The sequence below is a fragment of the Kineosporia sp. NBRC 101677 genome, assembly GCF_030269265.1.
GTDB lineage: Bacteria > Actinomycetota > Actinomycetes > Actinomycetales > Kineosporiaceae > Kineosporia > Kineosporia rhizophila.
In genome coordinates, this window is record NZ_BSTA01000023.1 from 1 (window position 1) to 57,671 (window position 57,671).

The 57,671-nt window shown below is 67.1% G+C and carries 49 protein-coding genes, 2 pseudogenes and 1 riboswitch (1 of these 52 running past the window's edge); of the genes and pseudogenes, 22 read left to right on the forward strand and 29 right to left on the reverse strand.

What is annotated here, in order from left to right; all coding sequences use genetic code 11:
* Positions 1-97, forward strand: a pseudogene (locus QSK18_RS36180) (integrase); the annotation flags it as partial.
* A gap of 218 nt (positions 98-315) precedes the next feature.
* Positions 316-1,365 carry a CDP-glycerol glycerophosphotransferase family protein gene (locus QSK18_RS34810; protein WP_285628553.1) on the forward strand — a complete coding sequence of 350 codons (1,050 nt, stop codon included), beginning with the start codon at positions 316-318 and terminating at the stop codon, positions 1,363-1,365.
* Positions 1,366-1,688: 323 nt separating this feature from the next.
* Here the strand turns inward: QSK18_RS34810 and QSK18_RS34815 are convergent, their stop codons facing one another.
* The gene (locus tag QSK18_RS34815) at positions 1,689-4,592 is read right to left on the reverse strand and encodes a hypothetical protein (protein ID WP_232813249.1); all 2,904 of its coding nucleotides are present in this window, start codon (positions 4,590-4,592) and stop codon (positions 1,689-1,691) included.
* 195 nt (positions 4,593-4,787) lie between these two features.
* On the opposite strand from QSK18_RS34815, the gene QSK18_RS34820 reads away from it, so the two are divergent.
* From QSK18_RS34820 to QSK18_RS34830, 3 genes are all read left to right on the forward strand, one after another.
* Positions 4,788-5,654: a trypsin-like serine protease gene (locus tag QSK18_RS34820; protein WP_285628556.1), complete on the forward strand. Its 867-nt coding sequence runs from the start codon at positions 4,788-4,790 to the stop codon at positions 5,652-5,654.
* Positions 5,655-5,767: 113 nt separating this feature from the next.
* On the forward strand, positions 5,768-6,532 hold the full coding sequence (locus tag QSK18_RS34825) for a helical backbone metal receptor (protein WP_232813251.1): 765 nt from the start codon (positions 5,768-5,770) through the stop codon (positions 6,530-6,532).
* Between the two features lie 631 nt (positions 6,533-7,163).
* Complete coding sequence (locus QSK18_RS34830; RefSeq protein WP_352396722.1) at positions 7,164-9,353, forward strand: putative bifunctional diguanylate cyclase/phosphodiesterase; 2,190 nt, start codon at positions 7,164-7,166, stop codon at positions 9,351-9,353.
* A gap of 342 nt (positions 9,354-9,695) precedes the next feature.
* Here QSK18_RS34830 and QSK18_RS34835 read toward each other — a convergent pair whose 3' ends face one another.
* The 3 genes from QSK18_RS34835 to QSK18_RS36185 all read right to left on the reverse strand — a co-directional run bounded on the left by QSK18_RS34835 (position 9,696) and on the right by QSK18_RS36185 (position 14,553).
* The gene (locus tag QSK18_RS34835) at positions 9,696-12,557 is read right to left on the reverse strand and encodes an ABC transporter substrate-binding protein (RefSeq protein WP_232815396.1); all 2,862 of its coding nucleotides are present in this window, start codon (positions 12,555-12,557) and stop codon (positions 9,696-9,698) included.
* A 529-nt stretch (positions 12,558-13,086) separates the two neighbouring features.
* Positions 13,087-14,070, reverse strand: a complete 984-nt coding sequence (locus tag QSK18_RS34840; protein WP_232815395.1) for an aldo/keto reductase — start codon at positions 14,068-14,070, stop codon at positions 13,087-13,089.
* An 84-nt stretch (positions 14,071-14,154) separates the two neighbouring features.
* Positions 14,155-14,553 (reverse strand): MmyB family transcriptional regulator, encoded by a 399-nt coding sequence (locus tag QSK18_RS36185; protein ID WP_352396727.1) that lies wholly within the window; start codon positions 14,551-14,553, stop codon positions 14,155-14,157.
* Positions 14,554-15,247: 694 nt separating this feature from the next.
* Between QSK18_RS36185 and QSK18_RS34845 the strand changes: the two genes are divergently transcribed.
* Positions 15,248-15,622: a VOC family protein gene (locus QSK18_RS34845; RefSeq protein ID WP_232815394.1), complete on the forward strand. Its 375-nt coding sequence runs from the start codon at positions 15,248-15,250 to the stop codon at positions 15,620-15,622.
* A 237-nt stretch (positions 15,623-15,859) separates the two neighbouring features.
* Here the strand turns inward: QSK18_RS34845 and QSK18_RS34850 are convergent, their stop codons facing one another.
* The 6 genes from QSK18_RS34850 to QSK18_RS34875 form a co-directional block, all read right to left on the reverse strand.
* Positions 15,860-17,824, reverse strand: coding sequence for a sensor histidine kinase (locus QSK18_RS34850; RefSeq protein WP_285628565.1), 1,965 nt, complete (start codon positions 17,822-17,824; stop codon positions 15,860-15,862).
* Between the two features lie 398 nt (positions 17,825-18,222).
* Positions 18,223-19,065 carry a carbohydrate ABC transporter permease gene (locus QSK18_RS34855; RefSeq protein WP_285628568.1) on the reverse strand — a complete coding sequence of 281 codons (843 nt, stop codon included), beginning with the start codon at positions 19,063-19,065 and terminating at the stop codon, positions 18,223-18,225.
* Positions 19,055-19,993, reverse strand: coding sequence for a carbohydrate ABC transporter permease (locus tag QSK18_RS34860; protein ID WP_352396723.1), 939 nt, complete (start codon positions 19,991-19,993; stop codon positions 19,055-19,057). Before QSK18_RS34860 ends, QSK18_RS34855 begins: the two co-directional genes overlap by 11 nt.
* Positions 19,994-19,995: 2 nt before the next feature.
* Entirely contained in the window at positions 19,996-21,252 is a 1,257-nt protein-coding gene (locus tag QSK18_RS34865; protein WP_285628574.1) for an ABC transporter substrate-binding protein, read from the reverse strand.
* A gap of 34 nt (positions 21,253-21,286) precedes the next feature.
* Entirely contained in the window at positions 21,287-22,882 is a 1,596-nt protein-coding gene (locus QSK18_RS34870) for an FAD-dependent oxidoreductase (RefSeq protein WP_352396728.1), read from the reverse strand.
* 1 nt (position 22,883) lies between these two features.
* Positions 22,884-23,942: a LacI family DNA-binding transcriptional regulator gene (locus tag QSK18_RS34875; RefSeq protein ID WP_285628580.1), complete on the reverse strand. Its 1,059-nt coding sequence runs from the start codon at positions 23,940-23,942 to the stop codon at positions 22,884-22,886.
* A 212-nt stretch (positions 23,943-24,154) separates the two neighbouring features.
* Between QSK18_RS34875 and QSK18_RS34880 the strand changes: the two genes are divergently transcribed.
* The 3 genes from QSK18_RS34880 to QSK18_RS34885 all read left to right on the forward strand — a co-directional run bounded on the left by QSK18_RS34880 (position 24,155) and on the right by QSK18_RS34885 (position 27,458).
* Positions 24,155-25,192 (forward strand): glycoside hydrolase family protein, encoded by a 1,038-nt coding sequence (locus QSK18_RS34880; protein WP_285628583.1) that lies wholly within the window; start codon positions 24,155-24,157, stop codon positions 25,190-25,192.
* Positions 25,193-25,228: 36 nt separating this feature from the next.
* The gene (locus QSK18_RS36190) at positions 25,229-25,816 is read left to right on the forward strand and encodes a NucA/NucB deoxyribonuclease domain-containing protein (RefSeq protein ID WP_352396724.1); all 588 of its coding nucleotides are present in this window, start codon (positions 25,229-25,231) and stop codon (positions 25,814-25,816) included.
* A 930-nt stretch (positions 25,817-26,746) separates the two neighbouring features.
* Positions 26,747-26,839: riboswitch (cyclic di-GMP riboswitch) on the forward strand.
* Between the two features lie 10 nt (positions 26,840-26,849).
* Complete coding sequence (locus QSK18_RS34885; RefSeq protein ID WP_285628586.1) at positions 26,850-27,458, forward strand: hypothetical protein; 609 nt, start codon at positions 26,850-26,852, stop codon at positions 27,456-27,458.
* Between the two features lie 223 nt (positions 27,459-27,681).
* Here the strand turns inward: QSK18_RS34885 and QSK18_RS34890 are convergent, their stop codons facing one another.
* The 5 genes from QSK18_RS34890 to QSK18_RS34905 form a co-directional block, all read right to left on the reverse strand.
* A complete protein-coding gene (locus QSK18_RS34890; RefSeq protein WP_285628597.1) occupies positions 27,682-28,293 on the reverse strand; it encodes a hypothetical protein in 612 nt (203 codons plus the stop codon).
* Positions 28,294-28,334: 41 nt separating this feature from the next.
* Positions 28,335-28,535, reverse strand: coding sequence for a DUF4267 domain-containing protein (locus QSK18_RS36195; protein ID WP_352396725.1), 201 nt, complete (start codon positions 28,533-28,535; stop codon positions 28,335-28,337).
* Positions 28,536-28,554: 19 nt separating this feature from the next.
* Complete coding sequence (locus QSK18_RS34895) at positions 28,555-28,884, reverse strand: hypothetical protein (protein WP_285628600.1); 330 nt, start codon at positions 28,882-28,884, stop codon at positions 28,555-28,557.
* A gap of 77 nt (positions 28,885-28,961) precedes the next feature.
* Positions 28,962-29,243, reverse strand: coding sequence for a hypothetical protein (locus QSK18_RS34900; protein WP_285628604.1), 282 nt, complete (start codon positions 29,241-29,243; stop codon positions 28,962-28,964).
* Positions 29,240-29,545, reverse strand: a complete 306-nt coding sequence (locus QSK18_RS34905; RefSeq protein ID WP_285628607.1) for a hypothetical protein — start codon at positions 29,543-29,545, stop codon at positions 29,240-29,242. The genes QSK18_RS34900 and QSK18_RS34905 overlap by 4 nt, the downstream gene beginning before the upstream one ends.
* Before the next feature lie 149 nt (positions 29,546-29,694).
* On the opposite strand from QSK18_RS34905, the gene QSK18_RS34910 reads away from it, so the two are divergent.
* The 3 genes from QSK18_RS34910 to QSK18_RS34920 all read left to right on the forward strand — a co-directional run bounded on the left by QSK18_RS34910 (position 29,695) and on the right by QSK18_RS34920 (position 31,364).
* Positions 29,695-30,504 carry a helix-turn-helix domain-containing protein gene (locus QSK18_RS34910; RefSeq protein WP_285628610.1) on the forward strand — a complete coding sequence of 270 codons (810 nt, stop codon included), beginning with the start codon at positions 29,695-29,697 and terminating at the stop codon, positions 30,502-30,504.
* On the forward strand, positions 30,504-30,704 hold the full coding sequence (locus tag QSK18_RS34915) for a DUF397 domain-containing protein (protein WP_285628613.1): 201 nt from the start codon (positions 30,504-30,506) through the stop codon (positions 30,702-30,704). Before QSK18_RS34910 ends, QSK18_RS34915 begins: the two co-directional genes overlap by 1 nt.
* A 180-nt stretch (positions 30,705-30,884) precedes the next feature.
* Complete coding sequence (locus QSK18_RS34920; protein WP_285628616.1) at positions 30,885-31,364, forward strand: hypothetical protein; 480 nt, start codon at positions 30,885-30,887, stop codon at positions 31,362-31,364.
* Positions 31,365-31,411: 47 nt separating this feature from the next.
* On the opposite strand, the gene QSK18_RS34925 is transcribed toward QSK18_RS34920, so the two are convergent.
* Together QSK18_RS34925 and QSK18_RS34930 are read right to left on the reverse strand one after the other, a co-directional pair.
* Positions 31,412-32,167, reverse strand: coding sequence for a hypothetical protein (locus tag QSK18_RS34925; protein ID WP_285628619.1), 756 nt, complete (start codon positions 32,165-32,167; stop codon positions 31,412-31,414).
* Between the two features lie 140 nt (positions 32,168-32,307).
* Entirely contained in the window at positions 32,308-33,825 is a 1,518-nt protein-coding gene (locus QSK18_RS34930) for a hypothetical protein (protein ID WP_285628622.1), read from the reverse strand.
* Positions 33,826-33,950: 125 nt separating this feature from the next.
* On the opposite strand from QSK18_RS34930, the gene QSK18_RS34935 reads away from it, so the two are divergent.
* Positions 33,951-34,352 carry a DUF4279 domain-containing protein gene (locus tag QSK18_RS34935; protein ID WP_285628625.1) on the forward strand — a complete coding sequence of 134 codons (402 nt, stop codon included), beginning with the start codon at positions 33,951-33,953 and terminating at the stop codon, positions 34,350-34,352.
* Between the two features lie 301 nt (positions 34,353-34,653).
* Here the strand turns inward: QSK18_RS34935 and QSK18_RS34940 are convergent, their stop codons facing one another.
* From QSK18_RS34940 to QSK18_RS34970, 7 genes are all read right to left on the reverse strand, one after another.
* On the reverse strand, positions 34,654-35,220 hold the full coding sequence (locus tag QSK18_RS34940) for a hypothetical protein (RefSeq protein ID WP_285628628.1): 567 nt from the start codon (positions 35,218-35,220) through the stop codon (positions 34,654-34,656).
* 88 nt (positions 35,221-35,308) lie between these two features.
* On the reverse strand, positions 35,309-36,226 hold the full coding sequence (locus QSK18_RS34945) for a matrixin family metalloprotease (RefSeq protein ID WP_285628631.1): 918 nt from the start codon (positions 36,224-36,226) through the stop codon (positions 35,309-35,311).
* A gap of 265 nt (positions 36,227-36,491) precedes the next feature.
* Positions 36,492-36,881, reverse strand: a complete 390-nt coding sequence (locus QSK18_RS34950) for a DUF6281 family protein (RefSeq protein ID WP_232815287.1) — start codon at positions 36,879-36,881, stop codon at positions 36,492-36,494.
* A 294-nt stretch (positions 36,882-37,175) separates the two neighbouring features.
* A complete protein-coding gene (locus QSK18_RS34955; RefSeq protein ID WP_285628638.1) occupies positions 37,176-38,384 on the reverse strand; it encodes a Fic family protein in 1,209 nt (402 codons plus the stop codon).
* Between the two features lie 171 nt (positions 38,385-38,555).
* Positions 38,556-38,927, reverse strand: coding sequence for a type II toxin-antitoxin system VapC family toxin (locus QSK18_RS34960; RefSeq protein WP_285628641.1), 372 nt, complete (start codon positions 38,925-38,927; stop codon positions 38,556-38,558).
* On the reverse strand, positions 38,924-39,166 hold the full coding sequence (locus tag QSK18_RS34965) for a type II toxin-antitoxin system Phd/YefM family antitoxin (RefSeq protein WP_232815293.1): 243 nt from the start codon (positions 39,164-39,166) through the stop codon (positions 38,924-38,926). Before QSK18_RS34965 ends, QSK18_RS34960 begins: the two co-directional genes overlap by 4 nt.
* A gap of 755 nt (positions 39,167-39,921) precedes the next feature.
* Positions 39,922-41,145, reverse strand: a complete 1,224-nt coding sequence (locus QSK18_RS34970; protein ID WP_285628644.1) for a DUF6880 family protein — start codon at positions 41,143-41,145, stop codon at positions 39,922-39,924.
* A 169-nt stretch (positions 41,146-41,314) separates the two neighbouring features.
* Between QSK18_RS34970 and QSK18_RS34975 the strand changes: the two genes are divergently transcribed.
* Complete coding sequence (locus QSK18_RS34975; RefSeq protein ID WP_285628647.1) at positions 41,315-44,617, forward strand: DEAD/DEAH box helicase; 3,303 nt, start codon at positions 41,315-41,317, stop codon at positions 44,615-44,617.
* A 74-nt stretch (positions 44,618-44,691) separates the two neighbouring features.
* Entirely contained in the window at positions 44,692-45,450 is a 759-nt protein-coding gene (locus QSK18_RS34980) for a SprT-like domain-containing protein (RefSeq protein ID WP_285628650.1), read from the forward strand.
* Between the two features lie 341 nt (positions 45,451-45,791).
* Here the strand turns inward: QSK18_RS34980 and QSK18_RS34985 are convergent, their stop codons facing one another.
* Together QSK18_RS34985 and QSK18_RS34990 are read right to left on the reverse strand one after the other, a co-directional pair.
* Entirely contained in the window at positions 45,792-46,175 is a 384-nt protein-coding gene (locus QSK18_RS34985) for a type II toxin-antitoxin system VapC family toxin (RefSeq protein ID WP_232815049.1), read from the reverse strand.
* Positions 46,175-46,408, reverse strand: a complete 234-nt coding sequence (locus tag QSK18_RS34990) for a type II toxin-antitoxin system Phd/YefM family antitoxin (RefSeq protein WP_232815048.1) — start codon at positions 46,406-46,408, stop codon at positions 46,175-46,177. Before QSK18_RS34990 ends, QSK18_RS34985 begins: the two co-directional genes overlap by 1 nt.
* 164 nt (positions 46,409-46,572) lie before the next feature.
* On the opposite strand from QSK18_RS34990, the gene QSK18_RS34995 reads away from it, so the two are divergent.
* From QSK18_RS34995 to QSK18_RS35025, 7 genes and pseudogenes are all read left to right on the forward strand, one after another.
* Positions 46,573-47,379 (forward strand): hypothetical protein, encoded by an 807-nt coding sequence (locus QSK18_RS34995; RefSeq protein WP_285628654.1) that lies wholly within the window; start codon positions 46,573-46,575, stop codon positions 47,377-47,379.
* Between the two features lie 144 nt (positions 47,380-47,523).
* Entirely contained in the window at positions 47,524-48,309 is a 786-nt protein-coding gene (locus QSK18_RS35000; protein ID WP_285628656.1) for a hypothetical protein, read from the forward strand.
* On the forward strand, positions 48,306-49,457 hold the full coding sequence (locus QSK18_RS35005) for a helix-turn-helix domain-containing protein (protein WP_285628659.1): 1,152 nt from the start codon (positions 48,306-48,308) through the stop codon (positions 49,455-49,457). Before QSK18_RS35000 ends, QSK18_RS35005 begins: the two co-directional genes overlap by 4 nt.
* Positions 49,458-49,469: 12 nt before the next feature.
* A pseudogene (locus QSK18_RS35010) lies at positions 49,470-50,926 on the forward strand (DUF3375 domain-containing protein).
* A complete protein-coding gene (locus tag QSK18_RS35015) occupies positions 50,923-51,546 on the forward strand; it encodes a DUF4194 domain-containing protein (protein ID WP_285628662.1) in 624 nt (207 codons plus the stop codon). Before QSK18_RS35010 ends, QSK18_RS35015 begins: the two are co-directional and overlap by 4 nt.
* Complete coding sequence (locus QSK18_RS35020; protein ID WP_285628664.1) at positions 51,539-54,898, forward strand: ATP-binding protein; 3,360 nt, start codon at positions 51,539-51,541, stop codon at positions 54,896-54,898. The genes QSK18_RS35015 and QSK18_RS35020 overlap by 8 nt, the downstream gene beginning before the upstream one ends.
* A 50-nt stretch (positions 54,899-54,948) precedes the next feature.
* Positions 54,949-56,073 carry a Wadjet anti-phage system protein JetD domain-containing protein gene (locus QSK18_RS35025; RefSeq protein ID WP_285628666.1) on the forward strand — a complete coding sequence of 375 codons (1,125 nt, stop codon included), beginning with the start codon at positions 54,949-54,951 and terminating at the stop codon, positions 56,071-56,073.
* A gap of 95 nt (positions 56,074-56,168) precedes the next feature.
* On the opposite strand, the gene QSK18_RS35030 is transcribed toward QSK18_RS35025, so the two are convergent.
* From QSK18_RS35030 to QSK18_RS35040, 3 genes are all read right to left on the reverse strand, one after another.
* Positions 56,169-56,453 carry a hypothetical protein gene (locus tag QSK18_RS35030; RefSeq protein WP_285628669.1) on the reverse strand — a complete coding sequence of 95 codons (285 nt, stop codon included), beginning with the start codon at positions 56,451-56,453 and terminating at the stop codon, positions 56,169-56,171.
* 5 nt (positions 56,454-56,458) lie between these two features.
* Positions 56,459-56,683: a hypothetical protein gene (locus QSK18_RS35035; protein ID WP_352396729.1), complete on the reverse strand. Its 225-nt coding sequence runs from the start codon at positions 56,681-56,683 to the stop codon at positions 56,459-56,461.
* Positions 56,684-57,027: 344 nt separating this feature from the next.
* On the reverse strand, positions 57,028-57,671 hold the 3' end of the coding sequence (locus tag QSK18_RS35040) for a DUF3320 domain-containing protein (protein ID WP_285628675.1). The gene runs 3,463 nt beyond the window's last position; only the last 644 of its 4,107 coding nucleotides appear in the window; its start codon lies beyond the right edge, outside the window — the gene reads right to left on this strand; the stop codon is at positions 57,028-57,030.

Here is a 57,671-nt window from a genome sequence, read left to right on the forward strand (position 1 = left end):
CATCCTGGCCGCTCAACGCCGCGAACGAGCACGCATCCGTGCCGAGAAAGGCCTGCGCTGGGGCCGACCACGAGGTCAAGCCGCTACCGCGGCCTGACCCGGCCAACGTTCGTGGTCATCGCACTAGCGCTGGCTCTGAGCGTCCCGTCCGTTCCTGTGCTGCCTTTTCGCCAGCAACACGAAGGGTCGTGACTGTCCTGGGCACTCCGCGCCCCTCCGACCCGGCCCTGCCTACGCCGAGGCCCGTCGAACGGCTAGCGTTGACCGACAGCGCAATCTTCCGCGCGGGACGAGCGAGGTGGGGGCAGGAGATCGGTGAGGATCGTCTGGAACGCCGACAACGGCCGCTACGCCGACAACCCGCGGGCACTGTATGAGGCCTGGACCGCCCACGGCCAGGACGGCGTCGAACACCTCTGGCTCGCCTCCTCCCGCCAGGCCGCGACGTTCCCGCCCGGCGTGGCGACCGTGCCGATCGGGACGCCGCAGGCCGTCGCTGCGCTCGAGGCGGCGGACGTGCTGGTCTCGAACACGCACATCCAGCTCGACCGATGGCGCAAGCGCCCCGGGGCGACGTACCTGCAGACCTGGCACGGGACACCGCTGAAGCGCATCCACCGCGACGCGGCCTACCAACCTCCGGACGACGTCATGGCCGAACTGGACGACGACATCGGCCGCTGGGACCTGCTCGTCACCCCCAGCACCGAAGGCACGCGGCTGCTGCGGGCCGCTTTCGCCTACCCGGGTCGGGTGCTGGAGACCGGCTACCCGCGCAACGACGTGCTGTTCGCGGCCGATCGCGAGGCTCGGCGCGCGCGGGTGCGCGCCGAGCTCGGCCTCCCGCACGGCACCATGGCCGTCCTGTACGCGCCCACCTACCGAGACGACGAGGCCGCGGGGCGCGTCGGGGGCCTCGGCGACAACGCCGCCGTCCTGCTGCGCCTGCACCACTACATGTACCGCCAGAGCCGGCCTGCGAACGGCAGGCAGGTGCAGGACGTGAGCGCCTACCCGAACATCTCCGACCTGTACCTGGCCGCCGACGTCCTGGTCACCGACTACTCGTCAGCCATGTTCGACTTCGCGATCACAGGCAAGCCAATCCTCGTCTTCGCCTACGACCTTGAGCACTACCGCGACCGGCTGCGCGGCTTCACCCTCGACCTGGAGACGGAGGCGCCTGGCCCGGTCCTGCTCGATCAGGAGGCGCTGACCGCAGCACTGCTTGACCTGCCGGTAGTGGCCGCTGCTCAGGCGGAGCGTTACGCCCGGTTCGTGGAGCGATTCTGCGCTCTGGAGGACGGCCGCGCCAGCGAGCGCGTCCTGCAGGCACTGTGGTCCGGGAGCCTGCCGCCTGGCTGACGTCGCCGCAAAGGCGCGTCCCGAGCTCAAGCCGTCGGACCGTGCGGGTTCTCCGACGTCATTCATCGCGCGAGCTCAGGTAGCCCGGCTTGCGCCCCTCCCCCGTACATGTCGGTGAATCTGGGGCCACTGTCGCCGTCCGGTCCTGCCGCGGCCGTCTCTTGCCGACCGGGCCAGGCGAGGTGCCCCGACATTCCGCCCCCTCGGGCCGCACCGGTGGTCGGTGCACGCAGGGTGGGGGCGAGCAGACGTCCTGGGTGCCCGCCCCCACGCTGCCTTGTGTCGTCGACGGTACGGAAACCCCGTCCCCGGCGACGCTCAGCTCACAGGCGTTGAGGAACCCGAGGGGCCGGCAGGGCCCTGTGGAGATCGTGAGCACTGTCGGCATCGAGTCCCGCCGGCGTCGGGTCCGCACCGAACTTCTTGAGTGCGTCGACGAACTGGATGATGTTCAGCTCGTCGCCCGCAGACGTCTGCGGGTAGCTGAGTGGGGTGCTGCCGTCGATGGGCACGAATTCGCAGAACCAGCCCAGGATCTGGGGACCGGGCATGTTGATGGTGACGGTGTTTCCTTCGGTCTTGGTGCGCAGCGACGAGGAGTCGCTGTGGGAGGCGGAGGAACTGGAGGCGCTGAAGCACAGAAAGCCGCCACCGACGGCGCTGCGGCTGTCCAGAATCTGCTGCACGGCGTCGGTCTGGGAGGAGTTCATCTCGAACTGCAGTGTGACGTCCTTGGCCACGACGAACGAGACCGGGATGCACGGGAACAGGGCGTCGTTGGCGGTTCCGGGTGCGGCCGGGTCGACCGTCCCGGCGGAAACCGGGACCTGGGAGAGGCGGTGCATGTCGGTGCTCAGCTTGAAGACTCCCGGGTCGAGCCAGGCCCGGGAGACGTCGACCTTCGTGACCTTCATGCCGATCTGGACGGTGGAGTCGGTGCTGAAGTAGCTCTGACTGTTCGTCGAGGACGACGAGGAGCTGGAGCCTCCGGCAGATCCGAAGAAGAAGTCGACGCTCCAGCTGGTCTGGCTGGACAGGCTGGACTGCGAGTGGTCCGAGGACATGGAGCTGGAACTGAACGAGTACTGCAGGTCCATCCAGCGGTCCGCGGCCGCCGAGGGGCTCACTGCTGAGGTGGGCGCCCCGTTGCGGCCTTCCAGCTGATAGCCCCCGGCCAGGTCGGTCACCGCGCTCAGCGCCGCGCTCAGGCCCTTGGCCTTGGCGTCCGAGGTCCCGAGGGCGGCGGACAGCTGGGCGTCCAGGCCTGTGGTGCTGAACGTGAGCTTCTTCAGGGCTGCGCTGACGGCGTCCGGGTCGCTGGCCGTGGGTGCCGTCGTCGGAAAGGGCTCGGTCACGGTGGCCGCCACGGCCTGTGCGGCGGCGTCGCGGGCCTTGGTGGTGTCCTGCCCCAGCGTGGTGTTGACCCAGGTCTGTATCGCGCTGAGCAGGTCGGCGACGGTCGAGGTGCCGGTCCACGCGGCCAGGGCGCTGAGCCCGGTGAGCACGAACTTCTGGGCCGAGGTGCCCGAGCCCTGCCCGAGGGCGGCAGCCACCGCCTTCTTGACCCCGTCCGTCGTGGGGGTGGGGGCCGAGGGAGTAGCCGCGCTCGGTGGTGCGCCCGCGGTGGCTGCGGCGGTCTGCGCATCGGCCCCCGCGGTGTCCAGGGCGTTGGCCGCCGCGACCACGTCATCGGCGCATGCGCTGGTGTAGGCACCGATCGAGGTGAGGAAGAGTGGGTACAGGTCGGCGCTGGTGGTGAGCTGATGCAGTTGGACCAGCCAGGTCTGGGCGTCGGCGGGGGCCGGGACCGCCCGGGCCGCATCGATGATCGACGTCACCGTGGCGAGCGTGCTCTGATCGACGGGAGTGACCGGGACCGGGGCAGGGTTCGGGCTGCTGACGGCCGAGGCCAGCTGGGTCTGCAGGCTGGTGATGTCGGTGAGCTGGGACTGCAGGCGGGCCAGCATGACCGGGAGGTCACCGAACACCTGAGCCTGTTCGGAGGCCAGGTTCATGCCGGCCGTCGACAGGTTCTGGGCGCTGGCGATCAGGGTTGACTGCGCGGTGGCGAGGTCCCGCTGCCCTTGCAGCAGCTTCTGGAAGTCCGCCTGCGACAGGGGGCTTCCCCCGATCTTGGTCGCCTGGGTGGCCACCGGGTTGTCGCCGTTGGCACCGCTGACGGACGCGACCGCCTCGTTGAGTTCGGCGACCGCACCGGCCACGTCGGCGGCCGGGCTGGAGTCGGCCAGGTACATCTGGACGGCGGTGACGGTGTTGGCGGCGTACTGGCCGGTCAGCGCGTTCTGCGCATCCGTGTACCCGGTCTGGGCCGTGCTCAGGGCGCCTGCCGCCTGGGCCAGGGCACCGGTGGTGGGGACCTGGCTGATCAGGGCCTGCACCTGGCTGATGGTGGCCTGCAGGGCCTGTTGCCGGGCGCGCAGCGTCAGGGCGATGAACTGGGGGTCCTTCAGCAGGTCGGTCGGGTTCTGGTCACTGGCCAGGCTGAGGAACCAGTCGCTGGGCGAGAGGTCGACCGGGTAGACGTACCCGCCGCTGGGCGAGGGCAGCCGGACGTCCAGGGTCTGGGTGGCGGCTGCGCTGATGTCGCCGCCCGGCCCCGAGGCCAGGGCGCCCAGGATCGCGTTCATGTCCGAGGGGGAGAACACCGAGACCAGCCTCCCCTCGGCAGCGTCGATCAGCGCCAGCCGGCCTTCGGCCACTCCCTCGTACCATTCGGTGAAGGCCTCCGCGCCCAGCCGGGCCTTCTGCCCGATGACCTCCCGGTCCCACTCCGACTTCGTTCTCAGCCACGACTCGTACAGGGCGAAGTACAGCTCCCGCAGCGTGCCCGAGAACGGTTCGCCCTCCACGGTGGAGTTCTGCGGCGCAGGTGAGTTCACGAATTCGCGCAGCCGGTTCTTCATGGCCGGCATGACCGGGTTGAACTTCGGCACCAGGACACTGAGCGCCTGCAGGAACTGGGACGAGACGTGCTGGCCGTTGCCGCTGCCGGTCACCTGGGCGACATCGAACATCTGGTCCACCAGGCGTGATTCGGCCTCGGCGACGAGGGCGGGCTTGGTCGCCGTGGTGTCGTAGGCGAAATCCGATTGGTTGAGCATGGTTCCGGGAACGGTCATGGTCAGGAACTGGTTGGGGTTGGTTCCGCCGAGGACGGAGTTGAGGCCGGCGTAGATCTGATCGATGACGCCGTTGTTGTCGGTCATGGGGGTCCTTCCGGGGCCGCGGGTGCGATCCCAGGGCCATCGGTTACCCCATCGCACATCTGAATACCCTTTGCAGGTAACCATTTTCGCGCGACAAGCTGCGGCAGGGCCGTACGAGCGAAGCTCGCACCCCATCCGTTGACGTCGACAAACTGCGGGTGCAGCCTGATCCCATTCCCGACCCGAGGGGGCACGATGAATGTGTCAGGCCGCATCACGCAGCTGCTCGCCGCGGACGAGCAGGTCGTCGGCCACAGCCAGCAGACACTCCTGCTGCCCGACGGAAGGGAGGGCATCCGCGTCTACGTCCGCGACGATCGAGGGACGGTTCCCGATCACATCGACGGCCTGCCGGTCCTGGTCGAAGTGGTCGGCCGGGTCGAGCACCACTCGCTCACATCGATCGACCTCACGACCCAGCTCGGTCTGGACCCTCGCACCCGCACACGCCCTCTGGTCGGCGGAATCTCCGTCTCCCAGTCCCCCCATGCTCCCGGCGACGGAACGCTCGGCTACTTCGTGCGCCGGGCCGACCTACTGCTCCTGCTGACCGCCGCGCACGTGCTGACCTCCCAGGGACAGTCCGTGCTCCAGCCCGGAACCGGGGACGGGGGGACGAACGACGACATGGTCGCCACCACCGACACGAGGGTCTACGACCCGGCGGCCGGCATCGACGCAGCCATTGCACGGATCGCCACCGGCGTGGACTGCACCCTGGACATCAACGGCCTGGGCCCCATCGCGACCACCGGCCCCGCGGCCCTCAATCAGGTCGCCTACAAGTCGGGGCGCACCACCGGCCTCACCGCCGGCATGGTCATCGACACCGACTGCGTACAGACGGTCGGCGGCCAGCAGTTCCAGCACCAGATCGTGGTCGACGCCTTCGCCGCGAGCGGGTTCAGCCAGGGCGGTGACAGCGGCAGCCTGGTGGTCGCCCGCAACACCGCCGGAAAGCTCTTCGCCATCGGCCTGATCACCGGGGGCAGCGGCAGAATCTCTGTTGTCAATCCCATCGGCCCTGTCCTGACCCGGCTGGGTGTGACCCTGGCGGTGTGACGTCCGGCTACATTCCGGCCCGGCGGGGGCCATTCGCCTACGCTCGCTGAAGACCCCCGGTCCTGACCAGGTCCTGACCAAGTACTGACCGAGCCCACACGTGATGATGGGGCATGCCCATCGACGACCTCGGCACCTTCGTTGCCCTGTCTCGAGCGCCCCGGCGCGTCGTATCGCTGGTGCCGTCCCTGACCGAGGCCATCGCCGCCAGTGCCCCGGACGTCCTGGTGGGCGCGACCGACTGGTGCTCTCACCCAGCAGATCTCGACGTACCTCGCGTCCGGGGCACGAAGAATCCCGACCTGGCAGCCATCGCACGCCTGCGCCCGGACCTCGTCGTGGCCAACCGCGAGGAGAACCGGGAACTGGACGTGCGGCGTCTACGCCAGGCCGGCCTGCCGGTGTGGGTGACCGTCATCGAGTCCCTCGCGCAGGCGCTCGACTCGATGGACCGGCTCTTCGCCGAAGCGCTGGCCGCGCCCCGGCCGAAGTGGCTGGCGCAGGCCCGGCAGGCCTGGTCCAGTCCCGTCCTGTGCGGGGACGACGAGGGCCCGGTGGTCGTCGTGCCGATCTGGCGCGATCCATGGATGGTGGTCGGCAGCCGCACCTTCACCGGAGACGTACTGACCCGTCTGGGCGCCCGGAACGCCTTCGGCCTCGCAGCAGACCGATACCCGCATGTGGACCTGGCCGAGATCGACCGCCCGGACATCGACCTGGCGTTGCTGCCGGACGAGCCCTACCGGTTCACGCCCTCGGACGGTCCGGAGGCGTTCCAGCACGTGCAGCCCCGGCTGGTCAGCGGGCGGCTGCTGACCTGGTACGGCCCCTCGCTCCTGGGGGCCAGAGAACATCTGCTCAAGGCGCTCACCGTCTGAGCGCCTTGACCGGCGGCTACGTGCCCTCCGTGAGGAGAACGGACTGCGGCACTCCCTTCCATCAGCGGATCCGGCACGACCTTCTTGCTCTTCAGGGCCCCGCAGGACGCTGAAGCGGCAGCTCTCCCCCACCGCGGCCTCAGGGTTCAGCGCCCTCGAACCGGACCCGAACTCCTCGCACTCGCGGCGCAAATGTTTCTGAACCTGCTCGCGTATCGCTCCTGGCCGCCCCCCAGAGCTGCCGCGGTCTGCTGATCGCTGCCCACCGCGCATTCCCGGCCACTGCGTACGCGCAGTCACGAACCCGCCTGATTGACGTCATCCTGCAAGGCCTTGAGCCCCGCGAGTAAAGCCGAGCACGAGCCCTACCCGGACGCAGCGGGCCGTAAAGGCGACTGGGCCGTCGCGGTGGAGGCCCCCCGTGCTGGACTGGCACCGCTGCCTCGGGCACATCCGCCAGTCTCAAGCCGAACTATGCACCCGTCGATAGGGGTGTATGGAGTCTGCGTCCGCGCGTTCCCCGCGATGGCTCACGGCATCAGTGGGGCTGTGCGGGGTCGCGCTCGTCGCCTTCCCAGTTCAAAGCCTGTTCGAATGGGACAGCGACGCTCAAGCTCGTCTGGTCAACGAAGTGGCACGGTTGCCGGTCTCCGTGCTGACGGCGGTCCTGGGGGTTCGACTGCTCCTGGGCGGCGCGCTGGCCCGGGCGGAACGACGGAGCTGGATCGCGCTCAGTGTGGCCTTCGCCTGCAGCCTGGCCGCCCGTGCGACCTCGTTGTGGCAGGCCGCAAACTCCTACTTGCCGCCCTTTCCCTCGGCGTCCGACTATCTGTACACGCTCTCACTGGCGGCGATCACCATCGGGGTACTGCTGGTGCCCACAGCGCGCCGAAGCCCGGCCGAACGCCTCAAACTGCTGGTCGATGCACTGATTGTGGTGGCCGGTGCCTGCATGGTCCTGTGGTACCTGGAGATCGCGCCCCTGCTGCAGATCCCGGGCGCCGACCTCGAGGTCATCGCCATGGCGACCGCGGTGCCCGTCCTCGACCTGCTCCTGCTGTTCGCGCTGGTCATACTCGTGCTGCGGCGCTGGGACTACGGGCCCGGGCTGAGTCTCCTCGGGGGATCCGTTCTGCTCAAGGTGGCCACCGACACCCTCTACATCGTCGCCATGGTGCACTTCCAGGTGGTCTTCTCGCCCAATGGCTACCCCTTCCTGCTCTGGGCGATAGCGGACTACCTGATGCTGCTCGCCGTACACCGCCGGATCTACCAGGACGACAGTCCGCGTGGCCACGGCCAGCGCCGGCCGGTCTTCAACTGGTTGCCCTACGGGGCCATCGCCCTAGCCTACGGAATGCTGGTCTATGTCGGCCGGGACCAGTCGGTCTACACCCTTGGGGGGATGATCATCGGTGCGCTGGTGCTGACCAGCCTGGTCATCACCCGGCAGGTGATCGCCCAGCGGGAAAGTCACCGGCTGGCCGTCACCGATCCGCTGACCGGCCTGGCCAACCGTGCCCGGATCAACGACCGGGTCGCCGAGATGACCCGGCAGCCGCCGCGCGCAGGCCGGTGCAACGCCTTCTTCCTCATCGACCTGGACCACTTCAAGCCCATCAATGACGCCCACGGGCACGAGGCCGGTGACGCCGTCCTGAAGGCGGTGGCGACCGCGCTGCGGGCGGTGATCCGCTCGGGCGATACCGCGGGCCGTCTCGGTGGCGACGAGTTCGCGGTGGTGCTGCCCAGCCTGCCCAGCCGTGCCGCTGCGGAGGCGATCGCCCAGCGACTGGTCGATGCCCTGTGCACGCCGGTCATCTCCGGCAATCTGCTGCTGAGTGTCGAGGCCAGCATTGGCCTGGCCTTCCAGGACGAGACCACCACCAATCGTCCCGATCTGCTGATCTCTCACGCGGACGTCGCCATGTATGCCGTGAAACGCTCCGGCCGGGGCAGTCACTGCGTCTACACGCCCGAGCTCGACACCCGCGCCCGAGAGGCCGAGCTGCTGGCCGCGGTGGCCAATGACGAGCTCGTGGTGCACTTCCAGCCCGTCGTGGCGCTGGCAGACGGACACGAGGAGGCGGTGGAGGCTCTGGTGCGCTGGAACCACCCCACTCGAGGACTGCTCATGCCCGGGGCGTTCATCGAGCTGGCCGAGGAGACCGGCGCGGTGGTCCAGATCGGGGAGTGGGTGCTCCGCGAAGCATGCCGGCAGGCTTCCTGCTGGCGGCGGGAGTACCCGGACGCGGGCGATCTTCGCCTCAGCGTGAACTTTTCGGCACGTCAGGTCACTCAGGCGGGGATCGAGAAGACCATTGCGCAGATTCTGGACGAGACTGGTTTTCCCGCGGAGCTGCTGATCCTCGAGCTGACCGAGAGCGTGGTTCTGCACTCCGACGAGGTGACCGTGGCCCGCCTGAAGTCGCTGCGCGACATGGGCGTGGCCCTCGCGGTGGACGACTTCGGTACCGGCTACGCGGCTCTGAGCTATCTACGGGTCCTGCCGGTCACCACCCTGAAGATCGACCGCTCGTTCGTCACCGATATCGACGCCGACGCCGACGCGTACGCTGTGACCGAGGCGCTGGTCCGGCTCGGGAAAGCCTACAAACTGCGGGTGGTCGCCGAGGGCGTAGAGACCGCCGAACAGGCCCGGTGCCTGGTCGATATGGGGTGCGACTTCGCTCAGGGATACCATTTCGCCCGCCCCATGCCGGCCGATGCTATCGACGAACGGCTGAGGCTGGCGGGACACACCGTATCGAGGGACGGCGTTGTCCGGGCGGGCAATGCCCACCTCGGGGGCACTCACTAGCCGGAACCCGGGCGGGTTGACTGCGGCCCCACGGTCACCTGGAACTCGGGAACCTGTCGACTCTGGTAACTCGCCGACCGCTCGATTCATCCGCCGAGGAAACAAGGAATCTGGACACCGCCGTAGAATCGGCACGGCTGGCCGTGGCCCAGACCTCCGACCGGCTGCGTCGCCTCTCCAACCTCAACGTGTCCCTGCGTCGCCGCTTCCTCCGCAGCCAAGTCCCCGCCGACCTGACGGAGACCATCGATGTCGCCCGCCAGGCCGTCGACGCCGCACCGGAGAGCCCTTCCGGGCGCACGGCTGTGCTGGCCAACCCGGGCCTTCTTCCCCGGAAAGGCGTCACTTCTGCCGCAACTCCAGCCTCTCCATCAGCGGATCCGGCACGACTTTCCTGCTCGAATAGGCCTGCAGGACGCTGATCCGGCAGATCTCCCCCACCGCGGCCTCAGGGTTCAGCGCCCCCGGACCGGCCCCGAACTCTCCGGACGTCTGGCGCAATTGTTCCTGAACCTGCTCGGGTGTCGGCACCTGGCCGTCCTCCAGCGCTGCTGCGGCTGCGTCGATCACTGAGTGGGCGGCCGCCAGGGCCAAGGGCGCATGGCTGTCGATGTGAGCGTTGATGCCTTTCAGATCTGCTAATTCAAGATGCCCGTCGTAGGGCATCCGATCGGCCCCGCCGGTCTTCCCGCAGTAGGCCAGCGAGACGTATGAGAAGGTGCGACGGTCGATCTCGGGGTTCTCGTAGCGGCGTGCGACCGCACTCGACACATCGTCGGCAGCGATCACGTCCAGATCGAAGCCAGGAATGTCCAGGAAGACGGTGAACGGCTGCCAGCGTCCGGCGAAGACCACCAGTTGGTCGTCGGTGCCCTGCAGCGCTCGGGCCACCTCGTCGGGCTCGGGCTTCTCGTCGACGAAGACCGCATCTGGCCCGCAGGCCTGACGCATCGCCTCCGGCGTGCCGGCCTCGCCCGAGTCGGCCTTGTCGGGCACGTAGGCGTGAACCGTGGTGGACCAGCCGCGAACGCGGAACTCTTCCCTCAGGGCAGTGAGCAGAGTCTGGCTCCAGAGGTTGCTGTTGTCGGCGGGGCACACGATGGCAACGTTTCGGGGCGGGGCGTCCGATCCGGACGACAGCTGGCGCCTCCGGGCCCACTCCTCGGCGTAGCGACCGATCAGTTTCGCCTGTTCGGAGTTCTGTGCCGCCACGTAGAAGTAGTTTGCCGCCCCCTTGGCCAGGCCATCCGCGGTGAGCGTCGCGGAGACCACCGGTATGTGTTCGGCGTTCAAGTCCAGAATCAGGTCCTCAGTGGCCTGGGTACTGGCGTCGAGCCCGACCACTGCGGTCAGCCGGTCAGCGGCTTTGGCCTTCTTAAGCTGCTCGACCAGGAGATCGCGCTGGCTCAGATCCTCGCCGCCGTTGGCGAACAGAACCCTGACGATGGGTTGACCATCGCCTTGGCGTTGCCGGTTCTGTTCGTCTGCCGCAGCGAGAAAAGCTACAGCCTCAAGCTTCTGGGAAACCGGGTCGCCCATCTTGTTGCCTCGGAACGAACTGACGTACACGAGCGTGATCACGGCACGGGTGGGGGCGTCTGCCTTCCGCTGGTCAGCATCCCCATTCAACGTGGCGAACTCTTTGTCGATCTTGCCGATGCCCGAGCCGCTTTCGGTAAAATCCCCCAGTTGGCCGGATACACCGATGCACGACGCCACTCCCCCCTCGGACACGTGCAGGCTGACGAAGCGATTCATGCCGGGATCCGTGACGCAGTCCGGCAGACCGGCAGCAACGGGGTCCGGCGACGGGTGGACGTTCGCCAGAGTGGGCGAGGACGTTTCGGCCGGAACCCTGGACGGACCGACAGAGGTCACCGGACGACCTGGTTCCTGCCCCCACACCGGCAGGGTGATGTCCGACGGTATCCCGGGCACATCGGTGGCAGTCGCACCGATCAGACAGGTGGCGGTGAGCACCGCCGCCGCAACCGGCGCCACGGCCGGCCGCGCCCACAGCGGCGCCACTGCCACCTCGAACCGTCGCGCGTTGTTCGCGGCGTGCCACAGAGCCACGTACTGCTCGTCATCCGCCCCGGCGGCCGGCGGCACCTCGATGGCCGGAACGCTGATCGGCAAGTACCAGTCTTCCTGTCCGCGCGAGCGCTGGGCCAGGCGACGGCACCAGGACTCATAACCGTCCATGGCTTCGGGGGCCGCCCAACGCACGACCGTCGGGTGCTGGCCGCCGCCGTTGGTGAGTTCCGGTGGAAATGTCTTAGCGGCGGCGACGAAGACGACCGGGTCGAATCCGTGCTGGGGATGGTTGCGCACCTCGCTGACCAGGCGCAGCAGTTCAAAACCAACGGCCGGGTCGTCACCGCCGTCGAGCAGGACGACCGGGTAGCTCGTGCGGCGGGCTCCGCCAGCTCGCCAGAACCGGCGACGGTACGCCTCGGCGACGTCCGAGAGAAACGCCTCCACGAGCAGGAGCAGGACGTCGGCCGGATCCTCGTCCCGTCGCTGCTCGAGCGTGAGCCGCTCAGCGAAACCCAGGACTGTTCCAGGGCTGTGCGGGTCGAGATACGGTTGGCGCACCAGCCACCGGTACTCCCGCCCGACCCCCGGAACCCTTCCCTGTAGACGCACCCGGAACCACAACGGGGGCACGACCCTGGCCAGGCGGGCCCATCGCACCACCGGCGCTTCGAACAGTTCGGGCAGTTCGTCGGAGAACAGCGTCGCGTACTTCGACCGGCCCAGTTCGCGCTCGCGCAGGCGGCGGAACAGCACGGCGTGCGGGTCGATCCGGTCAGCACCCAGGTCCTGCCGGATGAGCCAGTGCACCAGCCCGAACCGACTGAACCTGACCCGGCCGCCTACGGCATTGGCTCCGCTGGCGAGGTCGCGGGCAATCCGCAGGAGCATGTCCGCCACGACGTCGACATCATCGGACGGCGAACCCGCTGGCGCTGGCGGCCGGTGCACCACGTGCGGCACCCGCCGCGGTTCCGCCTCCTTGAGGTACCGGGCCAGCCCGGCGACCAGCTCGTCGGTGTCCTCCGCCCATTTGAGGCACACCAGCGGGATTCCCTGAGCTGATAGCACCTTTCCGCGGGGTGCGGGTGCCTCTCGCCGACGTGGGCGCTGCGTCAGGAGCTCCAGGCACTCCAGGAGCTGTCGCGCGCCCTTGAACACCGGCATCTGGCCCGGCTGGCTCCCGGCCCCTGCTGATCCACTGCTGCCCACGATGCCCCCGACTCAACGGGTCACCGCGCACATCGGACCGGCAACCCTCCCGTTGCACAGAAGATACCTCCGAGTGACGCCTCGCGTACTCAGAGTGATGCATCGGAGTGGATCTTCTGCCAAAGATTCCGAACCGCCGTGGTCGGATCCGGAAGGAAGCAGGATGCGCCTAATTCGAGGGATGATTACCGATCTTCTCGCCGCGATGAAGGGCTCCACGTCGTCCGTGACTGTGTCAGCCCGCCCCCAGCACGCCGGTCCCGACACAACCAGATGACACCGGCATCACCCTCTTCGCGGTCACCGCTCAGTGAACGCTCGTGACCGCCGTGATCGCGCGGTGAACGCAGGCGTCATGCCCAGTACGAGGATCTGGCGCAGCATGCTGAAGGCCCCGGGCCGGGACCCTGACAGATCTGCGGCCCGGGCACATCAGTCGGACCTCGGCAACCATGATCCGGTAGCGGATCGTCCAGTCACTTTGCTACCAGCGGTGGTGGACCTGTGCACGGATGCTGCGGTCGTACAGATCCTGCACAGCGGTCAGGGTCTCCTCCGGCAGAGGAGCGAGGTCGGCCGCCGCCGCGTTGGCCCGGGCCTGCTCGATGGAGCGGGCACCCGGGATGACGGTGGAGACACCCGGCTGCTGAATGATCCAGCGCAGGGCGGTCTGGGCCGGGCTCGCCCCGGCCGGTGCCAGCGCGGCGAACTCCGCGGCTGCGCTCAGCCCCGTCTCGTAGTCGACGCCGGAGAAGGTCTCGCCCTGGTCGAACGCCTCCCCGTGCCGGTTGTAGGTGCGGTGGTCATCGGCGGAGAAGACCGTGTCCTTGGTGTACTTGCCCGAGAGCAGGCCACTGGCCAGCGGTACCCGGGCAATGATTCCCACCCCGGCCTCGGCGGCCGCCGGGAGGACTTTTTCCAGCGGCTTCAGCCGGAAGGCGTTGAAGATGATCTGCACGCTGGCAGTGCCGGGACGTGCGATCGCGGTCAGCGCCTGCTCGCACGTCTCCACGCTTACGCCGTAGGCGGCGATCCGCTTCTCCTCGACCAGGGTGTCAAGGGCGTCGAAGACCTCGTCGGATTCGAACACCGCCGTGGGCGGGCAGTGCAGCTGCACCAGGTCCAGGGTGTCCACGCCCAGGTTGGTGCGGGAGCGGTCGGTCCAGGCGCGGAAGTTCTCCAGCGTGTAGTTCTCCGGCTCCTGCGGCACCCGGCGGCCCATCTTCGTGGCCACGGTGATGTCCTGCCCGCCCCTGGTCTTCAGGAAGCGGCCGATGAGCTGCTCGCTGCGCCCGTCGCCGTACACGTCCGCCGTGTCCAGGAAGGTGACCCCGCCCTCCACCGCCGCATCGAGCACGGCCAGGGCGTCTTCCTCGCGGACGTCGCCCCAGTCGGCGCCGAGCTGCCAGGTTCCCAGCCCAACCACGGACACCTGCCGTCCGAGTCGTTCCAGCGTGCGCTTCTCCATGACTTCCTGCTCTCCGTCGACGATGCGGCCTCAGCATCGTCGCCAAGCGCGCGGGCGTCCAGCCGACAGACCCCGCCCCGTGGCTCAGCGCGTTGAACGCTTTTGATTCACCCCACCGTCACCTCCAGCGAGCACCGAACCTGCTCCCGGACGGTCTCGGCGTCCGAAGCCGGCTCTGCGGTGTAGAGGACGAGAGTCTGCGCGGTGGGGTGAGCCGTGACGAAGGCGTCCCAGGCGACGGTACTCGTGCCGAACCTTCGGCGGGAAATGCTTGTTACCGGAGGAACGACCGAGAACACCTTGCCGGGACCACAGCTCGGCGACGTCGGTGCTGCCGGCCGACAGTCGGCCCAGGAGGGCGTGCACCGTCGGGTCGTCCTCGCGCCCGCGCACCACGATCCGCGAAGCTGCTACCGCCTCGAGTGCCACTTCGTCCCAATCGGCACAGGTCGAGGGTGCTTGCGAGTCAACTGGTAGACACAGCTGTTCGAAAGCTGCCTTCTTGCGTTGGCGCCAGCCTCCCTCGCACGTGGTGGTTCTGGTCCTGGCGCACTGTCAGTCTGAAGGTGTGGCTTGTGTGGGCGGGCTGGGGCGTGTGCGGAGTCCGTCGAGGACCAGTCCGCTGATCCGGTCGCATTGCGCTCGGGTTTGTGATCAGTCTTGTAGGTCAGTCCCAGAGACCGCACAGAGCACGGAGAGTCGTCAGCGCTGAGGTCGGCGCGGATCGTTCCTTCTTTGTGTCCGGCAGCGAGCAGGTCGGCGAGGGCGCCAGTGAAGGTGCGGTAGACCTCGTCGCCGACTAGGTCGGTGGCTGCGATTCGGAAGGCGCGGGTCATGGGGTTCTCGGACAGTACCCAGGCCAGCTGCCGCAGTTTCTGGGGTGTGGCGGCGGTGGCGCGAACCGCGGTGCAGATGACGTCCTGGCTGAGCGCCGACTCGAGCCGGCCCACGATCGCGGTGTCGTGTGCAGGAGGCGCCAGAACAGGCGGCCTGCGTGGTGCGTGGCTGTCGCCGTGGCGTGGACGGGGATCTCGCCGCTCGGTTAGGCTGCCCATGATGATGACCAGTCAGGCTCGTACGAGCCGTTCTCGGGACGGCAATCTGGTCGTGGGCTGATCCGTGCTCCGCCTGATGTCTGTGTGACCGAAGTCCCCACCCCACACAGACAAGGAGAACGGTGACAGCGCGTTTCAACCACACGATCATTGCCTCGACAGACCCGGCCGAGATGGCCGCGTTCTACCGCGCCCTGCTCGAAGCCGACGACGTCCCCTCATGGGGACCGTTCGTCAACATCCAGATCGCCGACGGCGTCCTGCTGCAGTTCGCGGCTCCGCCCATCGACTTCCCTCCGCAGCACTACGCCTACCTGCTCGATGACGCGCATTTCGACCGCGCCTACGAACAGATCACAGGTCAGGGACGTGACCACTGGGCTGATCCGCAACGGACGCGGCCCGGTGAGATCAACAGCGAGCACGGGGGCCAAGGCGTCTACCTCCTCGACCCGACGGGCCACTTTCTGGAACTGATCACGCGTCCGTACCTCTGAGATCTGGTGCTCAGCGTAGGAGTGATCGTCATCGGCGTCTGCTGAGGCCGACGAGCATTCCGGAGGCGGGCGCTGCGTCGCCGCACCCACCTCATTGAGACAGAGCCTGGCCACCCGGAGGGCGGCCAGGCACTGCAGCCCCCTCGAGTGGCGGGACCAGTGCCGCTGCGGTCGGATCACCTCGCTTGCCGTTAGACAGCAGCCCGGTTGGGCGCGGCGTCGGAGAGCGCATCGCCCTCACTTTCCTCCCGGCTCGCTTCTCTTCCTGGTGACGTCACTGTCAGACGGTTGAGGTCCTGGTGCGGCTCGGGAGGGGGCGGCGGGTGGTGGTGCGGTGACCAGGCGCAGGGTGAAGCGGGACCCGGTGGGATGGTTCGGCTGGTAGCTGATGTGAGCATTGTTGGCCTGGGCCAGTTGTTCGACGATGTAGAGCCCCAGACCGGTGCCCTTCTTGGCGATGGCGGCGCCGGTGGTGGCCCGCGCGAAGCGTTCGAAGAGGTGGGGAACGAAGTCTTCGGGTACTCCTTCGCCGTGGTCGGCGACGGTGACGTCGACGTTCTCGGCGCTGACGGCGACGGCGACCTCGATGGGCTCACTTCCGTACTTGACGGCATTGCCCAGCAGGTTGAGCAGGATCTGCTGGAGGTGACCGGGATCGACCACGGCGTGGGCGGGCTCGGGCGGGCGCACGACGTTGATGATCGCGGAGTGTTCCTCGGGTAGCTGGGTCATGGCCTCGGTGAGGGCATGCACGACATCGATACTGGCCCGGCGCGGTTCGACGGTGCCGGCGTCGAGCTGGGCCAGAGCGAGGACGTCCTCGACCAGGGTCGTCATCCGCCGGGCGGCTGCCGATATCCGTGAAAGGAAGTCCCGGCGCTGGATGTCGGTCATGGTGCCCCAGCCATCGATGATGGTTTCGATGTAACCGGTGATCACCCCCAGGGGCTGACGGACGTCGTGCGAGAGCATCGCCACGAGATCCTCGATCCGCTGCTGTGATTCGCGCAGCTGCGTGTTGATACGTTCCTGAGCCGCTTCGTGGGCCTTGCGCTCGCTGACGTCGATGATCTGAGTGGCGAACTGCGGGGCTCCGCCTGCGGAGTCGCCCTGCAGCGACATCGTCAGTAACGCGTGCACGGTGCGGCCGTCGGCGTGCACGAACCGTCTCTCGGCGCTGAATCCGTGGGCGCCCGCGGCGAGGGAGTCCGCCTGGATCGCCTCGGTGTCGAACCCCGGGTCCTGCGGGTGGACGATGTCGGCGAGGGTGCGTGCCAGTAGTTCGGTTTCGCTGTAGCCGAGCATCGCGCATAAGGCCGGGTTGACCCGGACGATCTTCGTGGTCGGGGTGGTGATGGCCATGCCGATCAGCGACCTGTCGAAGACGTCACGGAAGCGTTGTTCGCTCTCGCGCAGCAGCTGCTGGTCGCGGCGACTTCGCGCGGCGCCGAAGACCGTCAACAGCCCGGTCAGGGCGATCACCGCCACCACGATCGCCCGCCACACGCTCGAACCCCGGGCCGGCTCGTACAGCACCGATGCCGGGACGGCAGCCACGAGCCGCCACGGGGTGCCGTCGACCGGGTGGGCGGCGTAGGCCCAGTCCCGCCGGCCTTCGCGGTAGGTACCGGAGGTGGCCCGGGTGAGGGCTTCGGCCAGGGGGCGATTGCTGGCGGCCATCGGCCCGTCGCTGGCCACGACCTTGCCGTCAGGGTCGATCAGGTAGGCCCGGCTGGAAGGTAGTGCGGCGGCGTGCGTGAGGTAGGAACCCAAGGGGCTGTTCTGTACCTGGAGCGCTCCGGAGAACACCCGCCGGCCGCTGGGTGTGTCGTAGGGGGTGGCGAAGGCCACCACCGGCACTCCTTGGGCCGCCGAGGCCACCACCCGCGAGACCACCGGCTCCCCCTCACGCACGGCAGTGCGCAGGTGGTCGTAGCGGGAGGTGAGGTCCGTACCGATCAGCGCCGACCGGGCTGGGACGATCTGGATCAGGCGTCCCTGCTCATCGAGCACGACCACGGCCGTGTACGCGAGCGGCGTGGAGACCTTCCGCAGTTGGTGCTCGCTGATGTCGTCCCCGGTGAGGAACTGTTCCGCCTGGAGGTTGGTGCGGGCCAGTTGGTCAGCCACGTAGTTGGACACGAAGTCGGCACCGATGGTGACCCGCATCTCGAAGCGAGACTGCAGCCCCTGTTCGGACACGCGCTGGACCCACCACCACCCTCCCAACAGAGCGACCATCAGCATCAGCCACACCATCAGTGGCACGAGCAGATGAGCGCTCCACCGAGGCCGAAACGCCCTTCTGACATCCATCCAGGGAAGCCGTCGCCCAGAGCGCGGGGAGGTGGCTGACGCAGGTGGTCGCAGCCGCCCTCTCGTAACCACAACAGCTCCACGGTGTAGCAAATAGTGACCAGGGATAGCCGAATGTAGGCGATGGTGCGGCCTGGGCGCTCCCTCCTGATCACCGCGTGTCGCACGGGCCCGCGGACGTCTGAGGCCGCCTGCCCAGACGTCCGCCCTCCTGGGCACGCGAGACTGACCTCCGGCGGCTCAACCAGGTGATCGCGGCCCACTGCGACGGATCCTGGCCCCGATCACCCCTTCAGGCCCGTGTGGGCCAGTCCCTCGACGAACTGCCGCTGTGCCATCACGAAGACCACCAGGACCGGCAAAGCGGTCAGGGTCGCGGCGGAGAGCTGGGTGCCCCAGGACGGCCCGCCGTAGGCGTCGGTGAACTGGGTCAGAGCCTGCGGCAGCGTGAAGTTCTCCGGCGTGGACAGGAACACGATCGGCTCCAGGTACAGGTTCCAGGAATGCAGGAAGGTGAAGATCGCGACCGCGCCCAGGGCCGGCCGGGACAACGGCAGCACGATCCTCCAGAAGATCGCGAACCGGCCCAGCCCGTCGATCCGCCCGGCCTCCTCCAGTTCGTGCGGCAGCGCGATGAAGAACTGCCGCATGATGAACGTGGCCAGCACACTGGGCGCACCGAAGACCGGCACCAGGATCAGCGGCCAGTGGGTGTCGATCATGCCCCAGCGGTTGAACATCTGGAACAACGGCACGATGGTCACCTCGCTGGGGATCAGCAGCCCGGTCAGGACCACGACGAACATGGCGTTCTGGCCGCGGAAGCGGATCCGGGCGAAGGCGTACCCGGCCGCCGAGGAGACCGCCAGCGTCCCCACCGTGCACACCAGGGCGATGTACATGCTGTTGAGGTACTGGCGGGCGAAGGGCTGGGCCTCGAACACGGTGCGGTAGGAGTCCAGGCTGAAACTGGTCGGCAGCAGCGACGGCGGGAACGCCAGGATCTCGCTGACCGGTTTCACCGAACTGGTGACCATCCACCAGGTGGGGAACACGAACGGCACGGCGAGCAGGCAGAGCAGGCCGTAGACCCACACCTTCGCCCGGGGGGACAGTTCAGGACTCATGGAAGACCCACTTCCTGCGCATCTGCCACTGCACGATCGTCAGGGCCAGGACGATGACGAAGAGCAGCAGCGACAGTGTGGCGCCGTAGCCGAGATGGTGGAACTGGAAGGCCTGCTGGTACAGGTAGTACACGAGCACGGTGGTGGAACTGCCCGGCCCGCCCTGGGTGAGCACGGCGATCTGGGCGAACACCTGCAGCGAGCCGACCACCGTGATGATCGAGGTGAGCAGGATGGTCGGGCTGATCATCGGCACGGTGATGCTGCGGAACGAACGCCAGCGGCTCGCCCCATCCACCCGCGCCGCCTCGTACAGGTCTCCCGGAACCCCTTGCAGGGCAGCCAGGAAGAGCACCATGTTCAGCCCGACGTTCTTGATCACCTGCACCACCACGACCGAGGCCATCGCGGTCGCGTCCCCGCGCAGCCAGTTCGGCCCGTCCACCCCGACCCCGTCCAGCAGGCCGTTGATGCCGCCGTTGTCCTGTAGCAGGAAGCCCCACACGATGGTCCAGGCGATCATCGAGACCACCACCGGCGAGAAGAACAGCGTCCGGAACACCACCGTGCCGCGCAGTCTCTGGTTCAGCAGCACGGCCAGCAGCAGGGCCAGCGACAGGTTCAGCACCAGCAGCCCGGCCGAGAACACGGCCGTGGCCACGAGCACCTTGGGCAAGTTCGGGTCGTCCGCCAGCTGCCGGTAGTTCTCACTGCTGGTCCAGGTGAACTCTCCGGCCAGGACGTTCCACTCGTGCAGGCTGTACCAGCCCACCAGGACCAGCGGCACCAGGACGAAGACCACGGTCCCGGCCACCTGTGGCGCGATGAACAGCCACCCGGCGAGGTTCTCGCGTCGGTGGATCGTCCAGAACATGCTTGTGGACGTTTGTGCTGGCGATTGCTGGGGGCGTTCGGTCAGGAGGGTCATCCCTAACCCGCCAACAGCGGGCTGATCTGGGAGCAGACGCCGTCCAGAACGCTCTTGACGTCGGCGTCCGGCGTCCACAGCGGGTCCAGGGCGCTGCGCACGGTCTGGGCGATCTGGGCCGCGTCGGTGTGGCTGGGCTTGACCACCCCGTCCTCGATCCCCTCGACCACCACCGACTGCAACTGCTGCGGCGACAGCAGCGGGTTGCTCTCGGCCATCGTCTCGGCCGAGAGCTGGCTGCCCCGGGCCGGCGGGAAGAACTTCGCCAGCTTGGCCGAGTTCTCGGGATTGGTGAAGTAGGCCAGGAACTCGGCCGCCGCCTGGGTGTTCTCGCCCTGCTTCAGCACGCCCAGCCCGGCCTGGCCGACCACCGAGTACTCGCCGGCGGGCCCGGCCGGCAGCGGCACCAGGTCCCACTCGAACGTTCCCTCCTCCAGCAGCGAGGCCCGGGAGATCTGGGTGATCGTCATGGCCGCGTCACCGGCGAAGAAGTCCGCGGTGGTGCCCGGACCGGGCACCGCTTGGTCCTCGAAGACGGCCTCGTGCAGGGCGCTCATCGCCTCCACCATCGGGGCCTGGTTGAACTCGCAGGTCTTTCCGTCCTCGCTCCAGGCCCGGGCGCCCCAGCCGGTCCAGACCGTGGCCAGGTAACCCCAGTTCTTGAAGTCGAAGTCCCGCACCACGATCCCGGCCTTGCCGGTCTCCTTCTGCACGGCCGCCCCGGCCGCGAAAGCCTGCTCCCAGGTCCAGTCCTCGCCAGGCACCGGCTGTCCCGCCTCCTTCAGCAGGTCGGTGTTGACGAAGACGCCGAACGGGGAGGTGGAGAACGGGTAGGCGTACAGCTCCTGCGCGTTCCTCCACAGCGCGGTGGCCGACTCGTTCAGGTCGTCCAGCTCGTAACCCTCGGTCTTCTCGAGGGTCTCGGTCAGCGGGAGCATCGCCCCGGACTGGACGAAGTCGGGAGCCGACTCCTCCAGCACCCAGGCCAGGTCGGGCCCGTTGCCCCCGGCGATCTGGGTGGTCAGGGTGGTGGTGTAGTTCTCGAACGGGATGGGGTCGAACTTCACCGAGACGTCCGGGTGGCTCTGGCGGTAGCCGGCGGCGATCTCCTCGAACAGGGCCAGGTGCTCCTCGTTCGCGGTCCAGATCGTCATCCGCAGGTTCGCCGGGCCGTCGGAGGCGGCCGGCTCGTCACTTCCACAGGCGCTCAGAACCGTTGCACCGGCTAGGATCCCGGCCAGGACGATACGCGTTCTCATCATGCACTCCTTTGTCATGACTGCGTCAACTGGGTCAGTAGCCCGAGACGTCGGGCCAGTGCCGCTCCACCCCGGCCGCGTCCAGGCGGGCCTGGAAGGCGGTCAGCTGGGCGGGGGTGTTGCGCACGGCCCGGGGCGAGGTGTCGTGGTCCAGGCAGAAGGCGGCCAGGTGCCCCGCGACCTCGCCGATGTTCCACTCCACCGGGTGCAGCCGGTAAGCGCCGTTGGTGATGTGGGTGGTGCCGATGTTCTTGCCGGCCGGCAGCAGGTTCTGCATCCGGACCGGGATCAGCGCCCCCAGAGGGATCTGGAAGGGGCAGCAGCCGACGTCGATGTAGGTGTCGCCGCCGGTGGAAGGGTGAAGGTCGATCCGGTACATCCCCACGCCCACCGTGTCCTGGTACTCCACGGCCCCCTTGTCCCCGCGGACGCTGAGCGCCAGATCCTGCTCCACCACGGTGTACTCGGCCCGGATCCGGCGGGACTCGCGGATGTAGGGTGCCATCGCCAGGCCGTCGCTGCTGCCGGTGACATCGGCGCGCAACCGCAGACCTGCATGCCCGGTGCCGCCGTCGGCGCGCGGCGCCTCGGTCTGCAGCCAGTAGAACATCGAACGGGACAGCTGACGGGCCCGGGCGATGTGCTGCTGCGGATCGGCCACGTCGATCACCGGGCTCAGCCAGTAGTCGATCATCGGCCAGTTCACCAGGCAGATGTCGCTGGCGTAGGCGCCGGGGGTGAACATCCGGCGGGCCGCGATCCGACGGAAGGTCCACAGATTCTGGTCGCCGCCGCTGAGCCGCTGATCGGCCACCACCTGCAGCGGGTCGTCGTCCGGATTCGGGGTGAAGTCCCGTGAGCTGCGCCTCAGGGTGCGCGGGTTCGGGGCGTCCAGGGACAGCAGCGGCCCGCCCCAGAACTGCGGAGCGTACGAGCGCCAGAAGTCGTAGCCCTCGGGCTTGTCGATCACCACGTTCCCCGGCACCTCGTCGACCGCGAAACACACCGAGACGGCCTGCATGTTGCCCGGCTGCGCGTCCTCGGGGCCGCTGGGCTCCCCCGTCTCCAGGCGGGACTCGAACCCGGTGACGTACTCGGTGCCGGTCAGCGGCAGCAGGTCGCCGGTCTCGGTGGCGTCCAGGACGTAGTCGGCGCTGATGTCGATGGCCTCGCCGGTGTCCCGGTGCGTCACGGTGACGGCGAGCACCCGGTCACCGTCGGTCTGGGCGGCGGTGGGCAGGTAGGGCTGCAACAGGGTCAGCCGGCCCGAGCCCAGGTGCGGGGCCAGCATCTCCTCGATGACCGACACCGCCACCCGCGGCTCATGGCACAGCCGGCTGACGTACCCGGCCCCCGGGTTGAGTTCTACCTGCCTGCGGGCAGCATCGGTGAGGGGGTAGTTGCGGCGGTAGTAGTCGCGGATCCGCTCGCGCAGTTCGCGGTAGGACGCGGTGACGCCGAACCGCTCGACCCAGGTGTGCTCGTCCGGCGGCACGGCCTGGCTGGTCAGCTGACCACCCAGCCAGTCGAACTCCTCGGTCAGTACCACCGCCCGGCCCGAGCGCAGCACCCCCAGGGCGGCGGCGACACCGCCCAGGCCACCACCCACGACCAGCACGTGCGCATGCAGTTCAGGCACCGTTGCCCTGCTTTCTGCTCGTTCTTCTGCGACGTGGCGGAGCCAGCGTGGCTCCCTCCACGAGGGGACAGGGCAGGAGCCGTTGGGGGCGCCGGCCCGAGCCGTCGATCAGGCCGGTCAGCACCTGTACCGCCTCCCGGCCCATCTGATGACGGGGGATCTCGAAACCCGTGAACTGCAGGGGCTCTCCCTGCACCGGGCGGGTGGGCTGGCCCAGAGTGAGCACCGACAGATCGAGTGGCACTGCCAGCCCGCGCCCGGCGGCCAGCCGGGCCAGCGCCACCGCGTCGCTGTACTCCTCCACCAGCACCGCCGTCACGCCTGCCTGAAGGATCGACTCCAGCACGGCGGCAAGGTCCGGTCCGCGCTCGTGCCGGACCTCGACTCCGGTCGCGGCCGCGCCGGCCTGGAAGCCGCTCATCCGGTCGGCCCAGGACTCCGGCCCGGCGCCCTCGCCGACGTAGGCCATCCGCTCGTGCCCGAGCGCAGCCGCCTGCTGCACCAGTTCGGCGACCGCGGAGGGATAGTCGGCTCCGACGTAGGGAACCGGCCCCCCTGCGTCGTCGCGCCGGCCGACCGAGACGAACGGCAGGCCGTCGTGCAGGAGCCGTTGCAGATCCTCGGGGTCCAGTGAGCGGCCGAGCAGGATGCACCCGTCGGCCAGACGGATCCGGTTGCCCTCGTGGAAGATCCGCCGTCGCCCGTCCACGACCGGGGCGCTGGTCAGCAGCAGCAGATCGCTGCCCTGGGCCTCGGCCTGCTCCTCGATGCCGACCAGGAACGGATGGTAGAAGTGCGCGCTGCCGACACCGAACACCGGCTCGTAGCCGAACACCCCGATGATGCGGTTGTGCTGGGCCGCCAGCCGCCGGGCGATCGGGTCCGCCACGTAGCCGCTGTCGCGGATCGCCTGCAGCACCCGGTCACGGGTCTCCGGCGCGATCCGCACCTCGCCGTCGGCCCGGCCGTTGAGCACCAGCGAGACGGTGGCCTGACTGACCCCCGTCATCCGGGCGATGTCCCGCTGGGTCAGGCGGCGTGTGGAGGCCATCCTGCCCCCTTTCTGTGACTAATGCGCATTAGCAGTGCGCTCTCACAGACTGGACACTCCCGGGGCGAGCCGTCAAGAGTTTTGCCGGATTTGCCGCCGATGAACAAAGAGCTTGATTAATTCGTATTAGCAGCTTGCCGACGACCGGCCCGGACGCCGACGATATGGACTTCCCGCCCGCTGCGTGCGGGCACTCCCAGAGGAGGTCAACGATGACCGGTCTCGATCGCCGCCAGCTCCTGCGCGGCGCCGTCGCGCTCGGCGGCACCGCTGCCCTGGCCGGCCCGGCCCTGCCCGCCCAGGCGGCAACGGCCACCCCGGCGGCCGGAGCCGCCGCCGCGGCCGCTCCCGCCGGATTCCCCAGCTACGAGTACATCGGGACGCCCTTCACCAAGACGAACCTGATCTACCCGCCTTCCCGCCGGGAAGTCATCTTCCCCTGCATCCGAGGGGTTTACGACAAGATCAGCAACCCACTGGGCCGCTACTACCTCTACTACGCCCCCCACGAGAACCCCGGCGGGATCTGCCTGGCCTACGGCAACACCCTGGACGGGAAGTTCACCGAGTACCCGAACAACCCGATCGTCTCCAACACCTGGCTGCCGCACTACGACACCGTCCCGCACGTCTCCTCGCCGCATGTCAACTGGGACGCCGCCACCCGGCGCTTCCTGCTGTACTTCCACGGCAACAACGCCACCACCCGCCTGGCCACGTCGGCGAACGGTATCGACTTCACCTACCACAGCATCGTTCTCGACACCTCCGACGTACCGGGGTCGAGCGAGGCCTCCTACGCCCGGGTCTTCGAGCACACGGTGGCCGGCAAGAACAACAAGTACGTCATGCTCTTCATGGTCAACATCAGCGGGGTGCGGCGGATCTGCTGGGGCTGGTCCGGCGACGGCAGGACCTGGACCCACTCCCCCACCCCACTGATCAACCCCGAGCCCGACGGCGAACCCAACGTCTCCGGCCCTCACCTGCTCAAGCGCAACGGCACCGCCTACGTCGTCTATCACGGCAGCAGCGGGAACATGTACATCGCCGACGTCGGCCTGAACTTCAACCGAGAGACCCACCTTGGGGTGTTCCACACCCCCCTGCCCACGATCCCCGACCGGGGCCGTTCGGCCGCACCGTCTTTCGGGACCGACCGCGGAGTCAGCTACATGTTCTACGAGGCCGGCGACCGGCTGAACGCCACCATCGCCGTGGCCCGGGAAGTCAGCACCGGCACAGCCTGATCTCTGCCGGGGACGGTGGTCAAGGAGCCGCGCAGCATGATTCCGAAGCCATCGCTGCAGGAACCAGTCAAGCTGACGTGGATACCTGACACTGAACGCCCCGCTGACGACTGGTACCGCAATGAGGCACTTTGCGTCATTGAGACCGAAGGGCAGCAGTGCGATGGGTACCCCTTTTCCAGCACAACTGAAGGCGGCCCCGGAGGGGCCTCTCTCAAGGCGATCGATGGCGTCGAAAATACGACCGCGCGCAGCCGTCCAAGCGGTTTCTACACCGTAGAATTCCGTCCGAGCCGGACCGTTCCTTCCTCGTCATCCCCCTGGTTCTGCCGGGCGGGGAAGGTATCGGCGTTCCGGCCATGGCTGTCTGCGGGAGGTAGTAATGCAGAGCTTGCCGGACCTCTTGAAACGACTGGAGGCCGAATGGGAGCGACACGATCTTCCGATTGCCCGGGAGCTCAGACCGGGACTCCCTCGAGACCATGTTCGTGGACGCCTGGATCAGTACGGTCTTGCGGCGCCGGACGAAATACTGGACTGGTGGTCATGGCACGATGGTGGCTCCCTCTCGGGGCGACTCATGACTCCGTGGCACGAGATTCGGACTTTCGCCGAATGTTGTGACCTGTACGAGATGCATGGAGAAGCCCACGATTGGGCAGAATCTTCCGAGCCTCCTTCATATTCGCTCTCCCTCTTCCCCGTGATCACGACTGGAGCTGGCGGATGCGTCACCGTGGACACGGCCGCAAAGATCGGGGAGGCTTCGGTCAGCTACCGCTATAAAGAGGTTTCAGACGCTCCGAAGGAGTGGCGCATGGGCTCCCTGGCGGAGCTGGTGGACATATGGATCAGCCTGTTCGCGAGCAACTCTTGGTCCAAGAGCCAGGAGCATCCGCGGGCCATAGATTCCAGCCTGAGCGATGCGGACCTGAGTCGCTTCCCGTCTCACTTCGTACGACAGGGGTTCATTTTATAGCCGCCGTGCTGGGCGGCGGGCGCCTTCCGGCTGCGGGCTGAATCGGTCACCAGCCCGGGCCGGCCTCCGGAAGATCAGGTACCAAGGATTTGATGACTGAGCGATGCTCGCCATCGCAGGCGCATACGTGAAGGTTTCGAGCATCAGGCCAGTGGGCTGATCCCGACCTCATGGGACCCGCCCGGTCTGTTGCGACAGGCTCGGGGCTTGGTAGCCGCTGGCGGATGAGCACTCGTCCAATCTGGATCTTGGAGTCCTGTCAGGAGAGCGTGCCTCCGCCGGTGGTCAGGACGTCGAACCGCTGATGGGATGTCGTGTCGGTCACGGAGTTGTCGGCTGGGACGTGACCTGCCCCTGGCGTTCGCGATAGCGCTGGGTCTTCGCCTGTCCCCCGCACACCCGCATGGATAACCATTAAACGATCTGAGCCGGTCACCGGCTGACGGAGGGGGCGGTCGTCAGGGCCACAAGCAATGGACGTCGATGCGCGTCTGCGCGGCGAACCGTCACCGGATCGGCGGCTGGCCCGAGCAACGACTCACCCCGCATGCTGCTTGAACGCGCAAGCAACGCGTGTCTCGACATGGCAAACCCGGCGCGAGCCGGGGACGCAAAGCCCAGGGACCTCCCTCGCCCCCACCGGGAACGGAGGTAGCCCGGTTACCGAAGGACTGATGCATGAACCGCCGATACGCCGCGCTCGCACTCGCCGCCGCCCTGGTCGTACCCGGTGCAGCGGCGAGCGCCGCCTCCGCCTCGGCCCTGTCCGGTTCCTCGGTCGCGAAGTCCGACCGCAACGACGGCCCGAAGCAGGACCGCAGCGGCAAGGACGACAAGAGCACCAAGAACAGCAAGGACGACAAGAGCGGCAAGAAGACCAAGGCCAAGACCGTGGTCTACAACGGCACCCTCAGCGCTGTCGACGCATCAGCCGGCACGCTGACGGTCAAGGTGCGCGGTGGGCGGGACAAGAAGCTGCGCACCACCGGCCTGACCCTGCAGGTCCCCGACAGTGTCAGGATCACCCGCAACGGTAAGAGCGTGGAACTGGCCGCCCTGAAGGTCGGCGACAAGGTCACCGTCCAGACCCGGCAGGCGGCCAAGGTCATCACCCTGGTCCGGGTGACCGCCAAGGGCGTGAAGGCCACTCCGACCCCGGACCCCACTGAGTCGACCGAGCCCACGCCGACGGAGACGCCCGAGACCGGCGAGACCCCCGAGCCCGACGTGAGCAGCCCGGACGACAGCGACGACGACTCGACCCCGACGCCCACCCCCACGGCCTGAGCGAAGGCCTGACCCAAGGCGCCGACCATCGTCCACTGGTGGTCGGCGTTCTGGTTTTGCCCCGACCGTCGACGCCGAGTCGCCTGCGCGGTCGTAACGACCTCTGGCTCCTGAACGCCGGCGATCGCGCCTGCGGGTGCCACAACTACCCACGCTGCAGGGGGAAGCGAAACCACATTGAGGACGATTGATGCGGAACCTTTGCATGGAGGTTCCGTTCCGCTCAGCCACCCGCTCCGACGTCGTTGTTCGGGGCGTTGTCGCCGGTGATGTCGCCGCGCTCGACGGTCTCGCCCGGGCGCGCCTCGTCCGCCGGGTAGAGCTCCTCGAACTCCTCGGAGGTGATCGGCCGGGCCTGCTTCGCGGCCGAGCGCACCAGGTCCGGGCCGGCCACGGCGGTCAGCCCGTTCACACGCACCAGCAGGTCGCCGCGCGTCACGGCGTATTCCTGCCGATCCCCGGCGGCCCGCACCCAGCCGTCGCCGTCAGGTGTGCACTGCACCCTCGCGTCTACCGGTTCTGCTCCTGGTACGGGCAGGGCGGCACAGCTCGTCGCGTCGAGCGTGCCGCGCTCGACGGTGAGCCTCAGGTCGTCACCCTTGGTTGAGGCGTAGATCTGCTGGTATCCCGCGTCACCGTAGACCCCGCTACCCCCGGCTGCGGCGGCGTAACCTTCGACCTCGGTCGTGTACATCAGAGCGATGTCGAATCCGGCCGTTCGCGCTGTCTCTCGCTGCTCAGCAGTAGGAGGTGAGCCCTCGTCGGCACAACCCGTCAGGGCCAGGACAAGCCCGGCCAGGACCAAACCACGAGAGTAGATGGCACTTTTCGTCACGATCACGACTCTAGGACCGGCCAGGGAGCACAGCATCCCTCTCAAGAATGACCAGCGCGGGCGGGTTCTGGAACTAAAGACCTATCCCACGCCGCAACCGGGCTGGCCACGTCACGTGCGTCTGCGCTCGGACTGATAGCCGCCACAATCATCGTCCAGCCCAGGGCGGTGTGATCAGCGTCGGCCCAGACCACCAGCAGAACCACCCCAGCAGCAATATCGCGAACGCTCTTGACCTGCATCAAGGCGCGCGCCCATCACTCAACCGCGCGGCACCAGCCGCGGGCGCCGAGGCGACCGCGCCCACCCCAGCCCGTCCACGAACTCCACCGCCGTCAGCAGATGACGCGCAATCTCCCGAGCCTGCCCATCATTGAGCTCATAGTCCCCCAGCGTGATCCGCGGCGGGTACGGCATCACCTCGACCGGCTCGGCGAGCAGATTGAAGTCGACCCGCTGCGCGACCCGGATCAGGACCGTCTCGGTCTCCAGCGCGACCCGCGCGATCGGCCGCTCGTGATCGATCGCCTCGGTGTCGACCACTGTGGTACTCGACCAGAGATGACGGGCATCGTGCTGGATCAGCCGCATGGATTCTCGCCTTTCACCGTGGTTGCGATACAGATTGAGGACGCGTGTCCGCCCAGAAAGCGCTGGCAGCGTCGCGTTCACATGTGGCGCGCCAACTGTGCCAGCGCCTCATTGTCCACCACATACGTGCGGTGGCCGTCGATCGTCAGGCGCGCGAAACGTCCATCGGTAGTCCAACTCAGGTCGTCCACGACCAGGTCGCCGCCGCTGCGGAGCCAGCTCGCGAACGCGTCGCGGGCCATGACCGCGAGGGTGCGGTTGCCGAACCAGACGGTGACGTCGTCGGTGCGCAGGACCAGCTCCAGAGCCAGGATGCTGGCATCGTCGCTGATCAGAAGGTCCGTGCGGCCGATCCTCATCGCGGACGCAGCCGTAGTCCCGGGCCGGCGAACCGCAGGCGTTTGCGGTGCTGCCGGCGGGGCGGCTGCCGGTGGGCCAGCACCATCCGCTCGCCCACACGCTCGACCGCCACGACACCCGGCCAGACCAGCAGCAGCCCTTCAAGAATTTCGGGCTGGGCCAAGTGCGGTTCGAAACGGATTGAAACAGCGTCGCTGTCCAGAAGCTTGGCCTCATGGGCCTGGACACCGTGTCGCCGCACGTACACCAGAAGACTTCGCAACCAGGCCATGTCCCAGGACGGCGGCTCCGCTCGCTCCATGGTCAACCCCCGTAAATTGTTCAGCTACAGTCTTTGTCATCGACCTCGTCTGAGGGGAAACGCTTCACCAGGTCCATCGAAAGGGCAACGCTCGGTTTCCGAGCAGGCTCCTTCGGATCGACGATTCACGTAGACACGGGGGTGGCGACGTGCCGGGATCGCAACTGGCCCGCAGTGAACTGGGCCTGCGGCTGGAGGCCGCGCGCAAGCAGGCAGGCAAGACACAGGCCGACGTGGCCGAGGCCAAACTCTTCGGCCTGACCAAGCTGCGGGAGATCGAGCGTGGGATCCAGGGTGATCCTGGGGACGTGTTCAACCTGTGCCGGTTCTATGAGCTGGACCGGGCCGAGACCGACGAGATGATCGGGCTGGCGGACATGGCGCGGTCCGAGGCGTTCTGGGAGGACAGCAAGCACGCCGTGCCAGGGTGGCTCGACCTCTATCTCGCCTGCGAGCGACGCTGTTCACGGCTTGCCTACTGGCACCCAGAACTCGTCCCAGGCGTTTTCCAGACGAGCGCTTACGCCGAAGCCGTCATGGATACAGACGGGCCCACTGCCCCAGCCGCGCTCGCCACCCGCCTCAGGCTGCGCAACGAGCGTCAGACGTCCATGCTCGATCGCACCGATCGCACAGTAGAAGTGATACTCGGCGTAGGAACGTTCGAGCTCGAAATCGGCTCAGCCAAGGTAATGGCTGAGCAGAGACGCTTCCTGCACTCTGTCAATGAGCGGCCGGGCATCGACATCCGTGTCATCCCGCGGCGATCCAAGGCTCACGCAGGCTTAGCCGCACGCTTCTCGCTCATGGAGTTCCGTGATGGCGAGCGGCCCTCCGTGGTCTACCTCGAGGCCCTGACCGGTGCCCGCTACCTCGAAGGCCGACGGCACGTCACGGCCTACCATGAGGCGTTCGCGAGACTGCGCGAGCTCAGCGTTCCGATCGAGGAGTTCAAGTAATGAACGAGAGCGGCGGGTGGATCAAAGCCTCGGCCAGCAGCGGCTCGGGTGAGTGCGTCGAGATGCGCAAGGCTGACAAGCAGGTCCAGGTCAGGGACAGCAAGCTCGGAACCTCCAGCCCCATCCACATCCTCAGTCCCGCCGGCTTTGCCACATGGCTCCACGGAGCCAAGAACGGCGAATACGACTCGCTCCGCTGACCAGGAGACTTCGAGAAGTCCGTCACCTGCCCGGCAACCCCGTTGAGTCACCTGTGCCCCAGCACCGCCTGATGTCAGACCAGCGATCCTGGGGCGCATGCGGGAACGCGGGGCACCTGAACGAGCCAGCTCTTCTCCTCCGGGCCCCCGCCGTAACTTCCTCCAGCCGGGCCCACGGTCGTGAGCATCTCCGACCTCGAGACCGGCCAGCTCCACACCTTCGCCGACTTCGCCGCCGCGGCCGTCCCAAAGAACATCGCTGGCGTCTACACGATCTGGCAAGGCGACCGCTTCGTCTACGTCGGCATCGGCGGCACCCGCATCCGTTACACCGAGCCCGACGACGAGGCCCAGCCGTCCAGACCCGTCGAGGGGCTGCACGGACGGCTGAAGCAGCACCGTAACGGTGACCGCAGCGGCGACAAGTTCTGCATCTACGTCTGCGACCGCTTCGTCCTGCCCTCCCTGACACCCGACGAGATCGAACGCCTCGGCACCGGCGACCTGTCCTTGGACAAGCTCACCCGCGACTGGATCCACGCACACTTGGCCTTCCGATACATCCGTACGCACAGCGGCGACGAGGCGCGGAAGATCGAGAACGAGGTGAAAGCCGGCGCCCTGACTGCCGGAAAGCCGTTCCTCAATCCTTCGCCCTGAACAGATAGCCAGAATGTGCGGCACAGGATCCTCAAACTCCCAGAGCATCAGCGTTCTACTGTGCGGGGTGGACCGGTGAACTGGGCTCTCCACGCCTGTTGCCGGGCCCGTTCAGCCCGTAGCTTCGGCGGCAGATGTTCCACCAGGTTCGCACCGGGCTCATGCGGATGGGGCATCAGTTCGACGAACGAGACCGCAATCGGATTCTCCAGTGGCCCTGGTTCGAAGGCATCATCGACCAGTTCCAGAACCTGCAGCACCTCGTCCAGACGGCCGTCGGCGCACTCGCGGGTGGCCCAGAAAGCGATGCCAGCCAGGAATCCGTGGAGCCTGACGTCCTCGTGATCGCCCCACTCGGTGAGGCCGTCCAGAAGGTCTGCGAGCACGGGGACCCGCGACACCAGGTGCTCGGTGAATGCCTGGTGGTCGGGGTGAGCACGCCACCGGTGGGCCAGCCCGACTGCTTCCCCGAGCGTGAGTCCCAGGGCACCGGCCGGATCCGGGTCTGTCGGCTCGGGCGGCAGGTGGCGGCGAAAGCATTCCTGCAACAGGGCGTCCAGTTCTTCGGTGACGCCGTAGTCGTCCTCGATGAGCTCGACGAACGTCACCAGCGGCCGGCGGCCGGTTTCGTCCGGTCGGAACCTGCTGATGAGCTGTTGGCTGTAGGCGGAGAGGAAGGCTTCTGGAGTCGGCTCGCCCAGTCCACGAGCGCGGTGCTGGGCACGTAGCGCTTCGTGCTCGCGCCGCGCGTCCGGAATCCGCTGGAGGACTCTCTGCGCCAGCGCGGTGGCAAGATCGATCACCACCGTAGGCTAACGGTGGCGTTCAGGAGTGCTCCTGACCTTGTCTGGTTGAGGCCGATCGTGGTCTCCAGGTGGTCGATGGTGCACCGTGTGGTCTCGTGCTTGAGAGTTTTCCGGGGCGTGGTTGTCGGTGGGCAGGATCAGGATGGCGGCATCGATTCCCACATGACATTGAGAGGCAGCGAGGGGTTGGCGGCTGCCGCCTCCGCCACTCGCTCGTCGGGGTCGGTGAGTAGTTCTTGAATGATGGGCGGCGGCAGGGCCGCGTGACTGGCGGCTATGGGTCTTGCCTGGGGGTCTGCCAAGCAGGCGAGCAGCGCCGGTACCGACGCATTGCGATGTCGGGCAATCTCGCGAAACGCTTTCTGCACCACTGGCCTGTGTCGGGCAAGGTCTTCCAGTAGTGCCGGTGTTGCGTCGGGATTGGTGGCCACCTTGGCGGCGACTCGAACTCCGTGCCGGTCGACCATGCTGCGCAAGAGGCGTTCCGAGAGGCCCGGGTGAGGAGCGATGGACTTGAGCACCTTGGCATCAGGGTCGGTTGCCAGCGTGTCGCGTAGGGCGGGTGGCAGATCGCGCCGATGGGCTACGAGCGTTCGCACTGCCGGGATCGATGATGCGGCAAGTTCTTCGAGCTCGGCGGGAGATGCTGAGGCGATCCGCGGCAACAGGGTGGAGCTGAGCCGCGTGGCGCTGGCGAGGTGGGTCAGCACGTCGAGCGGGACGACCGGGTTGTGCGCGAGCCTGCGTCGCACTTCGTGTTCGCGGTCGAAAGCCAGGGCGTGGATCAGTTCTCCATCCATCGCCCGTTTCTCGGCGAGACAGGCTCGAACTTCAGGGTGCGGATCTACGACGAGCCGGGCGCAGATTGCCGCGGGCAGGTTGGGGCGACCGGCGAGCAGGCAGCGCAGGTACAGCGAAGGATGGTCGGCGAAATCCGCGAGAGCCTGGTCCGGTGTGCCCGGGTTCTCGATCGCCAGCTGATGCGTCTGCTCCCGGGTGGATTCGTGGGAGCCGTCGCACGAGTCGCCGGGCAGCAGGTCGCAGTCGAGCCGGGGGCACTCGGGATCATGCACGAATGGCGTCTCTTCACGGTCGCAGACCAGGCACCGTTGTGCGGGGGCCATCCCGGCTTCGGTGAGTAGGGCCGCGAGTACGGCCGGCGGTGTCGCTTCGTTGGCCGCTACCGCGCGACGGACCTCAGCGTGCGAGTGCACAGCAAGTCTGGCGGCCGTCTGCGAAGTGGTCCACAGCGCGAGTTCCGCCACGACCCGTACGTCCGCGTCGCTGGCGAGCACCTCCACCACATCCGGGGAAAGACCGGGGCAGGCGGCCAGTTCTACGCGGTGCTTGACGTCCGGGGCCCTCGCGAAGGCCTGGGCCCACTCTGACCTCCCCACGCCCTCGGCCAGCAGGGCGAGCGCGACGTAGGGTTGCTTTGCGGGGTCAACGTCCTCGGCTGTGATCATGCCGGCATGGGCAAGCGAGACAGCGATTTCCTCGGCGCGAGAGGCGAGTGCTATCGCCTGTGCATGACTGAGATCGGCCCGGTGCACGAGGTGCGTAGCGGTCTCGGTATCGGCGACCGCGATCAGGCGGTCGAGAAGCTCGGGCGGCAGGCTGGCGTTGGCAGCAAGCCCGGACAGAACATGGTTCACGGACCCATCCTGCCCGGAACATCGTCGGACGACTCCCGGATTTTTCGGCCGGGGGATGAAGCCCGTGAAAATGTCTGTGCAGCTGCAGATTGAGCTGTGAAACACTGACCGCGGTGAGAAGCATCGTGTCCTTCCGGCTGACCAACGACAGTGGCGGTTCCGCCGCAGCGGTGACTGAGCAGCTGAACCTGACCCCGACGAGTTCCAGCGAAGCAGGCTCGGTGATCTCGTCGCGCACGCCTGAGCGAAAGCGACAACACTCGGTGTGGATTCTCAGCAGCGACTCCGACGAACTGCAGGGAGAAGTGCGCCTGTCAAAGATGCTGGAGCGGCTCCTCGCCCAGCTCGAGCCGGTGGCAGCGACGCTCTGGGAACTGGAACGCGAGGGGTACGAGGCCACCTGGTTCGCAATGCTCGATGTCAAGAACGGAGAGAACGCCACGGAGTTGCACCGCAGCATCCTGCAACGACTGGTCGCGCTGCCCGGTGACCTGTGGCTGGACGTGTACCGCGACGACAGCGACTGATCACGACCGGGTGCTGATCAGTCGTGCCGGCTCCTCGGAATCTCACCGGGGTTCACGATCCAGGCGGGAGAACTTCCCTGCCATCGCACGTTTTGCGCTCGGGGCGCCCTCCTGCCCGGCTCAGCCATTGGCAGGGTAACCTCGACGTACAGACCGTCCTCGACCGTCAGCCTTGCGGAGATGGCGCCCGTCGTGCGCCCTGACGGTAGACCAGGCAATGGTCAGCCCCAACCCGACGGCCCGGTTTGATCGTTGAGATTGTTCCTCGAGGTTGGAGCGTTGGGCGCGCACGGACTCGTCTTCAGGTACGTGGAGTCAACTGCACAGTGAGAACGACGCCCGACGTACTTATCGCGTTCTTCCCCGCCTTCTTCGGTGCCTTGGTGTTAGCGATCGGCTGGAACCGGTAGGTCTTGCCGCCCTTGAGAGCGGGAACAACGAACTGCACCGTCCCGGATGCTTGCTTGGCACTCGGGGTGATGGGGGCGGGAGTCTTCGGACTGGTCACCAGGTCGTCGGAGGCCCCGAGTTTGGTGTCGGCGTTGACCTCGACGGTGAACGGGCCGCTGCCCTTGGTGCTGTACCGAAACGACACGGTGACCAACGCATCGTACGTCTTGGCCTGGTCAGGCACGGCCGCCACGAGCGGCTCGACCTCACCGATCCCGCCGGTGACATGTGGATACGGCTTAGTAAAGCGCTCATACGTTGCCTCAGGCCCAGCTACGTAGGTGCGGCTGGCCTGGACAGGGGCGGCCAAGAACACGTTCGGGACAGGCGCACTGCGAACAGCGGCCACGGCCCCGGCGGTACCGCAGCTCACGGCCACCGCTGTAAGGGAGGCGATCAGGGTCGTCTTCCGGTTCATCTGCAGTCTCCCGTTCGGATGAGCGGGTGGCGGGCTTCGTCGAAAGCACGCCACCCGTCAATGCTCCGTGGCCGTCAATGGCTGGTGATCAGTAGATGCTGCGCAGCCCTAGCACGTCCCCCTTGCCCAGGGTGCGGGCCTTCGTTTCACACAGGAAGGAGTTCGTGTACATGGTGAGGTTGTTGTGACCGCTGCCGACGTGGCCCATCCCGAATACGTGACCGGCCTCGTGGGTGCCGACAGAGCGAACATCGTATTTGTTCGAGCAACTGCTGGAAGCGCCGTTGTCGGTGAAGTTCTTGTCCGTGGTGTTGTACCGGACGTCGGACTCGAGCAGGTCGTTCTTGATCCCGGGCGTCGCCACTGACCACCAGCAGGCCTGTGCCACCGTGTCGGACGGCAGATCACCTGCGTCCCAGGTGCTCTGGCCGTCCCTGCTCGTGCAGGAGCCGCTGGCGTTCATGTCTGCCTCGTAGGTGGTGGTCCCCTGGTACTGGGACTTCGCGTCGACCGTGTCTGTGTAGTCGCAGTTGTTGTAGCTCCCGGTGATGTTGTTGATCGCGTCCGCGAACGCGGCCCGGGCCTCGTCCTTGGTCAGGGCACCAGGCATCCCACCATCGCCGACGTACCAGTTGTACGTGCCGTATTCCTTGAGATCATTGGTGCTGTAGGCGCCGTCGGAGCAGGCGCCGGGATCGGCGGCAATACTGATATCACCCCCGCCGGACTGAGGACCGGGTGTCTCTTCGGGATAGTTCACCGTGCCGTCGGCCGCGACCTCGATCTGGAAACCGTCGGACTCACCGTCAGAGATCAGCTCAACCCCTGCCGCCTCACCCGGCGCCGGCACCGTGAGGCCGACATCGCCTTGACGGATCACGAGGCCGACCGCCTCACATTCGATGACCGACGACCCCTCGGGAAGGTCCTCGACCGTGAGGGTCTCCTCTTCGGACAGGTCGCACTCGTCGACAGTGGGCGCCGCCGCGCTGACCTGCGCAGGCATGACGAGAGCGGTAACAACCAGGGCGAGCGAACCCCCGAGCGTGACCGTGCGTCGGCGTAGCACTCCAGCAGGCTTGAAGACAGACACAGGCAGTACTTCCTTCCTTGGAAGTCGCTCCGGCATAAAGCAATCCATTGCTGCCGGAAGAGGTGGCGAGATCGCGACACCATCTGCCCACGAGATTAGTCAGGTGAACTGATCATGAACACCGCAATGAGAGGAGGGAGAGATAGGCCACAGAAGGTTGCCAAGATGCCACGTTCCGTTACTTAGCCAAGGCTTGGATATCGGCCCAGACCTCTGCAGGCATTTCCTCCTCCGGCACCGCGAAGACCGTGCCGGAGGACTCCTTGGCACCGGAGGCATCCTCATGAACAACGAGGATGGCGTACTGCGGGTCCACCCCGGCGAGCTCGTGCGCATCGAACTTGGTGGTGGAACTGGGTGCCTCTTCCCGGCCAGTGTCGTTGCAGATGTGATCGGTGGCAGTGCCCAGGAGCGGGCCCGGATCATCCGAGGTGGCGGACTGTTCTAGGTACAGGCGATTCCCAAAATCCACTGCTGGGGCGCACGAAGCGCTGCTGTCCGAGCTGGCGCACGCAGTCAAGAGGCCGACGAGAAGGGGGCCTAAAGCGAGGGAGCGCACGATGATCATGAGACTTGGACGTTCAAGCCCCTACGCAGGTTCCCTGAACGTTCCCGCTTCAGTAGCACCCGGCTGGATGGCCTGAGTGCAGCGGGTCACTGCCGCTCGTGCAGAACACGATCCGCGGCCCCAGGATCAGGGAGGCCCGTCCAGTGCTTCGTGATTATGTCTTCCCGGCGACTACGCAGCGTTCCGCAGCACGCAGAGGATGGAAAGCTGATCGCGTCCCTGGGGATTACCTGTCTGTCGAAGTCGCAGGTCAGCGCGTTGACTGCTGATCTGACGCGAGCAGGTGAAAGCGGTTCAGCCCATCCGCCGCCGGCCCGCCCTAACAGCGAATTCATCTAGCGCCGAGATAATTTCGCCAGCTCCCCAGACCCGGTCTCGCTGAGCTGCGCTCGCCGGAGCCAGCACACCTACCTTCACCAGATGGTTGACCGCGTTCAGGGCCGCCGTTCTTGAAACCCCCACGGCCTCCTGGACGAACTGGACCGTCACCACCGGTTGGCTGACCAGGTGTGGCAGCACGTGCCAAACAGCCGAATCTCTGCGCGCGGTGACCACCTGCGTCCATTGTTCGTAGCAGTTGAGGATGTCGCGGTGGAGCCGGCGACCGTTGCCGACCGCGGCAAAAGCCGCTTCGGTGACGCGCTGCACGATGGGGGCCGCATCTCCCGCCGGGAAGGCTGTCAGGGCGTCGAAGTAGGCGGCCGTATCCACCAGCAGGCCCGATGAGACGGGCACGGTCAGCCGTCTCGTCGCCCCCGCCCGCTTCAGCATCACATGAACCAGCACACGTCCCACCCGGCCGTTACCATCGGCGAACGGGTGGATGGTCTCGAACTGGGCGTGCGCGAGCGCGGCGTGCACCAGCACCGGCATGTCGGTGCGCTCGCAGAACTGCATCAGGTCCGACATGGCCGCGGGGAGCCGGTCGTGGTGCGGCGGGATGAACGAGGCGGTGTGCGGACTGAATGGCGAGCCGCCGATCCAGACCTGGGCATCACGAAACCGCCCGGGCTGCGCATCAGCATGCCCGTGCATCAGGACCCGGTGAGCGGCCAACAGCGTCTGTTCGCTGAGATCCTCGGCCATGTCGACAGCGCTGCTCATGGCCTCGACGTTCGCAGCCACCAGGCGGGCGTTCGCTCCAGCCTTTTCCTGCAAGGTGGCCAGGGCCAGAGCTTTGGCTCCGGCGGTGACATTCTCGATCTGCGACGAGGACGCCGATTCGGTTCGCGGCAGCACAGCCGCCAGGGGCACGAACTCGCCGCCGTGGCCTGGCAGGGACAGTTCGGCATCGAAGCGGGCGATCTCCGTCAGAGCGTCGGTGGACTCGGCAATGACGTGGCCGGGCAGCGCAAAGTCGAGATGGGCGATCGCGGCCGGGACGGCGGCTCGGTAGGGACCACGGGAGGCCAGGCGGGCGCGCCTGGACAAGGGCATTCCATTTTCTACCGGCTCCCAGGGGCGTTCCTCATGGCTGACTGCCGGCGAACCCAGCTCATCCACGACGCGCCTCCTCACCCATCACGCTTGGCGTCTTATGCAAGGCTACGGAATTAGACTTGCATAAGAGGCCCGCCTTGTTCCGGCGTCTGAGGGCACCGGGGCCCGGAGTCCAAGACAGGCGACAAACCACCCGGACCCGCCCGCGACCCCCCGGCGACATATCCCCAGGTCCTACATCAGACGGACCTCGTAGTCGGAAAATCGCTTGTCGGCGGTGAGCAGCAGCAGGTCACGCCGCGCGGCCTGAGCGATGAGCATCCGGTCAAACGGATCGTCGTGGTGCCGAGGCAGGGCTCCGGCTGCCAGGCCGTCCTCTACGGTGACCGCCAGCTCGGTAATGCCTTCGTCATCCAGTTCTTCGCGCAACCCCTCCGGCATGTCCAGCTTGCCAAGTGCCGACTTGATCGACATCTCCCAGGCCGAGGCGGCCGATACGAAGACTTCACGATCCGGCTCCGCTATGACCTTGCGCATTGCCGCAGGTAGGCGCTCGTTGTCAGTGAGCCACCACAGAAGAATGTGGGTATCGAGCAGAAGACTCACTGTTGCCCCGGCTCAATGTCGTCATGGAAGGCCGCCATGACTTCAGGGGGCATCTCGTCGAAGTCCTCAGAAATCACTACGCGCCCTTTCCAGGCCCCCGGCCGACGAGTGCCGCGAGGCCGAACCGGAACCAGGCGGGCGACAGGTTTCCCCGCTCGGGCAATGATCACGTCTTCCCCCCTCTCGACAGCTTCCAGAAGCCGGGACAGATGTGTCTTGGCTTCATGAATATTCACCATCTGGGCCACCATCAAAGCTTATGAACTAAGTCTGACTAAGTCCAGCATACCGAGCGCATCACTCCCCGAAGGGTCGCTTCCCCAGATGGCGAAGTGCGGCTCGGGAGGTCTCCTGCAGCCCTGGCAAGCGCGCCTCCAAGCAGGACCCGTATCGGCTATTCCGATACGTGAACGAGGATCCCCATTTGACCTGCTCGTGTCAACTCGTCCACTGCGAAGACCCTCTCGGCGCCTACATCAACCTCCCGGTGCGGTTGATCATGACGGCCGATCACGAAACAGGGAGCCGGAGTGCCACCGCGCTTCAACCTGCCGCCGACCTGGCCGCCTCCACCGGTCAGATGCACGCCGCCGACATATTGGCGACCTGTCCCCGCTTGGGCGAAGGCGACAGCAGGATGGCCGGACCGGATCGACGCGCCGCTACGGATGTCTGAGCGCCAGTTAACGCAGCCTCTCCCCCGAACACCCATCCCCCGCCACCCGGTCAGGTCATGAGCACCGCAGTGGCCCTGCTGGCCGTGCAGCCGGGTTGGCAGCTCGATCAACGGGGCAATCTTGTCTTCTCGCCAAGTGCAAGCGCAGCGGCCCGGAGGGTCCTCGGCAGCAGTTCGTCCAGGCCCGGCAAGAAAAGGCAACCGTCCGCGAGGCAGTCACCCTTGCAGCCCTCCTGGGCGAGCTTGGCCCGGTCGTTCTGCCCCGAACCAACCTGGGATTAGAGCCTGGAACCCAACCGGTTCAACCACGAACCACCTTCAGGGAAGCCCGGCGCGGTCGAACTCCTGCTGCAGACGCCGGCGCCGGCGATGCTCGTCACGCAGCTGCGCGACGAGGTCGTCGACCTCGTGAGCATGGCCGGTACCGGCGGCGAGCCGGCGCATGGTGACCAGCCGCCGCGCGCCGGACCGGTAGCGCTTGGCATCGGCCTCGCGCAGATCAGCCGCCACCAGCCGGGCATGGATGGGCAGGACGGCGATCGGGTCAATTTTCTCGTAGGTCTTGAGCAGCTCGTGCCAGGTCCGGCCGTCGCTCAAGGCGAGCTGATTGGCCAGGTCCCAGGCGAGCCGGGGTTCCTTCAGCGTGCTCAGGGCGAACATGACCGCGTCCGACGGCGTGGACGCCAACCTGTCCAGGACGTGCTCGCGATGCTGCGGCCATGCAGTACCGGCCGCTTCACGTAGCCGGGCCGCGGTGGAGTGTTCCGGCCACCGGTCGAAGACGGTTCGGCGGGCTCCCAACCATTCGTGGGGGCGGTGCTGGCTCAGGAGCCGGCACCACAGCTCGCCGCACGCCTGCGACTGGTGGCCAGGGCCGAAGTCCATACCCTGGCGTGCCCAGTCGATGGCCAGGTCGATCTCGCCGATCTCCTCGAGCGCCTCGGCAGTGTCCTCGTACCAGGCCGCGACCTTCCGGTCCCTGGCATGGGTGCGGATGATGGCCTCGACGTCGTGGTCGAACACCGCCAGTCGGCTGTCGTTCCACTCCAGCACGAACCACTCACGACGGTTGCTGCTGTCCCACCGGTCGGCTGGCCGGGGACCCAGCCGGTCGCGGATCGCGTTCAGCCGGGCCCGGTAGGTCTTCATGCCGGTCTCGCCCAGCGCAGGGGCGTAGGCGACAGGGTCGAGCTCGAAGTAGTCGACCTCACCCTCGAACTGGAACTTCATCATCCAGTCCACCAGCCGGGCCGTCGGCACCTTGGCCGCGGCCGCTGTCTTCGTGTGCAGCGCGAGTAGGCGACGACAGGCGTCGCCGATGATTCCGGAGGAGTCGTCGGCCCGGGCGATCACGGTGATGGCTGAGGCCAGAGCCTTGTGGGTGACCGTGTAGACCTCGCCCGGAGCGGTCGTGGGGACGGCGGCCTCGAGGACGTTGACTGCCTGGTGCATCTGCCGTCCGTGCTCGCTGGCGGCGCCCCAGCGGTGCAGGTCGGCGCGGGTACGGATCAGGGTTAGTACGGCATCGGCGAGCGAGGTCATGTGCCCATTCTCCGGGTGGAGCGGGCCTCATCGGGCGCGCCGGCGACCTACCCGCCAGACGTCTTTCTTCCTCGCTGTTGCCAGGTCAAGGGGGGAGCTGACCAAACCGTGCAGGACGGCCAGTGACCGCCACTATCCTGGCCTCTGCAACCGACCCGGGAGTTCCACCTTGGCTGTCCTGCCGCTGACCGGCGTGGAGATCGTCCTCAGTGACATGGTCGGCCGGGCGTCCCTGATGCGGGCCCGGCGCCTGGTGCGCGCGGGCAAGGTGGGTCAGGTGCGCTCCAAGGCGCCGGGTGGGGTCGTTCGCGGTGTTGTGCGGGACGGCCGACGCGACTTCGAGGCCGTGGCGGTGATCCGCAGGCAGCGCGACGGCGGCGTGGACATCAACGCCTGGTCGTGTACCTGTGACGACGAGTTCTGCCCGCACGCCGCCGCCCTGATCCTGACCCATGAGGGCGTTCTGAACGGCAGCTCTGCCCTCACCCGTCAGCCGGCACCGCCCAAGGTCAGAGCCCCGGCTGCGTGGGAGCTGGCGCTGACCAGCGCCCTCAGCGACAAGGCGAAGCCCGCGACGAGTCGACCGCGGACGGCGAGCGACCTGGCCCCGCCCGAGGGGGAGCCACCCGTCGCACTGCAGTTCGAGCTCACCAACGGGCCGCGCTTTCAGCTGTCCGTACGGCTGGTCGTGCCCGGACGTAACGGCACCTGGGTACGGGGAAGTCTGTCCTGGATGTCCCTGGCCTATCCCGAACGCGACCTGCGTACGGTTCCCCGCGACCAGCGTCGTCTGTTGAAAGAACTGCATGCTCTGCCCTCCGCCCATCAGGCGGGCTGGCAGGACAAGTTCCTGTTCCTCGACGCGATCGTGAGCCGCCGGGTCTGGGACCTGCTGCGCGAGGTCGACGAGGCCGGCATCCCCCTGGTGATGGAGGGCCGCGCCGCCGCCCCCGTCCACGTGCACACCGATCCGGTGGCGGCGCGGCTCTACATGCACCGGCAGGAGGCCGGTCTGGTGATCGAGCCTGTGCTGGAGAGCGGCGGGCAGCGCGTCACCTCTACCTACCTGCCAATGTCGGATCCCCCGCACGGAGTGGCCTGGGTCCCTGGCCCGGGCGAGGGTCTGCGTCTGGCCCCGCTGGGCGAGCCACCCTCCGAGCTGTTCTGGCAGCTCTCCCGCGGTCCGGTGCCGCCGATCCCTGCGGCCGACGAGGACCGCTTCCTGTCCGCGTTCTACCCCCAGCTGGCCCAGCACGTCGAGGTCGTCAGCGCGGACGAGTCCCTGGTACTGCCGCAGGCGCAGCCGCCGGTACTGGAACTCACGGTGACCCCGCTGGGGAATCACCGGATGCGGCTGGACTGGGCCTGGTCGTACCGCATCGGCGACACCGAACGCCACGAGAGCCTGCAGCGTTCGCCAGGACAATCGTCCTCAATTCGCGATACCCCGGCCGAAACGCGGATCCTGGCCGGGATCGCCCCACTGCTCAGCGACCTGCCAGGCATACTGCAGCACGTGGGCGATCGCCCAGTTCCGTTTTCGCAGAGCACCGTTCAGGGCATGACCAGTGCCCGGCTGATCGGCACGACGATCCCACAACTACGAGAGCTTACGGACGTCCGTGTGCGCCTGGCCGTCGATGGCGGCCAGATCCCCGAATATCGCCAGAGCGACGAAGAACCGGTCTTCGAGTTCACCGCGAACCACGCGTCCGCCGGGGGCGTCCAGGACTGGCTGGATCTCGCCGTGAGCATCACGATCGACGGCCAGCCGGTCCCGTTCGAGGACGTGTTCGTCGCACTCGCCCGCGGCGACACGGAACTCCTCCTGGCCAACGGCCTGTGGTTCACCCTGGACCGGCCACAGTTCCACCAGCTCGCCGCGCTCATCGCGGAGTCGCGGGAGATGCTCGACGCGCCGGCCGGGACCGTTCGGCTCAGCCGCTTCCACGCCAGCACGTGGGACGAACTCGAGCAGCTCGGGGTGATCGCCGGAGAGCTGGAGACCTGGCGCGCTTCGATCCAGGCTCTGAGCAGTGCCCAGGAACTGCCCGAAGCCAAGCTTCCGGCCGGTCTCGAAGCCACCCTGCGGCCCTACCAGGAAGACGGGTTCCGCTGGCTGGCGACCCTGTTCGGGCATCGCCTGGGCGGTGTTCTGGCCGACGACATGGGCCTGGGCAAGACGCTGCAGACGCTGGCGCTCTTCCTGCACGCTCGCGAGCAGGGCCTGAGCGATCGTCCGTTCCTGGTGGTGGCGCCGACCAGTGTGGTGCCGAACTGGGAGCAGGAGGCGCACCGCTTCGTCCCCGGTTTCACCGTGGCCACCATCACCTCGACCAACGCCCGCCGCGGCCACGACGTGGCCGCCGCTGTACAGGGCGCCGACCTGGTGATCACCTCGTACACGCTGTTCCGGCTGGAGTTCGACCAGTACGCCGAGCAGGACTGGGCGGGGCTGGTGCTGGACGAGGCGCAGTCGGTGAAGAACCACCAGGCCACCGGCTACCGCTGCGCCCGCGAACTGCGTACCGACTTCAAGCTCGCCATCACCGGTACCCCGATGGAGAACAACCTGATGGAGCTGTGGGCGCTGTTCTCCATCACCTCCCCCGGCCTGTTCCCCCGCCCCGAACGGTTCACCGAGCACTACCGCACACCCATCGAACGCGAACAGGACGCGGGCAAGCTCGGCCAGCTGCGCCGCCGCGTCGCCCCTTTGATGCTGCGTCGCACGAAAGACCTGGTGGCCGCCGACCTTCCGGCCCGCCAGGAACAGACGGTCGAACTGGAACTACTCCCCCGCCACCGCAAGGTCTACCAGAAGTACCTCCAGCGCGAACGGCAGAAGGTCCTGGGCCTGCTCGGGGACCTGAACCGCAACCGCTTCGAGATCTTCCGCTCCCTCACCCTGCTTAGGCAGGCCGCCCTGGATGTGAGCCTGATCGACCCCGCCCACGAGGCTGTCCCGAGCACCAAGATCGACGCCCTGCTGGAGCAGCTTCCCGAGATCGCCGCCGAGGGCCACCGCGTTCTCGTGTTCAGCCAGTTCACGCGCTTCCTCAACCGCACGGCCGCTCGCCTGGACGAGGCCGGCCTCGAATACTCCTACCTGGACGGCAAGACCAGGAACCGGGCCCGCGTCATCGACGGGTTCCGCAAGGGCAGCGCCCCGGTCTTCCTGATCAGCCTGAAGGCCGGCGGCGCCGGCCTCAACCTCACCGAGGCCGACTACGTCTACCTGCTCGACCCCTGGTGGAACCCGGCCGTCGAGGCCCAGGCCGTGGACCGCGCGCACCGCATCGGCCAGACCCGCAACGTCATGGTCTACCGCATGGTCGCCCGCAACACGATCGAGGAGAAGGTGATGGCCCTCAAGGCCCGCAAGAGCGCCCTGACCGAAAGCGTGCTGGCCGGCGAGGAGATGGGCTCGAGCGCGCTGACGGCGGAGGACATCCGGCATCTGCTCGACTGAGGCGGCGGTCCCGGCGACCCACCACACCACCCGGGCCTATCGGGGTCGGCCGCACGAACCTCGATACTTGTCCCATGGATCTCGGTGCGGCCAGCCGGTTGGCTCGTGAGTTACTCGAAGAGCACAACCTCCTCGACTGGACCCTCGGCTTCGACCGCGCCCGACGCCGAGCCGGCTCCTGCCGGTTCTCGCAGAAGGTGATCACCCTCAGCATCCCGCTGACGAAGATCCACCCCGAGTCCGAGGTCCGCGACACCATCCTGCACGAGATCGCCCACGCCCTCGTCGGCCCCACCCACGGCCACGACGAGGTCTGGAAAGCCACGACAACTGCCATCGGCGCCACCCCCGAACGCTGCTACTCCGACGACCTGCCCCAACTCCCCGGCCGCTTCACCGGCACCTGCCCGCAGGGCCACCAGGTCGAGCGAGACAAGCGTCCAAGCAGGCCCTCCAGCTGCCTCACCTGCACGCCGACCTTCGACCCCGAACAGCTGATCACCTGGACCATGGGCGACATCTCGATCCCCATGCTCCCCACCTACGTCGCCCACCTGGTCGAGCTCGCGGACACCAGGAACTCCGTTGCTGCCCAGACTCAGCTGGACATGGACGAGGCCCTGGGCGGTGGGCGCAACCATCCCTCGGTGCTGGCCCTGGCTCAGCAGCTGCGGCCCGGCACTCGTGTCCGCCTGACCGATCGGGCCGGCAAGTACGCCGGCCGCACAGGCGTGGTGGTCTCCTGGGGGCGCACGAAGTACCGGGTCCGGATCGCCGAGGGAGAGCTTCGGGTCCCGCCGGTGATGCTGGTGGCCGACAGCACCCCGGCCTAGGCCAGCTGGCGTAAAGGCAATGTCATTGGCTCGCGAAGGAAGCCGTCGAAGCCCTCCGACCGGGAGCCAATGGCCCCCAGGAGACGAAAAGCCACACGCCTCAGAACCATTTCACGGCGGCCATCCGTTAGGAACGGTTGTTAACCGACCTGCCATGGCCTCGCGCGAGCGAACTGACGGAAGTCCGGGTCACTCGGTGACCGCTTGTGCCAGCGCAGGACTTCACGAGACCGGGTGGAAGGATTTGTCGGGCACCGCTATGAATGTATCCGGCCCGGTGCACCACGCCGCTGGTCCCGTGCTCCTCGCGTTGCTCCTGAGTGGCCCGGGGCACCGCGTAACTACAGCGAGATCACCTCCACCAGATCTTCGAGACCCCGGAAGTCATCCGGATTACGGGTGTAGAGGCAAGCCTCATGAGCATGGGCAGTGGCTGCGATCATCAGATCTAGAGATCGACCGCGCGGTTGCCGACCGATCTCGACCACCCGAGCAGCCAGCCGCCCGTAGCTCTCGGCCACCGCGTCGTCCACCGGCAACGGATCAAATCGCCGCTGCAAGGCGTTCACCCGGGCCAACCGCTGGGCCCGAGCATCCGAACTCTTGGCGACCAGAATCCCGAACTGCAGCTCAGCCATACTGACTACGCTGATCGCCAGCCGCCCGGGGATCGGGGCGAGGTCATCGGCGATCAGAACACTGGTGTCCAGGACACCGCGTTCCATCACCTCTCCCACGGGTCGACGACGGACTGATCGACAAGGTCGCGATCAGACGCCCAGTCCGCATCCACGGGACGGCGGAAAACATCCGCCACCTGTTCCCAGCTGACCCAGGTGTTGCCCCCTCCCAGTGGGCCGAGCACAGCAGCCGGGCGACCCGCCACGGTCACCGTGACCTGCTCACCCTTCTCGGCCCGCCGGACCAGGTCACTGGCGTTCTGACGAAGATCACGCAACCCGATTTCCTCCACCTAATAAATGTAGCACTTGTGCTACTCGCCTCTCGATATCGACTCCGGCGGGGAAGCGGGATGTCGACGCCCCGCATGCAATCTGCACCTCTTGGCGCACTGAACTCGGACAAGCCGTTTCCAGGTCGGATAATCCGTATTCTAGCAGTGTGGGATCTTCAGAGGACGAACCAATCGGATGGTGGCGCAGGTTCTGGCCGGGCTCAGGTCATCGGTGGCCCCACATACATCGCACCGTCTACGCCGGCTGGGCGGCGCGGGGCCGCATCCTGCTCCTGCGGCTCGTCATCGTCGTCGGCCTGTCGGTCTGGCTGGTTCTGCGGGCGATCGGCCTCATCGACGACGACCCGCACGCCGCGGTCTTCGTCGTCATTGCACTGCTCCCTCTCGCCGAACACATCCGCTCGCGCTTGAGCACTCGGGGCATCCGGCGTCGGTGGCGCAGCGAGGCCCGCCCGCAGTGGCGCCCCCAGGGCCGGATCGACGCCGACCTTGACCAACTGCTGCGCGAGGGTCTGGGCGCGGCTCTCGAACAGGACGGCCCCCGGATCCGGCGAGCCGCCGCCGACGTCGAAGCGCTCGGCCTGGACGTGACCCGGCACTTCCGGGAACTCCTCGTCGCCGTCAATGCGATGGCCCTGTACGCAGTCTGCGGCGAACGCTGGCCGAACAGAGCCGAACTGAAGAGCCTTGCGCAGGAGTTCTCGCAGGCGCACCCGTACCTGGAGATCCCCGCCGACCGGATCCAGTACTTCGTCACATGCCTGCCGAAGACCACCCCGACGTCGTCCACGTTCATCAGCAGCGAGCTCCTGCCCATCGGCTTCGCTTTCGCCGCCTGGCTCCTGAGAAGCTTCTCCAAACCGGCCAACCTGGGAGCCTGGAACTTCCTCGACGAGATCGAGGACGCCCTCAGCACCGGAGAGGGACGGTTCCCGGACGTGGTGCTGGTTTAGCAGGCCGCCCGCAGGGTCGGGGAGAGCGGTGACGTGCTGATGCGAGCCACTCAGTTGCGTGGCAAGGCGCACCCCTGGACAGCAGCCAGGCCGTTCCGGTTCATTTTTCTACACTGAATACTGTTCGAAGGGTACGGTTGGCTCATGCTGGGGGAAGACGAAGTCATCAGTGCGCTCCGCGGTGCGGGCGTCCTGAACGCCGTGCAGTGGGCCTTCGACGCGGCGGTGCGCCGGTCTCTCGATGACTACGTCCCCAGAGCCGGATACGACGAGCAGTGGCTGGGCCAGACGCGGTACGTGCTCTTCCGCGATCGCCTGGATCGGGTCTTCGGCTGCCAGAATTACGACGTCGGCCCGGGAGACGAGCAGTTCGGTGAGGACGAACTCTTCGCCGAACTGTCCCCGCTCGACCGCACGGGCATGCCGCGACTACCCGCAGGCACCGTTATCCGCGACGATCTCAACGGCAGCCCCGGCTGGACGTTCGCGGCATGGCGCCTGCTGCTGACATCAGGCGAGCTCGGCCGGCTGGAATACGTCCCCTGGTCGCAGAAGAGTCCCACCAAGCAGGCGGTGGCCCGGCAGTCGGGCAAGGTGGACCCTCGCCAGGGCGCGCTGTTCGACGCCGAAGCACTCATGGAACAGCCGGAGTCCGAGGTGGAGCTCGACAAGCACACCTTCGTGATCGCCCACGCCCTGGATGCCGTGGCTTCCTCGTCAGAGCTTGCCGTAGGCCTGCCGCGGCAGGGCTTCAGGGGTGAGAAGACCTGGCACTGGCTGCATTTCCTGGACACTGGCCTGGACGGCACCGGTACGCGAGACGATGTTCTTGATCCGGCAGGGCCGGCTGCCCCGGCCAGCGAGCCGCTCGTGAAGCGGCGGGCCCCCAGCAGCGAGGGTAACGCCCGTCGTGCTAGTGATGAGCGGTGACCTCACGCAAGTCTCCCCCCGATCGTGCTGTCGACGTCGCCCCGCGCTTCGACGGGGCACGGCTGACCCTGGCCCGGCAGCTGGCGGGTCTTCGCAAGAGTGACCTGGCCGGGGTGCTGGACAAGACGCCGACCGCGGTGGCCGGCTGGGAGTCGGGAGCGAAACGGCCCACCGCGGCAACGGTCGCTCAGCTGGCACTGCGTCTCTCGGTCGATCCGGGATTCTTCGCGGTTCGCCCCGATGACATCGCAGCCCTCAGCAGCACACCGCACTTCCGCTCGCTGCGTTCCACCCCCCAGCTCGCCCGTGACCAGGCGTTCGCCTACGGGCAGCTGGCGGTCGAGATCACCAGCAGTCTGGAGCGTCATGTCGAGTTCCCCGACCCGGACGTTCCCTGTTCTCCCGTGAGTGACACCGAAGGTGACGGGCCCGAGCGAGCTGCGCAACTCGTCCGTAAGCAATGGGGGCTGGGCGCCGAGCCAATCGGCCATCTCGTCCGTCTTCTCGAGAGCCACGGAATCCTGGTGGTTTTCAGCCCCGAACAGGCGGCTTCGGTGGATGCCTACTCGTTCTCCAGCGCCCTGCGGCCGATCGTGGTGCTCAACCCGATCAAGCGGGACTACTACCGGCAGCGCTTCGACGTCGCCCACGAACTCGGCCACCTAGTCATGCACGACGACGCCGAGCCCGGTGGCCGGATCGTGGAGGACCAGGCCAACCGCTTCGCCGAGGAGCTGCTCATGCCGGCCCGCACGATCCGTGAGGTGCTCCCGTCCAGGATGGGCGCCCAGGCCTGGGCAGATCTGGCTCGGCTGAAGGAGCAGTGGGGCGTGAGCATGCAGGCGCTGTTGTACCGGGCCCGGCGGTTGGGACGGCTCAGCGACGTGTCGTACCGCAACGCCATGAATACGGTCACGAACCGGGGCTGGCGTCGGAAGGAACCGGGGCTGATCGGTGTGGTCGAGCGCCCCTCGCTGCTGTCCAAGGCCGTAGCCATGCTCGCGGCCGAGGGCATCGGGGAGGAGCAGCTGATCGGGCAGTGCCGCGTCCCGCAGGGCCTGTTCCGGGTCGTGACCTCGCCGACGCCCTTCCCCATGACCCCAGTATCGGAGACGGCCCCGCAGCACGGCGTCGTCTCGCTGCTGTGATCAGGAGAGCGGATGGACTACGACCAGATAGAGCAGTTACGCACCCACCACCCGGCCTGGCGGCTGCTGAAGGCCGACAACGCTGCTCTGGTCCTGGCCTTTCTGGGACAGGTGTTCGTGAACGAGAACGTGCGCTCGATCGAGCGCACCGCTCTGGAGACCCGGCTCGACGATCTGCTCTTCGCCCTGCGTGAGCACCTGGGTGACGATGCCTTCCCCAAGACTTCCCGGGCTTACCTCGACGACTGGGCCGCCCCCGGCAATGCCTGGCTGCGCAAGTACTATCCGGCCGGGTCGGAGGCGGTCCACTTCGACGCCAGTGCCGACCTGGAGAAGGCCGTCGCCTGGGTTCACAACCTGCCAGCCCGCAGCTTTGTGGGTACCGAGTCCCGGCTGAACACCGTGTTCGAGCTGCTGCGGCAGATGGTTCACGGAGCCGAGACCGATCCGCAGACCCGCCTGGCCGAACTCCGGGCCCGCCGCGCCGAGATCGACGCGGAGATCGCCCGGGTGGAGGCCGGTGACCTGCCGATGATGGAGCCGGCCGGCCTGCGCGACCGTTACCAGCAGCTGTCCGCCACCGCCCGGGAGCTGCTGTCGGACTTCCGGCAGGTCGAGTCAAATTTCCGCCAGCTCGACCGGCAGTTGCGCGAGCAGATCGCCACCTGGTCAGGGACCAAGGCCGGCCTGCTGGACGAGGTGCTGGGCAGCCGCACCAGCATCACCGAGTCCGACCAGGGGCGCAGTTTTCACGCCTTCTACGACTTCCTGCTCTCCCCGCCCGCCAGGAACAGTTCGTCGACATGCTGACCCGGGTGCAGGAGATGCCCGAGATCGGCGAGCACGACCCGCGGCTACGGCACATCCACCACGACTGGCTGGCCGCCGGCGAGCGCACCCAGTCGACGGTGCGGCAGCTGTCGGAGCAGCTGCGGCGTTTTCTGGACGATCGGGTCTGGCTGGAGAACCGGCGGGTGGTCGACCTGCTGCACGGCATCGAATCCGTCGCCCTGCAGCTGCGCGAGCATGCGCCGATCACGTTCGAGAGCGAGATCGACGGCAGTGCGCCGCAGATCGCCCTGCCGATGGAGAGGCCCCTGTACCGTCCCGCCGCGCGTTCGGCGATCGTCAGCGACCAGGTGCAGGAGGCCGATGACGAGGTGGACGCCTCGGTCCTGTACGACCAGGTCATGGTGGACACGCAGGAACTTGCCTCGGGGGTGCGGCAGATGCTGCAGGGCCGTGAGCGCATCCCGCTGCAGGAGGTACTGGTGGTCCGGCCACTCGAACAAGGGCTGGCCGAGCTGGTCGGATACCTTTCGCTGAACGATCCGGGCTTCGACGTGCGTTTCGACGAGTCATGCAAGGAATCCGTCAGGTGGGAGGACGACGGGGTGACCAGGCAGGCAACGCTCCCGTCGGTCACCTATGTCCGGGCGGTAGGGGCACCGAAGGAGGAACTGGAGTGAGTACGTCCCCGGTTCTGCGCAGCGAGCTCAATTTGCCGCTGGCTGTCACCTCTTTGATGAAGGGGGTGGTGTACGAGGATCTGCATCCGCAGGTCTGGCGGCACCTGGTGCCTCTGCAGGCGCAGATTCGTGATCATGTTGCGGTCATCGGTCTGACCCTGGCCATCGACCCGTCCGAGGGGTACGCCTTTCTTCGGCAGTTGCCGGACGACGAGAACGCCGAGGGTGCTGCCGTGCCGCGGCTGATTCCCCGGCGTCAGCTGACCTTTCACCAGAGCATCCTGCTGGCCCTGCTGCGCAAACGGCTGGCGGAGTCCGACGCCGCCGATGGTGACACGCGGTGTGTGCTGACCCGTGAGCAGATCCTCGAGATGATCACGCTGTTCCTTCCGGCGGGTAGTACCGAGGCGCGGATGACCGATCAGGTGGACGCCCTGATCGGCAAGGTGGTCGAGCTCGGGTTCCTGCGGCGGTTGAAGGATCAGGACGACTCGTACGAGGTTCGCCGCATCCTGAAGGCGTTCGTCGACGCGCAGTGGCTGGCTGGGGTGCAGGAGGGGTTGCAGCGTTACGCAGCCGAGCTGGGCATCCCGACCGCGCAGGGAGAAACGCATGGTTGAGGTCGTGATGCCACCGTCCTCGGGGTTCCGGCTGCGCCGCCTGGAGGTCTGGAACTGGGGCACCTTCCACCACAAGGTCTGGTCGCTGGAGATCGCCGGCGGGCACGCCCTGGTCACCGGCGACATCGGCTCGGGGAAGTCCACGCTGGTCGATGCGGTGACCACGCTGCTGCTGCCGGCCAACCGGATCTCGTACAACAAGGCGGCTGGTGCGCAGACCCGCGAGCGCGATCTGCGCTCCTACGTTCTCGGCCATCACAAGTTCGAGCGCAACGAGCTGACCGGCAATTCGCGCCCGGTCGCTCTGCGCAGCCCTGGCCAGGACTACTCGGCCTTGGTGGCGGTGTTCGCCTCCGGCGAGGCGGTGGTGAGCCTGGCCCAGGTGTACTGGCTGAAGGAGGGGCAGGCCGGTCAGCCGGAACGGCTGTTCGTGGTTGCTGATCGTGAACTGTCGATCGCAGGGGATCTGGCCGGTTTCGGTTCGGAGATCGCCGCGCTCAAGCGACGACTGAAGAAGCAGCCGGGCACCGGCGTCCATGATTCTTTCCCGCCCTACGGCAACGATTTTCGCCGCCGGATGGGGATCGCCTCGGATCAGGCGATGGAACTGTTCCATCAGACGGTCTCGATGAAGTCGGTCAGCAATCTGAACGACTTCGTGCGTACCCACATGCTGGAGCCGTTCGACGCCGACCGCTGGATCAACCAGATCCTGCTGCACTTCGAGGACCTGACCCGGGCCCACGACTCGGTGGTGCGCGCCCGTCGCCAGCTGGAGGCGCTGACTCCGATACTCGACGAGGGTTCGAAGTACGACGATCTGAGCGCCCAGCAGGTCCAGCTCGCTCAGGTCCGGGCTCATCTTCCGTTCTTCACCGCGGCTCGCCGGCTGGAGGCCTTCGCCGCTGAGGCCGAAGCCGGACAGAAACGTATCGACGGCCTCGCCGCGGAATCCCGGCAGCTCACCAAGCGTTCCGGAGAGCTCGAGAGCCAGCGCGAACAGCTTCAGCTGCAGCGCGCCGGGCTGGGCGGCGACCGGCTGCACGTGCTGGAGGAGAGCATCACCAGGGCGGTGTCCGAATGCGAGCGTCGCCGCGCGACGGCTGAGAAGGTGAACGAGCTGCTGGGCCGGGTCGAGCTGACGCCGATCACCGACGCGCGAGGGTTCGCACAGATGCGCGAGGCTCTGGACGAGGTCAGGTCCGGGTTCGAGACTGCCAGCGCCGAGGTCGACAACCGGCTCACCGACATTGCCGTGGAACAGAAGGAGATCAAGTCCGACAGCGACGAGATCCGCGACGAGCTGACCAGCCTCCAGCAACGGCGCAGCAACATTCCCCGGCGCAGCCTGCAGTTGCGCGATCAGCTGTGCGAACACCTCGGCGTGAGTACCGAGACGCTGCCGTTCGCCGGCGAACTGATCCAGGTCCGTAATGACGCGGCGGCCTGGGAAGGTGCCGCCGAACGCGTCCTTCATGGTTTCGGTCTGTCGTTGCTGGTCCCGAACAGCCACTACGGTTCGGTGGCGGCCTGGATCAACGATCGTCATCTGGGTGTCCGGCTGGTCTACTACCGGGTGCCGGCCACCCTGGCGGCCACCCATCGTCATCAGGTTCCTGGTCCGGAAACGCTTTTCCACCGTCTGGAGATCAAGTCCGACAGCGAGTTCTACGGCTGGATCGAGCGCGAGCTGTTCTCCCGGGCGGCTCATGTCTGTGCTTCGACGATGGATGCTTTCCAGCTCGCGGAGCGCGCGGTCACCGTCACCGGCCAGATCAAGGAGGCTCGCCGGCACGTCAAGGACGACTCCAAGGCGATCGACGACCGCCGGAACTACGTGCTGGGCTGGAGCAACCAGGCCAAGGTCGACGCTCTGCTGGCCCAGGCTCTGCTGCTCAACAATCGGCGGCAGCAGCTGGTCGACGAGCAGAAGCGGCTGGCGGACCGACGTGACGTGCTGCGTCGTCAGGGAACTGCGCTGGACCAGCTTGACGTATACCAGAGTTATGACGATCTGGACCACGAGTCGGTCAGCCGGCAGATCGCACGCGATCAGGCCGAGAAGGATGAGATCGAACGTTCCTCCAAGGATCTGGAACGCATCACCGACCAGCTGAAGAGCGTTGCCGAGGAGTTGCTCGCGCTCAACGAGCAGATCCAGCAGGGCAACCGGGACCTGGGACGGGCTCACGCGGACCTCGAACGCGCCGGAGCTGGGCAACGGGAATGTCTGGACGTGCTTCAGTCCGGGGAGGACGTTCCGGAACCGGCAGGGATGAGCACCTACGTTCCCGATCCGGCCCCGGCCACGGCCGACGCCTGGCAGAACTGGGAGCGCAGCACCGGCGACAGGGTCACCATCGAGATCGATCGGCGCCAGAAACTCTTGCGTACCTGTGAAAGCAACCTGGTTCGGCTGATGAGCGCCTTCCGCGAGGCGAACCGCACCGAAACCGCAGACATGGATGCCTCGGTGGAGGCGCTGGGCGAATTCCGGGCCATGCACCACCGGCTGCTGCAAGACGATCTGCCCCGCTTCGAGGCCGAGTTCAAGAATTTCCTCAACACCAACACCATTCGGGATATCGCCATGTTCCGCTCGAAACTCGCCCAGGAAGAAGAACTGATCCGGGAACGGGTGGGCCGGATCAACACGTCCCTGAACGACATCGACTACAACCCTGGCCGCTACATCACTCTCGAGACCACGCGTACCCCGAACATCGAGATCCGCGACTTCCGCTCCGAACTGCACGCCTGCACCGACGATGCGCTGGGTGGGGACGGCGAGCAGTACTCCGAGCAGAAGTTCCTTCAGGTGCAGAAACTCGTGGAGCGCTTCCGCGGCCGGGCCGGCCAGGTCGACGCGGACAAGGCCTGGACCAGGCGGGTCACCGACGTGCGCAACTGGTTCGTCTTCTCGGCCTCGGAACGTCACCGGGACGACGACAGCGAGTTCGAAACGTACACGGACTCGGCCGGCAAATCCGGTGGGCAGAAGGAGAAGCTCGCCTACACGATCCTGGCCGCATCACTGGCCTATCAGTTCCAGCTCGACAGCGAACAGGACAAGACCTTCCGCTTCGTGGTCATCGACGAGGCCTTCGGACGGGGGTCGGACGAGTCCACCCGGTTCGCGCTGACCCTGTTCCGCCGGATCGGGCTGCAACTGCTCATCGTCACGCCGCTGCAGAAGATCCACGTGATCGAACCGTACGTCGACGCCGTCGGTTTCGTGGAGAACAAGACCGGCAGCAACTCCCGCTTGCAGACCCTTACCATCGAGGAGTTCCGCACGCGGCGTGAACTGCACCGCATGGTGGACGTCAGCAAGGTCGAGACGGTCTCGTGAGGACGCTGTCGCTGCCTCGGGGTGTCCGGTGGGCCACGAAAGATGACGTCGTGAGCCTCCTGCGCACCCGGTGGGCGGCCGGCACCGACCTCAGCGAACTCGCGCTCGGCTCGGCCTGGGAACCACTCGTCATCGGTCTGCGGCCACCCTCAGCGGCCCAGTACGCCGACGACTTCGACGCAGTACAGGCCTGGGCGAACCGCTGGCGGGCCCAGCTTCCGGCCGGACTGCACGTGCAGTGGCAGGTCGTCGGTGGGCGACGATCCGGCGCCGTTCAGCTGCCGGTCCGGGCGGTCATCGAAACTCGGGAGGACCTGTGGCAACTGCTGCAGGTCGAAGCGCAGGCAAGCCTGTTCGAGAAGATCCTGGCCCAGGTGGCCGCGGACCTCCCGGATGCCCGTACGTGGGTCGCCCGTCATCCCCAGCCAGTTCTTGCCGTAGCCCCGCACTGGAGCGCGTTCATCGCGGTTGTCCGCTGGGTGCGCGACGCCATGCCGACCGGTGCCTGGATCCGCCAGGTCGACGTCCCGGGGGTCGACACCAAGTTCGTCGAGGCACACCGGGAGACCCTCGCCGCGCTGCTGGAGGTGTGCCTTCCACCGGAACGCATCTTCACCGGCAGCTCGTTCGCCCAGCGCTACGGCTTCGCGTTCAAGCCCGCCTACGCGCGACTACGCCGTCCTGACCGAACGCACCTGCTGCCTGGCGTCTCGGAGATGGCCGTGCCGGTTACCGAACTCAGCGCCCTGGACCTGCCCGGACAGGTCTTCGTGGTCGAAAACGAGACGACCTACCACGCGTTCCCGCCCGTCCCGGACACTCTGCTGTTTCTCGGGTCCGGTTACGGGGTGTCCCGACTGCTGCAGGTCGATTGGCTGGCCCAGCGGCCGGTGACCTACTGGGGAGACCTGGACACCCACGGATTCGTCATGCTGGACCGGCTGCGAGCGCGTTTCCCGCAGGTGCGGTCCATGCTCATGGACCGGGCCACGCTGCTGGAGCACGAAAGGCACTGGGGCGTGGAGGACTCGCCGGTCAACGCCCACCTGGAGCATCTGAGCGCCGACGAAGCGGCGCTGTACGTCGATCTGGTCGAGGACCGGTATGCGGTCGGGCTGCGGCTGGAGCAGGAACGCATCCGGTTCGGGCGGGTGCTGGCCGCGGTGGGCCTATGAACCTCACACGAGTCGACCACGTTCTCAGATTGGACTGCCAGGGAGCAGCCTTGCCTCCCACCGCGAGAAACCTTCTCGGCGTCGACCGCCCAGATTCACAGATCCGCCGAGCGCCGAGCCCGCTTCCCGTAACGCTGCCGCGCAGCCTCGCCCGAGGTGCCGAGCAGGTCACCGATCGAACGCCACGAATACCCAGAGGCATGCGCTTGCCGTACAAGTTCGGCGAGGGCTCGCTCGGCGTCAGACCTGGCCAGCACTGCCTGCCGCAGTGCCGTCAGCGTTTCGGATTCTCGAGCTACCGATGCGCCGGGCTCAAAAGCCTCGAACCGCGCAGCCAACTCATCGGCATGGTCAAGGATCTCTTGCACGGTCCGTGGCATCTGGATCACCTCAGGAACTTCGGACGAGCGGACATCGCATGCACGATCACCGGGGCCAAATCCCCTTCGACCACCCCAACCTCAAGCAGCCTCGCCGATTGGTCCGGGCCGATGAACATCCGCAACCCGTCATCGACCTCGAAGATACGGATGGGATTCGCCAACGCGTGCAGCATGTCTTCATCAGTCGCCCCGTGCTTGCGAGCGCTCCCAGCGATGATCGGCACCACCAAGATAAACCAACCCCAACCCCACCAGCAAGTTAACTTGCCATCTCGTTGCCTGCCCGACGAGCCGGCCCCTGCCACCAACCCTTATCGGCCGGTGCGGCCGGATAATCCGTCTTTAGTTCGGATTATTCGTACTTTCCGCGAATACGGTATTCCACCGACGGGCCGACGCACCTCGCGCCCTTGGGCAATCGGGGAAGCACCCTTTGCTGCCGGAGCGCTCCGTTTCGCCATGGCGGTTCCGGCCTGACTGCCCGCCGACACGGAGATGCCACCCCCGGAGTGCGGTGCTGCGAGCAGTTACAGGCCGTCCGTCGTCAGCACCACGGCATCGACGCCGCAGGTCAGCGGCGGGAAATGAGACTGCCCTCGACGACCAGAAGCAGACCGTGCTGCTCGATCATCCGGCCCTGCAGCAGACACCTCTCCAGCGCGATCGAGAGCCGCTGCTCAGCCTTGTCAGTCATCTGCCGCGCCCCGAACACGCCCAGGACCTCGCGCAGCAGCTGTTCCTGCGGAAGCCCCGCGGTGAAGCGAGCGATCGCCACCATGGCGTTGCCGATCTCATGACGGTTGATCTGTTCGAGCGGGCGCGGTTTCACGCTCTTCTGACGCCGGAACGTTGTCCACGTCTCGGGCGTGAGACCGGCCGGCCACAGGAACGGCTCCTCAGGGTCCTTGAAGTACTGGGCCGGCAGCTGGGCGTAGATCTTCTCCGCCCGGGCGGCAACCAGCCGGTTGACGCCGAAGGCCGCAGCAACGAGCCGGGCCAGACGCTCCCGGTGTATGGGCCCTTCTGCTTCCACGATCTCGTCGATGAGCTGGGCCACGGCCGGCAGGAGCGTCGGGAGCCGGTCGAGTGCCTTTCGGTCCCCGATGACTCTCGACTGCCAAGGTGCGTAGGTCTCCTGTCCTGGCAGGGCCTGGTGGGAGCCAATGATGCGGGGCAGCAACGGCCGTCGCGCCGGGAGCTTCGCCGGCGTGACCG

Coding starts and splice junctions, on each gene's coding strand:
- QSK18_RS35000 (WP_285628656.1), top strand. CDS start 47,524: ATGCTGGGGGAAGACGAAGTCATCAGTGCGCTCCGCGGTGCGGGCGTC.
- QSK18_RS34915 (WP_285628613.1), top strand. CDS start 30,504: ATGAACGAGAGCGGCGGGTGGATCAAAGCCTCGGCCAGCAGCGGCTCG.
- QSK18_RS34820 (WP_285628556.1), top strand. CDS start 4,788: ATGAATGTGTCAGGCCGCATCACGCAGCTGCTCGCCGCGGACGAGCAG.
- QSK18_RS34815 (WP_232813249.1), bottom strand. CDS start 4,592: ATGACCGACAACAACGGCGTCATCGATCAGATCTACGCCGGCCTCAAC.
- QSK18_RS34900 (WP_285628604.1), bottom strand. CDS start 29,243: ATGAGGATCGGCCGCACGGACCTTCTGATCAGCGACGATGCCAGCATC.
- QSK18_RS34905 (WP_285628607.1), bottom strand. CDS start 29,545: ATGGAGCGAGCGGAGCCGCCGTCCTGGGACATGGCCTGGTTGCGAAGT.
- QSK18_RS34825 (WP_232813251.1), top strand. CDS start 5,768: ATGCCCATCGACGACCTCGGCACCTTCGTTGCCCTGTCTCGAGCGCCC.
- QSK18_RS35020 (WP_285628664.1), top strand. CDS start 51,539: ATGGTTGAGGTCGTGATGCCACCGTCCTCGGGGTTCCGGCTGCGCCGC.
- QSK18_RS34875 (WP_285628580.1), bottom strand. CDS start 23,942: ATGGCCTCCACACGCCGCCTGACCCAGCGGGACATCGCCCGGATGACG.
- QSK18_RS34965 (WP_232815293.1), bottom strand. CDS start 39,166: ATGGTGAATATTCATGAAGCCAAGACACATCTGTCCCGGCTTCTGGAA.
- QSK18_RS34865 (WP_285628574.1), bottom strand. CDS start 21,252: ATGAGAACGCGTATCGTCCTGGCCGGGATCCTAGCCGGTGCAACGGTT.
- QSK18_RS34945 (WP_285628631.1), bottom strand. CDS start 36,226: ATGCCTGCGCAGGTCAGCGCGGCGGCGCCCACTGTCGACGAGTGCGAC.
- QSK18_RS34835 (WP_232815396.1), bottom strand. CDS start 12,557: ATGCCGGTGTTCAAGGGCGCGCGACAGCTCCTGGAGTGCCTGGAGCTC.
- QSK18_RS34940 (WP_285628628.1), bottom strand. CDS start 35,220: ATGAACCGGAAGACGACCCTGATCGCCTCCCTTACAGCGGTGGCCGTG.
- QSK18_RS34840 (WP_232815395.1), bottom strand. CDS start 14,070: ATGGAGAAGCGCACGCTGGAACGACTCGGACGGCAGGTGTCCGTGGTT.
- QSK18_RS36190 (WP_352396724.1), top strand. CDS start 25,229: ATGATTCCGAAGCCATCGCTGCAGGAACCAGTCAAGCTGACGTGGATA.
- QSK18_RS35030 (WP_285628669.1), bottom strand. CDS start 56,453: ATGCCACGGACCGTGCAAGAGATCCTTGACCATGCCGATGAGTTGGCT.
- QSK18_RS34860 (WP_352396723.1), bottom strand. CDS start 19,993: ATGACCCTCCTGACCGAACGCCCCCAGCAATCGCCAGCACAAACGTCC.
- QSK18_RS34970 (WP_285628644.1), bottom strand. CDS start 41,145: ATGACCTCGCTCGCCGATGCCGTACTAACCCTGATCCGTACCCGCGCC.
- QSK18_RS34950 (WP_232815287.1), bottom strand. CDS start 36,881: ATGATCATCGTGCGCTCCCTCGCTTTAGGCCCCCTTCTCGTCGGCCTC.
- QSK18_RS34985 (WP_232815049.1), bottom strand. CDS start 46,175: ATGGAACGCGGTGTCCTGGACACCAGTGTTCTGATCGCCGATGACCTC.
- QSK18_RS34880 (WP_285628583.1), top strand. CDS start 24,155: ATGACCGGTCTCGATCGCCGCCAGCTCCTGCGCGGCGCCGTCGCGCTC.
- QSK18_RS34980 (WP_285628650.1), top strand. CDS start 44,692: ATGGATCTCGGTGCGGCCAGCCGGTTGGCTCGTGAGTTACTCGAAGAG.
- QSK18_RS36195 (WP_352396725.1), bottom strand. CDS start 28,535: ATGCAGGTCAAGAGCGTTCGCGATATTGCTGCTGGGGTGGTTCTGCTG.
- QSK18_RS34885 (WP_285628586.1), top strand. CDS start 26,850: ATGAACCGCCGATACGCCGCGCTCGCACTCGCCGCCGCCCTGGTCGTA.
- QSK18_RS34855 (WP_285628568.1), bottom strand. CDS start 19,065: ATGAGTCCTGAACTGTCCCCCCGGGCGAAGGTGTGGGTCTACGGCCTG.
- QSK18_RS34895 (WP_285628600.1), bottom strand. CDS start 28,884: ATGCGGCTGATCCAGCACGATGCCCGTCATCTCTGGTCGAGTACCACA.